General features: G+C 60.3%; 51 protein-coding genes and 1 pseudogene. 21 read left to right on the top strand and 31 right to left on the bottom strand.

Translation table 11 applies throughout. The features are described 5' to 3' along the window. Window positions 1-68: 68 nt before the first annotated feature. The gene (locus tag ACIPZE_RS21770) at window positions 69-1379 is read right to left on the bottom strand and encodes an NAD(P)/FAD-dependent oxidoreductase (RefSeq protein ID WP_400775198.1); all 1311 of its coding nucleotides are present in this window, start codon (window positions 1377-1379) and stop codon (window positions 69-71) included. Between the two features lie 148 nt (window positions 1380-1527). Between ACIPZE_RS21770 and ACIPZE_RS21765 the strand changes: the two genes are divergently transcribed. Next, the gene (locus tag ACIPZE_RS21765; RefSeq protein ID WP_400775226.1) at window positions 1528-1881 is read left to right on the top strand and encodes a YkgJ family cysteine cluster protein; all 354 of its coding nucleotides are present in this window, start codon (window positions 1528-1530) and stop codon (window positions 1879-1881) included. Between the two features lie 161 nt (window positions 1882-2042). On the opposite strand, the gene ACIPZE_RS21760 is transcribed toward ACIPZE_RS21765, so the two are convergent. After that, window positions 2043-2531, bottom strand: a complete 489-nt coding sequence (locus tag ACIPZE_RS21760) for an Lrp/AsnC ligand binding domain-containing protein (RefSeq protein WP_003177284.1) — start codon at window positions 2529-2531, stop codon at window positions 2043-2045. A 156-nt stretch (window positions 2532-2687) separates the two neighbouring features. On the opposite strand from ACIPZE_RS21760, the gene dadA reads away from it, so the two are divergent. From dadA to ACIPZE_RS21730, 6 genes are all read left to right on the top strand, one after another. Further along, window positions 2688-3992: a D-amino acid dehydrogenase gene (gene dadA, locus ACIPZE_RS21755; protein WP_064389549.1), complete on the top strand. Its 1305-nt coding sequence runs from the start codon at window positions 2688-2690 to the stop codon at window positions 3990-3992. Next, entirely contained in the window at window positions 3964-4317 is a 354-nt protein-coding gene (locus tag ACIPZE_RS21750) for a RidA family protein (RefSeq protein WP_034152045.1), read from the top strand. Before dadA ends, ACIPZE_RS21750 begins: the two co-directional genes overlap by 29 nt. 95 nt (window positions 4318-4412) lie before the next feature. Further along, a complete protein-coding gene (gene alr, locus ACIPZE_RS21745) occupies window positions 4413-5486 on the top strand; it encodes an alanine racemase (RefSeq protein WP_400775196.1) in 1074 nt (357 codons plus the stop codon). Window positions 5487-5574: 88 nt separating this feature from the next. Beyond that, the gene (locus ACIPZE_RS21740; protein WP_025112726.1) at window positions 5575-6123 is read left to right on the top strand and encodes a cupin domain-containing protein; all 549 of its coding nucleotides are present in this window, start codon (window positions 5575-5577) and stop codon (window positions 6121-6123) included. Between the two features lie 182 nt (window positions 6124-6305). Then, window positions 6306-6722 (top strand): cytochrome c5 family protein, encoded by a 417-nt coding sequence (locus ACIPZE_RS21735; protein ID WP_053125000.1) that lies wholly within the window; start codon window positions 6306-6308, stop codon window positions 6720-6722. 369 nt (window positions 6723-7091) lie between these two features. Further along, a complete protein-coding gene (locus ACIPZE_RS21730) occupies window positions 7092-9020 on the top strand; it encodes an acetyl-CoA hydrolase/transferase C-terminal domain-containing protein (protein ID WP_400775193.1) in 1929 nt (642 codons plus the stop codon). Between the two features lie 105 nt (window positions 9021-9125). Here the strand turns inward: ACIPZE_RS21730 and ACIPZE_RS21725 are convergent, their stop codons facing one another. Together ACIPZE_RS21725 and rep are read right to left on the bottom strand one after the other, a co-directional pair. Further along, complete coding sequence (locus ACIPZE_RS21725) at window positions 9126-9698, bottom strand: xanthine phosphoribosyltransferase (RefSeq protein WP_034152041.1); 573 nt, start codon at window positions 9696-9698, stop codon at window positions 9126-9128. Between the two features lie 58 nt (window positions 9699-9756). Further along, entirely contained in the window at window positions 9757-11766 is a 2010-nt protein-coding gene (gene rep / locus ACIPZE_RS21720) for a DNA helicase Rep (protein ID WP_129386480.1), read from the bottom strand. Window positions 11767-12028: 262 nt separating this feature from the next. Here rep and ACIPZE_RS21715 point away from each other — a divergent pair, with 262 nt between their 5' ends. Beyond that, window positions 12029-13699 (top strand): bifunctional diguanylate cyclase/phosphodiesterase, encoded by a 1671-nt coding sequence (locus ACIPZE_RS21715; RefSeq protein ID WP_283438357.1) that lies wholly within the window; start codon window positions 12029-12031, stop codon window positions 13697-13699. Between the two features lie 70 nt (window positions 13700-13769). Here ACIPZE_RS21715 and ACIPZE_RS21710 read toward each other — a convergent pair whose 3' ends face one another. Then, window positions 13770-15164, bottom strand: coding sequence for a NorM family multidrug efflux MATE transporter (locus tag ACIPZE_RS21710; RefSeq protein ID WP_283438673.1), 1395 nt, complete (start codon window positions 15162-15164; stop codon window positions 13770-13772). A gap of 158 nt (window positions 15165-15322) precedes the next feature. Here ACIPZE_RS21710 and ACIPZE_RS21705 point away from each other — a divergent pair, with 158 nt between their 5' ends. The 3 genes and pseudogenes from ACIPZE_RS21705 (at window position 15323) to ACIPZE_RS21695 (ending at window position 18405) form a co-directional block, all read left to right on the top strand. Then, the gene (locus ACIPZE_RS21705) at window positions 15323-16243 is read left to right on the top strand and encodes a LysR substrate-binding domain-containing protein (protein ID WP_400775188.1); all 921 of its coding nucleotides are present in this window, start codon (window positions 15323-15325) and stop codon (window positions 16241-16243) included. A gap of 77 nt (window positions 16244-16320) precedes the next feature. Beyond that, a pseudogene (locus tag ACIPZE_RS21700) lies at window positions 16321-17550 on the top strand (Cache 3/Cache 2 fusion domain-containing protein); the annotation flags it as partial. Then, window positions 17545-18405, top strand: a complete 861-nt coding sequence (locus ACIPZE_RS21695; RefSeq protein WP_400775222.1) for a methyl-accepting chemotaxis protein — start codon at window positions 17545-17547, stop codon at window positions 18403-18405. The pseudogene ACIPZE_RS21700 and the gene ACIPZE_RS21695, both read left to right, overlap by 6 nt. A gap of 128 nt (window positions 18406-18533) precedes the next feature. Here ACIPZE_RS21695 and ACIPZE_RS21690 read toward each other — a convergent pair whose 3' ends face one another. The 11 genes from ACIPZE_RS21690 to ACIPZE_RS21640 are packed head-to-tail and all read right to left on the bottom strand — an operon-like array spanning window position 18534 to window position 34902. Further along, window positions 18534-19937 (bottom strand): VWA domain-containing protein, encoded by a 1404-nt coding sequence (locus ACIPZE_RS21690; protein WP_400775186.1) that lies wholly within the window; start codon window positions 19935-19937, stop codon window positions 18534-18536. A 57-nt stretch (window positions 19938-19994) separates the two neighbouring features. After that, window positions 19995-20501, bottom strand: coding sequence for a hypothetical protein (locus ACIPZE_RS21685; RefSeq protein ID WP_400775183.1), 507 nt, complete (start codon window positions 20499-20501; stop codon window positions 19995-19997). A gap of 4 nt (window positions 20502-20505) precedes the next feature. Then, complete coding sequence (locus ACIPZE_RS21680) at window positions 20506-21237, bottom strand: hypothetical protein (RefSeq protein WP_283438361.1); 732 nt, start codon at window positions 21235-21237, stop codon at window positions 20506-20508. A 36-nt stretch (window positions 21238-21273) separates the two neighbouring features. Then, window positions 21274-22818: an SUMF1/EgtB/PvdO family nonheme iron enzyme gene (locus ACIPZE_RS21675; RefSeq protein ID WP_400775180.1), complete on the bottom strand. Its 1545-nt coding sequence runs from the start codon at window positions 22816-22818 to the stop codon at window positions 21274-21276. After that, window positions 22808-24031, bottom strand: a complete 1224-nt coding sequence (locus ACIPZE_RS21670) for an ABC transporter permease (protein ID WP_129396055.1) — start codon at window positions 24029-24031, stop codon at window positions 22808-22810. Before ACIPZE_RS21670 ends, ACIPZE_RS21675 begins: the two co-directional genes overlap by 11 nt. Next, window positions 24015-24731, bottom strand: coding sequence for an ABC transporter ATP-binding protein (locus ACIPZE_RS21665; protein WP_283438364.1), 717 nt, complete (start codon window positions 24729-24731; stop codon window positions 24015-24017). Before ACIPZE_RS21665 ends, ACIPZE_RS21670 begins: the two co-directional genes overlap by 17 nt. Window positions 24732-24741: 10 nt before the next feature. Beyond that, window positions 24742-26733, bottom strand: a complete 1992-nt coding sequence (locus tag ACIPZE_RS21660; RefSeq protein WP_283438365.1) for a vWA domain-containing protein — start codon at window positions 26731-26733, stop codon at window positions 24742-24744. Next, a complete protein-coding gene (locus ACIPZE_RS21655; protein ID WP_400775178.1) occupies window positions 26733-27746 on the bottom strand; it encodes a hypothetical protein in 1014 nt (337 codons plus the stop codon). The genes ACIPZE_RS21660 and ACIPZE_RS21655 overlap by 1 nt, the downstream gene beginning before the upstream one ends. 3 nt (window positions 27747-27749) lie before the next feature. Continuing rightward, window positions 27750-30464 carry a putative virulence factor gene (locus tag ACIPZE_RS21650; protein ID WP_400775175.1) on the bottom strand — a complete coding sequence of 905 codons (2715 nt, stop codon included), beginning with the start codon at window positions 30462-30464 and terminating at the stop codon, window positions 27750-27752. Next, complete coding sequence (locus ACIPZE_RS21645) at window positions 30461-33520, bottom strand: virulence factor SrfB (protein WP_400775173.1); 3060 nt, start codon at window positions 33518-33520, stop codon at window positions 30461-30463. The genes ACIPZE_RS21650 and ACIPZE_RS21645 overlap by 4 nt, the downstream gene beginning before the upstream one ends. A gap of 17 nt (window positions 33521-33537) precedes the next feature. Next, window positions 33538-34902: an SrfA family protein gene (locus ACIPZE_RS21640; RefSeq protein ID WP_400775170.1), complete on the bottom strand. Its 1365-nt coding sequence runs from the start codon at window positions 34900-34902 to the stop codon at window positions 33538-33540. Between the two features lie 267 nt (window positions 34903-35169). On the opposite strand from ACIPZE_RS21640, the gene ACIPZE_RS21635 reads away from it, so the two are divergent. Beyond that, window positions 35170-36384 (top strand): aldose 1-epimerase family protein, encoded by a 1215-nt coding sequence (locus ACIPZE_RS21635; protein WP_400775167.1) that lies wholly within the window; start codon window positions 35170-35172, stop codon window positions 36382-36384. On the opposite strand, the gene ACIPZE_RS21630 is transcribed toward ACIPZE_RS21635, so the two are convergent. The 3 genes from ACIPZE_RS21630 to ACIPZE_RS21620 form a co-directional block, all read right to left on the bottom strand. Then, complete coding sequence (locus tag ACIPZE_RS21630; RefSeq protein ID WP_400775164.1) at window positions 36381-37874, bottom strand: YifB family Mg chelatase-like AAA ATPase; 1494 nt, start codon at window positions 37872-37874, stop codon at window positions 36381-36383. The genes ACIPZE_RS21635 and ACIPZE_RS21630 overlap by 4 nt on opposite strands. A 171-nt stretch (window positions 37875-38045) precedes the next feature. Further along, window positions 38046-38216, bottom strand: coding sequence for a hypothetical protein (locus ACIPZE_RS21625; protein WP_283438372.1), 171 nt, complete (start codon window positions 38214-38216; stop codon window positions 38046-38048). Between the two features lie 34 nt (window positions 38217-38250). After that, a complete protein-coding gene (locus ACIPZE_RS21620; protein ID WP_224794712.1) occupies window positions 38251-38703 on the bottom strand; it encodes an N-acetyltransferase in 453 nt (150 codons plus the stop codon). A gap of 914 nt (window positions 38704-39617) precedes the next feature. On the opposite strand from ACIPZE_RS21620, the gene ACIPZE_RS21615 reads away from it, so the two are divergent. Continuing rightward, window positions 39618-39887, top strand: coding sequence for a HigA family addiction module antitoxin (locus ACIPZE_RS21615; RefSeq protein WP_400775161.1), 270 nt, complete (start codon window positions 39618-39620; stop codon window positions 39885-39887). Here ACIPZE_RS21615 and ACIPZE_RS21610 read toward each other — a convergent pair. Both ACIPZE_RS21610 and ACIPZE_RS21605 read right to left on the bottom strand, forming a co-directional pair. Further along, window positions 39882-40409 (bottom strand): Bro-N domain-containing protein, encoded by a 528-nt coding sequence (locus ACIPZE_RS21610; protein ID WP_400775159.1) that lies wholly within the window; start codon window positions 40407-40409, stop codon window positions 39882-39884. The genes ACIPZE_RS21615 and ACIPZE_RS21610 overlap by 6 nt on opposite strands. Window positions 40410-40768: 359 nt before the next feature. Then, window positions 40769-41029, bottom strand: a complete 261-nt coding sequence (locus ACIPZE_RS21605) for an accessory factor UbiK family protein (protein WP_008086041.1) — start codon at window positions 41027-41029, stop codon at window positions 40769-40771. Between the two features lie 413 nt (window positions 41030-41442). Here ACIPZE_RS21605 and glnK point away from each other — a divergent pair, with 413 nt between their 5' ends. The 4 genes from glnK to sutA all read left to right on the top strand — a co-directional run bounded on the left by glnK (window position 41443) and on the right by sutA (window position 44226). Further along, entirely contained in the window at window positions 41443-41781 is a 339-nt protein-coding gene (gene glnK, locus ACIPZE_RS21600; RefSeq protein WP_002555808.1) for a P-II family nitrogen regulator, read from the top strand. Window positions 41782-41819: 38 nt separating this feature from the next. Further along, window positions 41820-43157 (top strand): ammonium transporter, encoded by a 1338-nt coding sequence (locus ACIPZE_RS21595; protein WP_201229222.1) that lies wholly within the window; start codon window positions 41820-41822, stop codon window positions 43155-43157. Between the two features lie 215 nt (window positions 43158-43372). After that, window positions 43373-43798, top strand: a complete 426-nt coding sequence (locus ACIPZE_RS21590) for a secondary thiamine-phosphate synthase enzyme YjbQ (protein ID WP_283438376.1) — start codon at window positions 43373-43375, stop codon at window positions 43796-43798. A 101-nt stretch (window positions 43799-43899) separates the two neighbouring features. Beyond that, on the top strand, window positions 43900-44226 hold the full coding sequence (gene sutA / locus ACIPZE_RS21585) for a transcriptional regulator SutA (RefSeq protein WP_007920420.1): 327 nt from the start codon (window positions 43900-43902) through the stop codon (window positions 44224-44226). 140 nt (window positions 44227-44366) lie between these two features. On the opposite strand, the gene ACIPZE_RS21580 is transcribed toward sutA, so the two are convergent. The 6 genes from ACIPZE_RS21580 to ACIPZE_RS21555 are packed head-to-tail and all read right to left on the bottom strand — an operon-like array spanning window position 44367 to window position 48970. Further along, complete coding sequence (locus tag ACIPZE_RS21580; RefSeq protein WP_400775156.1) at window positions 44367-45065, bottom strand: HAD family hydrolase; 699 nt, start codon at window positions 45063-45065, stop codon at window positions 44367-44369. Further along, window positions 45062-45961 (bottom strand): tyrosine recombinase XerC, encoded by a 900-nt coding sequence (gene xerC / locus ACIPZE_RS21575; protein ID WP_129396037.1) that lies wholly within the window; start codon window positions 45959-45961, stop codon window positions 45062-45064. Before xerC ends, ACIPZE_RS21580 begins: the two co-directional genes overlap by 4 nt. Before the next feature lie 2 nt (window positions 45962-45963). After that, on the bottom strand, window positions 45964-46689 hold the full coding sequence (locus ACIPZE_RS21570) for a DUF484 family protein (RefSeq protein ID WP_283438378.1): 726 nt from the start codon (window positions 46687-46689) through the stop codon (window positions 45964-45966). Window positions 46690-46702: 13 nt separating this feature from the next. Further along, window positions 46703-47533, bottom strand: coding sequence for a diaminopimelate epimerase (gene dapF / locus ACIPZE_RS21565; RefSeq protein WP_129396035.1), 831 nt, complete (start codon window positions 47531-47533; stop codon window positions 46703-46705). A gap of 3 nt (window positions 47534-47536) precedes the next feature. Then, window positions 47537-48784 carry a diaminopimelate decarboxylase gene (lysA, locus tag ACIPZE_RS21560; RefSeq protein ID WP_129396034.1) on the bottom strand — a complete coding sequence of 416 codons (1248 nt, stop codon included), beginning with the start codon at window positions 48782-48784 and terminating at the stop codon, window positions 47537-47539. A 9-nt stretch (window positions 48785-48793) separates the two neighbouring features. Then, on the bottom strand, window positions 48794-48970 hold the full coding sequence (locus tag ACIPZE_RS21555; RefSeq protein ID WP_129396033.1) for a lipoprotein: 177 nt from the start codon (window positions 48968-48970) through the stop codon (window positions 48794-48796). A gap of 317 nt (window positions 48971-49287) precedes the next feature. On the opposite strand from ACIPZE_RS21555, the gene cyaY reads away from it, so the two are divergent. The 3 genes from cyaY to rnk all read left to right on the top strand — a co-directional run bounded on the left by cyaY (window position 49288) and on the right by rnk (window position 50523). Then, window positions 49288-49620, top strand: a complete 333-nt coding sequence (gene cyaY, locus ACIPZE_RS21550; RefSeq protein ID WP_007911100.1) for an iron donor protein CyaY — start codon at window positions 49288-49290, stop codon at window positions 49618-49620. A gap of 4 nt (window positions 49621-49624) precedes the next feature. Continuing rightward, window positions 49625-49843, top strand: coding sequence for a DUF1289 domain-containing protein (locus ACIPZE_RS21545; protein ID WP_283438379.1), 219 nt, complete (start codon window positions 49625-49627; stop codon window positions 49841-49843). Window positions 49844-50103: 260 nt separating this feature from the next. Next, window positions 50104-50523, top strand: coding sequence for a nucleoside diphosphate kinase regulator (rnk, locus tag ACIPZE_RS21540; RefSeq protein WP_283438380.1), 420 nt, complete (start codon window positions 50104-50106; stop codon window positions 50521-50523). A 7-nt stretch (window positions 50524-50530) separates the two neighbouring features. On the opposite strand, the gene ACIPZE_RS21535 is transcribed toward rnk, so the two are convergent. From ACIPZE_RS21535 to ACIPZE_RS21525, 3 genes are all read right to left on the bottom strand, one after another. Then, entirely contained in the window at window positions 50531-53374 is a 2844-nt protein-coding gene (locus ACIPZE_RS21535) for a class I adenylate cyclase (protein ID WP_283438381.1), read from the bottom strand. Between the two features lie 195 nt (window positions 53375-53569). Further along, window positions 53570-53815 carry a TIGR02647 family protein gene (locus tag ACIPZE_RS21530; RefSeq protein ID WP_008084565.1) on the bottom strand — a complete coding sequence of 82 codons (246 nt, stop codon included), beginning with the start codon at window positions 53813-53815 and terminating at the stop codon, window positions 53570-53572. Window positions 53816-54070: 255 nt separating this feature from the next. Beyond that, window positions 54071-54361, bottom strand: a complete 291-nt coding sequence (locus ACIPZE_RS21525) for a hypothetical protein (protein WP_150648999.1) — start codon at window positions 54359-54361, stop codon at window positions 54071-54073. A gap of 123 nt (window positions 54362-54484) precedes the next feature. Between ACIPZE_RS21525 and ACIPZE_RS21520 the strand changes: the two genes are divergently transcribed. Further along, the gene (locus tag ACIPZE_RS21520) at window positions 54485-55144 is read left to right on the top strand and encodes a glutathione S-transferase family protein (RefSeq protein ID WP_400775148.1); all 660 of its coding nucleotides are present in this window, start codon (window positions 54485-54487) and stop codon (window positions 55142-55144) included. 109 nt (window positions 55145-55253) lie between these two features. Here ACIPZE_RS21520 and argH read toward each other — a convergent pair. Further along, window positions 55254-56633 (bottom strand): argininosuccinate lyase (argH, locus tag ACIPZE_RS21515; protein WP_400775147.1); only part of this gene is annotated, 1380 nt, incomplete at its 5' end.

The following is a 56633-nucleotide window of genomic DNA, read 5'->3' as shown; positions in this document are numbered from 1 at the left end:
CGTTCCGCGTCCGCTGTGACGCAGAGCGTCACTGGATGCATTCCCACGCAGAGCGTGGGAACGATCAATCAGACCAACTCTTTCATCCGATGCCACAACATCCCCAACGCCAGCAGCGGCGAACGCAGATGCTTGCCGCCCGGGAAAGTGATGTGTGGCACCTTGGCAAACAGATCAAAGCCACCGCTGTGCTGGCCGCTGATCGCCTCGGCGAGCAACTTGCCCGCCAGGTGCGTGGCATTCACCCCGTGCCCGGAGTACGCCTGGGCGTAATACACGTTCGGTTGATCGGCGAGTCGGCCAATCTGCGGCAAACGGTTGGCGCCGATGCCGATCATGCCACCCCACTGATAGTCGATTTTCACCCCAGTGAGTTGCGGGAAGACTTCGAGCATCTTCGGCTGCATGTACGCCGCGATGTCTTTCGGATCACGTCCCGAATAATGGCAAGCACCGCCAAACAGCAAGCGCCGGTCAGCCGAGAGTCGGTAGTAATCCAGCGCTACCCGCTGATCACACACCGCCATGTTCTGCGGCAGCAGGTTGTGCGCCTGTTCTTCGCTCAACGGTTCGGTGGCGATGATGTAGCTGCCGGCGGGCAGCACCTTGCCGCTGAGTTGCGGATTGAGATCATTCAGATAGGCGTTGCAGCCGAGCACCAGCGTCTTGGCGCGAACCGAACCCTGGGCCGTGTGCACTTTGACTTCGGGGCCATAGTCGATGCGGGTGACGTCAGAGTGTTCAAACAGTTTGACGCCCAGTTGCTGCGCCGCTGCCGCTTCGCCCAACGCCAGGTTGAGCGGATGCAGATGCCCGGAACCCATGTCGATCAATCCACCGATATAGCGTTTGGAACCGACTACGCTGTGCATCTCGCTGGCTTGCAGCAAACGGGTTTCGTAGCGATAACCGAGGCTGCGCAGTTCTTCGGCGTCTTCGGCAAAACCTGCAAGGTCGCTGGGCTTGTTGGCGAGATCGCAGTAGCCCCAGGTCAGGTCGCAGGCAATCTGAAAACGCTCGACGCGCTGGCGGACGATTTCCACCGCTTCCAGGCCCATCAGTTTCATCTCGCGTACGCCGTCGCTGCCGATGACATTGGCGAACTGATCGAGGCCATGGCCGACCCCGCGAATCAGCTGGCCGCCATTGCGACCGCTGGCGCCCCAGCCGATCTTGTGCGCTTCCAGCAACACCACGCTGAGGCCGCGTTCGGCCAGTTCCAGTGCCGTGTTCAACCCGGAAAAGCCGCCACCGACCACGCAGACGTCGGCCACCACGTCACCTTGCAGCAGCGGACGATCCGGTTGCGGCAAGCTGCTGGCGGCGTAGTAAGAGGCAACGTGGGGTTGGCTCGCGGGGGTGTCGGCGCGGGCGGTCATGGGCATCATCCTGAGGCTTGGGTGTCGAGAAAATTTGACGGAGCATAAGCCGCGCGCCCGAACGCGGGCAACACTGGTCGGCCCGCGGTGTCTGGATCACGGCTTTTGCGGCACAATTGCCGTCTATTTCACCTTGGTTACCGTTTCGATGAGCTGCAACAGCCAGACAGTCCGCACCTTGCGCCAGCAGATCCCCTCGTTCGAGTGCGTGCCCGGCTGCCACGATTGCTGCGGGCCGGTGACCACCTCGCCGGAAGAAATGTCGCGCCTGCCGCGCAAGACCCGCGCCGAACAGGATGCGGCGATGGATGAGCTGAACTGTGTGCACCTGGGGCCGAATGGCTGCACGGTGTATGAGGAGCGGCCGCTGATTTGCCGGTTGTTCGGCACGACCAAAATCTTGCCTTGCCCGAATGAGCGGCGGCCGGTTGAACTGATTCATCCGCGGGTCGAGAAGCAGATTTTCGAGTACATGGCGGCGAATCGGCAGGTGTTGGTTTAAAAGATCGCAGCCTTCGGCAACTCCTACAGAGAAATGCATTCATGATCGTTCCCACGCTCTGCGTGGGAATGCAGCCCGGGACGCTCTGCGTCCCAAATGCCGAACGCGGAGCGTCCGAAGAGGCATTCCCACGCAAAGCGTGGGAACGATCGTCGCGGTGCTCAGTCCGGAATCGGCAGGCTCAAGCTCTCCTTAACCTCTTCCATGACGATATAACTCTTCGACTCTCGCACATGCGGCAGCTTCAGCAGAATGTCGCCCAGCAGCTTGCGGTACGAGGCCATCTCGGAAATCCGCGCCTTCACTAGATAGTCGAAATCCCCTGACACCAGATGACACTCCAGCACGTGCGGCAATTTCAGCACCGCGCGTCGGAACTCTTCGAAAGTGTCGCCGGATTTGTAGTCGAGGCTGATCTCGACAAACACCAGCAAGCTACCCTTCAAATGCTGCGGATTCAGCCGGGCGTTGTAGCCCATGATGATGCCTTCGCGCTCCAGACGCCGCACCCGCTCGGTGCACGGCGTGGTCGAGAGGCCGACCTTCTCGCCGAGTTCGGTAAAGGAAATCCGCCCGTCCGCCTGCAGGATCCGCAAGATGTTGCGATCGATCTTGTCCAGCTCACGTTTGGTCTGAGTATTGGTACGCATAGGGGATGCGCCTCTGTGAAAGGGGTTTTTGCCGAGAATTGTCGCCAAATATAGGCGCTTATATAGTGAAAAGCACTGGCATTTCTTTTTTACACTGCGCGCATCATTGCTCTAACAACAGACGTACGCGGCCCTGCCGCGATGAGGGATACAAAAATGCGCGTAATGGTCTTGGGTAGCGGCGTCATCGGTACCGCCAGTGCTTACTATCTGGCCCGTGCCGGGTTTGAAGTGGTGGTGGTCGACCGGCAGCCGGCTGCGGCCATGGAGACCAGTTTCGCCAACGCCGGCCAGGTCTCGCCGGGCTACGCCTCGCCGTGGGCCGCGCCGGGCGTACCGCTCAAGGCGATCAAATGGCTGCTGCAACGCCACGCCCCTCTCGCGATCAAGGCCACCGCCGACATCGACCAGTACCTGTGGATGGCGCAGATGCTGCGCAACTGCACCGCCAACCGTTACGCGGTGAACAAGGAGCGCATGGTGCGTCTGTCCGAGTACAGCCGCGACTGCCTCGACGAATTGCGCGCCGAAACCGGCATCGCCTACGAAGGCCGCAGCCTCGGTACGACTCAACTGTTCCGCACCCAGGCGCAGCTCGATGGCGCCGCCAAAGACATCGCCGTGCTGAAAGAATCCGGCGTGCCGTTTGAAGTCCTCGACCGCGCCGGCATTGCCCGCGTCGAACCAGCGCTGGCGGGTGTGACTGACATCCTCGCCGGTGCCCTGCGCCTGCCGAACGACCAGACTGGCGACTGCCAGATGTTCACCACGCGTCTCGCCGAAATGGCGGTGAAACTCGGTGTCGAATTCCGCTTCGGCCAGGACATCCAGAAACTCGACTACGCCGGCGATCGCATCAACGGCGTGTGGATCGACGGCAAGCTGGAAACCGCCGACCGCTACGTGCTGGCCCTCGGCAGCTACTCGCCGCAATTGCTCAAGCCGCTGGGCATCAAAGCCCCGGTGTATCCGTTGAAGGGTTACTCGCTGACCGTGCCGATCACCAACCCGGCGATGGCCCCGACCTCGACCATTCTCGACGAGACCTACAAGGTCGCGATCACCCGTTTCGACAACCGCATCCGCGTTGGCGGCATGGCCGAGATCGCCGGTTTTGACCTGTCGCTGAATCCGCGTCGCCGCGAAACCCTGGAGATGATCGTCAACGACCTTTATCCTCAGGGCGGCAATCTGGCCGAGGCGAGTTTCTGGACCGGTCTGCGTCCGACCACGCCGGACGGCACGCCGATCGTGGGTGCCACGCCATTCAAGAACCTGTTCCTCAACACCGGTCACGGCACGCTCGGTTGGACCATGGCGTGCGGTTCCGGTCGCTTGCTGGCCGACCTGATGGCGAAGAAAAAGCCGCAGATCAGTGCCGAAGGCCTCGATATTTCCCGTTACGGCAACAAAATTCAGGAGTCCGCAAAACATGTCAATCCAGCGCCAGCTCACCAATGAGCGCATGAGTCAGATCGTCAGCCACAACGGCACCGTGTATCTGGCCGGGCAAGTCGGCGACGACTTCGACGCCGGGATTGAACAGCAGACCCGCGACGTTCTGGCCAATATCGAGCGTTTGCTTGATCTGGCCGGCACCGACAAACAGCACCTGTTGTCGGCGACGATTTACCTGAACGACATCGAGGCGCACTTCGCCGGGATGAACTCGGTGTGGGATCAGTGGCTGCCGAAAGGCGCAGCCCCGGCCCGCGCCACCGTCGAAGCAAAAATGGCCAAGCCGAGTATTCTGGTAGAAATTTCCATCGTCGCCGCGCTGCCATAACCTGTTGTAAAGATCCCTCTCCCGGCGCTGTTGGCGGTTCACGTCGTCAGTCGGCGCCGGTTTTTCTTCCCATGACCGCCTAGAAGTCTGCCGCCATGCGTCCTGCCCGTGCCCTGATCGACCTAGAAGCCCTGCGCCACAACTACCGAATTGCCCGCGAAGTCACCGGCGCCAAGGCGCTTGCGGTGATCAAGGCCGATGCCTACGGCCATGGCGCGGTGCGTTGCGCCCAGGCGCTGGAAGCCGAGGCCGATGGTTTTGCCGTCGCCTGCATCGAGGAAGCGCTGGAGCTGCGCGCCGCCGGCATTCGTGCGCCGGTGTTGTTGCTGGAAGGGATTTTCGAGGCCGATGAGCTGGCGCTGATCGTCGAGCATGATTTCTGGACGGTGGTGCACTCGCTCTGGCAGCTCGAAGCAATCGAGCAGGCCGCGCTGAGCAAGCCGATTACTGTTTGGCTGAAGCTTGATTCGGGCATGCACCGCGTCGGTCTGCACCCCAAGGATTACGCGGTGGCCTATCAGCGTCTGCTGGCCAGCGGCAAAGTGGCGAAAATCGTCTTGATGAGCCACTTCGCCCGCGCCGATGAACTGCACGCGCAGAGCAGCACCGAACAAGTGGCGGTGTTTGAAGCGGCGCGTCAGGGCCTGGCGGCGGAAGTCAGCCTGCGCAATTCGCCTGCCGTACTCGGCTGGCCGCAGATTCACAGCGACTGGGTGCGCCCGGGCATCATGCTTTACGGCGCGACCCCGTTCGAAGAAGCCAACGCCGTGGCCGATCGTCTGCAACCGGTGATGACTCTGGAATCGAAAGTCATCTGCGTGCGTGAACTGCCGGCCGGTGAGCCTGTCGGTTACGGCGCCAAATTCATCACCGACAAACCGATGCGCATCGGCGTGGTCGCCATGGGTTACGCCGACGGTTACCCGCGTCAGGCGCCGACCGGTACTCCGGTTTTGGTGGCTGGCAAGCGCAGTCGCATTCTCGGTCGCGTATCGATGGACATGCTGTGCATCGACCTGACTGATGTGCCGGAAGCCGACCTCGGTTCGCCTGTCGAACTGTGGGGCAAAAACATCCTCGCCAGCGAAGTGGCGCAGTGGGCCGACACTATTCCGTACCAGATTTTCTGCAACCTGCGCCGGGTGCCAAGGCTCTATTCCGAGGGTTGACGCCGCTGCGGGGGCCAAGTGTTGTAAATACTGAACGCTGTCGCCATGATAACGCTCAATATTCTTACAACATCAGGAGGCTCGCGCCTTGGACGTCGGTGAACGACTGCAATCGATCCGCAAGCTCAAAGGGCTTTCCCAGCGTGAACTCGCCAAACGCGCGGGCGTCACCAACAGCACCATTTCGATGATCGAAAAGAACAGCGTCAGCCCTTCGATCAGTTCGCTGAGGAAGGTTCTGGGCGGGATTCCCATGTCCATGGTCGAATTCTTTTCCGAAGAAATCCTGCAGGAAATTCCGACCCAGATCGTCTACAAGGCCAACGAGCTGATCGACATTTCCGACGGCGCCGTGACCATGAAACTGGTCGGCCGCGCGCACCCCAGCCGCGCCATCGCGTTTCTCAATGAAATCTACCCGCCGGGCGCTGATACCGGCGAAGAAATGCTCACCCATGAAGGCGAGGAAACCGGGATTCTGGTGGAGGGTCGCCTGGAACTGGTGGTGGGTCTGGAAACTTTTATTCTCGAAGCCGGCGACAGCTACTACTTTGAAAGTACCAAGCCGCATCGTTTCCGTAATCCGTTCGACTTGCCTGCGCGACTAATCAGCGCAGCCACGCCGGCGAATTTCTAAACCAAGAGGCGCCAGGCCATTACGGCAAAGGCACCCAAGCTGTTTTACCGATGCGCAACAAGACCCCTTTAATAATGGGGTTGTTTCAGTGTGGCGGGCTACCCGCTATACTTGCGCCCGCCTGCGAACCGTGGCCGCAGGCGTGAATAGCCACCATTGAGGGTGAACGCGTGAATCTAATTATGAAAATGCTGGCTGCACCAGCAACCGTATTGGCCCTCTGGGCTGTCAGCGCTCAAGCTGCGACGAATGACGACATTGCCAAACGCCTCGAGCCTGTCGGCCAGGTGTGTGTTCAAGGGCAGGAATGCAAGGGGATGGAAGTGGCGGCAACCGCCGGCGGCGGTGGCGGGGCCAAGACTCCGGACGAAGTGATTGCCAAACATTGCAACGCTTGCCACGGTACCGGCCTGTTGGGCGCACCGAAAATCGGTGATGCGGCAGCCTGGAAAGACCGTGCCGATCATCAGGGCGGCCTCGACGGTCTGCTGGCCAAGGCCATTACCGGCCTGAACGCGATGCCGCCGAAAGGCACTTGCGCCGATTGCTCGGATGACGAGCTCAAAGGCGCTATCCAGAAAATGTCCGGCCTGAAATAAGCCGCGCTTCTGACGAAAAAAACCGTCTTCGGACGGTTTTTTTGTGCCTGCGATTCAAGAGCCCCTCATCGGAACGCCGCCCGCCCATCCCTCTCCCGAAGGGGGGGGCGACCGAGGTGTCTGGCGTCTGACATCGACCTGACAGATTGAGTCGATTATGGATTCAGTAAGGCTATTTCAAGTCGGCGTAGCTTTCCAATATCCCCCAATCAGTCCCCTCTACCTCTGGGAGAGGGCTAGGGTGAGGGCAACAATCGAGTAGGAAAGGGATTTCACGAACAGCGCACATTCACTCTGAAGCTGTTCTTTGCAGCAAACTCAAGGCAAGCTCGGTCTACCCCTATTCACGGAACGGGCAGGAGGCTTCAGATGGTGCAGTTGTGTTCGATCGAACAGGCAGTGGACGACGTGCTCGCACGGTTACCGGCGCATATCCGCATGGGCATGCCGCTGGGCCTGGGCAAACCCAATCACTTCGTCAACGCACTGTACCGGCGTATCGCCAAACTGCCGGAGCGGCAACTCACCATCTACACCGCGCTGTGCCTGGGCCGCCCGAATCTGGGCGATGGTTTGCAGAAGCGCTTTATCGAACCCTTCGTCGAGCGCGTCTTCGGTGATTACCCGGAATTCGATTTCCTCGCCGACCTGCACCACGACAGCCTGCCCGCCAATATCCGTATCGAACAGTTCTTCATGCAGCCCGGCAGCCTGCTCAACAGCGCGCCGGCCCAGCAGGATTACGTCAGCAGCAATTACAGCCACGCCGCGCGCGACATCAACGCCGCCGGGCTGAATCTGGTGGCGCAATTGCTCGCCAGCAGCAGCGAACACCCGGATCGCCTGAGCCTGAGCTGCAATCCGGACATCACCCTCGACCTGTTGCCGATGATCACCAAGCGTCGCGACGCCGGGGAGACGATTCTGCTGGTCGGCCAGGTGCACACCGATCTGCCGTACATGCCTGGTGATGCCGAAGTCGATATCGACACCTTCGACCTGCTGATCGATGAGAAGGACAGCAGCACGCTGTTTTCCACGCCGAACATGCCGGTGGGGTTTCAGGATCATTTCATTGGTTTGCACGCGAGTACGCTGGTGCGTGACGGCGGCACGTTACAGATCGGCATCGGCTCGATGGGTGATGCACTGACAGCCGCGCTGCTCGCACGTCAGGCGGATAACGCCGGTTACCTGGCCTTGCTGCATGACATCAACCTGAGCCAATGGGCGCAACTGATCGAGCGCGAAGGCGGCACCGGGCCGTTTGCCAAAGGCCTCTACGGTTGCAGCGAGATGTTCGTCAACGGCCTGCTGGTATTGGCGGATGCCGGGATCATTCGGCGCAAGGTCTACCCTGATGTGCCGACGCAGGAGCAGGCCAACGCTGGCACCCTCGACGAAGCCGCGCAAACTGACGGCATCTCGGTGCACGGCGGTTTCTTCCTCGGCCCGCGCAGTTTCTACGAGCGCCTGCGCGAGTTACCGCAAAGCAAGCGCCTCGAATTCAACATGACCCGCATCAGCTACATCAACGAGCTCTACGGGCAGGAAGAACTCAAGCGTTTACAGCGCCTCGACGCGCGATTCATCAACACCGTGTTCACCATGACCCTGCTCGGTGCCGGTGTGGCGGATCAACTGGAAGACGGCCGAGTGCTCAGCGGTGTCGGCGGGCAGTACAACTTCGTCGCGCAGGGCCACGCGCTGCACGATGCCCGTTCGATTCTTATCCTGCGCAGTTGGCGCGAGTCTGGTGGTGACGTCAGTTCCAACATCGTCTGGGAGTATGGCCACTGCACGATTCCACGGCATCTGCGCGACATCGTGGTGACTGAGTACGGGATCGCTGATTTGCGCGGTAAAACCGACGCGGTGGTGATTGAATCGCTGCTGAACATCAGCGACTCACGCTTCCAGCAAGGCTTGATCGAGCAAGCGCAAAAGGTCGGCAAACTGCCAAAGGATTTCCGCCTCGATCCGCGCTTCGCCGACAACACGCCACAGCGTTTGCAAGCGATCGCCGCACGGCATCCGAACCTGTTTCCGGAGTATCCGCTGGGTTGTGATTTCACTGCGATCGAACGGGATTTGTTGCGCGCGCTGAACTGGCTGAAAAGCAAATTCAAACTCACCGAGATTCTGGAACTGGGCAAAGCCGCCCTCGATGCACCGGAGGCGTCGCTGTATCCCGAACATCTTCAACGCATGCAACTGACAAATCCGGACGGCCTGAAAGAAGACCTCTTCCAGCGCCTGCTCCTCACCGGCCTGAAAGCCACCACCCAAACCCCGTAGGAGCTGCGGCACGCTGCGATCTTTTGATCCTGATCTTTAACAGATCAAAAGATCGCAGCCTCGTTGCACTCGACAGCTCCTACACGGGAAATACGGTGTTGCGGGTTATTCGATGAAGGTGACGACGCCACCCGTCAGCGATTTCACCCGGGCCAGTGATTCGACGCGGTAGCCCTGCGAGTCCAGCTCGGCGCGGCCGCCCTGGAACGACTTCTCGATGACGATACCCAAACCGGCAACGGTGGCGCCGGCCTGTTTGATGATCGAAATCAGCGCTTGCGAGGCCTTACCGTTGGCCAGGAAGTCGTCGATGATCAGCACGCGGTCGCTGCTGGTCAGGTGGCGCGGCGAGATGGCCACGGTGCTTTCGGTCTTTTTGGTGAACGAGTAAACGGTCGCCGACAGCAGATTTTCAGTCAGGGTCAGGGACTGTTGTTTGCGGGCGAAGATCACCGGCACGCCAAGGTTCAGACCGGTCATGATCGCCGGGGCGATGCCCGAGGCTTCGATGGTGACGATCTTGGTGATGCCCGAATCCTTGAACAGCGAGGCGAATTCGTCGCCGATCAGCTTCATCAGGGCCGGGTCGATCTGGTGGTTCAGGAAGGCGTCGACCTTCAGGACCTGGTCGGAAAGCACAATGCCTTGTTCGCGGATTTTCTGCTGCAATGCTTCCATGAAGCTGTCCTCATTTGGCGCTTTGTGCGCCGAAGGTCTAGTAAAAAAGTGGTCAATTCTAGCGCTTTAACATCGCGCGTATATCAGCCAATGCGCTATTGCCGCGCACGACTTTGACTTCGGTCGGTGTGTCGTCGTTGCCTTCCCAGGCCAGATCGTCCGGCGGCAGCTCATCGAGGAAGCGGCTCGGCGCGCAGTCGATGATCTCGCCGTACTGCTTGCGCTTGGCGGCGAAGGTGAAAGCCAGGGTCTGGCGCGCGCGGGTGATGCCCACGTAGGCCAGGCGGCGTTCTTCTTCGATGGTGTCGGCTTCGATGCTGGAACGGTGCGGGAGGATTTCCTCTTCCATGCCCATGATGAACACGTAAGGGAATTCCAGACCTTTGGACGCATGCAAGGTCATCATCTGCACGCCTTCGGCACCGTCTTCCTCTTCCTGCTGACGTTCGAGCATGTCGCGCAGGACCAGTTTGCCGATGGCGTCCTCGACGGTCATTTCGCCTTCTTCGTCCTTTTCGAGGGTGTTTTTCAATGCCTCGATCAGGAACCAGACGTTGCTCATCCGGTAATCGGCAGCCTTGTCGCTGGAGCTGTTGGTGCGCAGCCAGTTCTCGTAGTCGATATCCATGACCATGCTGCGCAGGGCAGAGATCGGGTCTTCGCCGGCGCACTGCTCGCGTACTTTGTCCATGAAACGCTTGAAGCGCGACAGGCGATCGGTGAAGCGGCTGTCGAGATGTTCGCCCAGACCGATTTCGTCGGTGGCGGCGTACATCGAGATTTTGCGTTCGGTGGCGTAGTTGCCGAGTTTTTCCAGGGTGGTCGAACCGATTTCGCGGCGCGGCACGTTGATTACGCGCAGGAAGGCGTTGTCGTCATCCGGGTTGACGATCAGGCGGAAGTACGCCATCAGGTCTTTCACTTCCTGGCGGCCGAAGAAGCTGTTACCGCCGCTCAAGCGGTACGGCACCTGGTGATGCTGCAACTTCAGCTCGATCAGCTTGGCCTGATAGTTACCGCGATAGAGGATGGCAAAATCGCTGTACGGGCGGTCGGTGCGCAGGTGCAGGCTGAGGATTTCCATGGCCACGCGCTCGGCTTCGGCGTCCTCGTTGCGGCAGCGGATCACGCGGATCTCGTCACCGTGGCCCATTTCACTCCACAGTTGCTTTTCGAATTCGTGCGGGTTGTTCGAGATCAGCACGTTGGCGCAGCGCAGGATGCGACTCGTCGAGCGATAGTTCTGCTCGAGCATCACCACTTTCAGCGATGGATAGTCGTCCTTGAGCAGCATCAGGTTTTCTGGCCGCGCACCGCGCCAGGCGTAGATCGACTGGTCGTCGTCGCCGACCACGGTGAACTGGTTGCGCGTGCCGATGAGCATTTTCACCAGCAGGTATTGGCTGGCGTTGGTGTCCTGGTATTCGTCGACCAGCAGGTAACGCACCTTGTTCTGCCACTTTTCGAGAATGTCGGCGTGCTCTTCGAAGAGTTTTACCGGCAGCAGGATCAGGTCGTCGAAGTCCACCGCGTTGAACGCTTTTAGTGTGCGCTGATAGTGGGTGTAAACGATGGCGGCAGTCTGTTCCTTGGGATTACGCGCGTTCTCCAGCGCCTGAGGCGGCAGGATCAGGTCGTTTTTCCAGGCGCCGATCATGTTCTTGATCTCGTCGACGCCGTCTTCGCCCGCGTATTCCTTCTGCATGATGTCGGTCATCAGCGCTTTTACATCGGTCTCGTCAAAGATCGAGAAACCGGGTTTGTAGCCCAGTCGCGCGTGTTCCTTGCGGATGATATTCAAGCCGAGGTTGTGGAAGGTGCAGACCGTCAGGCCACGCCCTTCGCCGGCCCGCAGCAACGTGCCAACCCGCTCTTTCATCTCGCGCGCGGCCTTGTTGGTAAAGGTCATGGCGACGATGTACTGGGCGCGGATGCCGCAGTTCTGAACCAGGTGCGCGATCTTGCGGGTGATCACGCTGGTCTTGCCGGAGCCAGCACCGGCGAGCACCAATAGAGGGCCGCCGACGTAGTTCACGGCTTCTTGCTGCCGGGGATTGAGTCGGGACATACGAAAATTCGGGAGTCGTTGACGAAATGGGCCGGCATTTTAACAGGCTCAGAGATTTGTGCTGCTCTCTCCGACTTGTGACGTACTGCGCGATTCAAATTTGCCGGTTTTGTTACTTTCGCGGAGGATGCGCGGTGATTTTGCGGCTAATGTACTCATTCGTGACACAAAATAACGTTTTGATAACCGTTGTCATTTGGTCATTGAACTTCGCAACGGCATAATGCCCCGCCCACATCATTGCAGAGTCTAGGGAGCTAGCTTGTCTACGCCTGTCGAACCCTTGCGTTTGCTGCTACTGGCCGAAGAGCCAGCGTGGACAGCGTTATTGCGTGAGTGTCTGGCTCCGATGGGGAGCGCGGCGGTGCTGATCAGCGCGCCGAGCTGGGACTCGGTCAGCAGTCTGTTCGAAGACAACCGCCATGCTGTGCTGTTGACCATTGCGGCGTTACAGCCGGCGCCCGGTCGTTGCAGCCTGCCGACGGTCTTGCTGCTGGAACACGAACCGGACACCGCGCCCGTTGGTGTCAGTGACTGGCTGGTGTTCGACGCCCTCGACGCCGGCATGCTCCGCCGTTGCCTGCGCCATGTGCGCGAACGCGGCGTGCTCGAAAATACTTTGCAACGCCTGGCCGAACAGGATCCGTTGACCGGCATCGCCAACCGCCAGGGTTTCCAGACCTTGCTGACCGCGCGTCTTGCTGAAGGCGACGGTCGTGGCCTTGCCCTCGGGCACCTTGATCTCGACAACTTCCGCCACGCCAACGACGCCCTCGGCCATCAGGCCGGCGACCGTTTGATCTTGCAAGTCGTCGCACGGCTGAAAAGTCAGCTCGAAGCCGGTGATCAACTGGCGCGCCTGGGCAGCGATGAATTCGCCTTGCTGATCGACACCCGTCGCGCGCCGCAACGCGCCGAATGGATGGCCGAACGCATTACCGAGGCCCTGTCTGAACCGTATTGGGTCGATGGCGAAAGCCTGCTGATCGGCTCCAGCCTCGGCATCGCCCATGCCCGCGCGCAAGCGGGCGCCGACCCGCTGATGTGGCACGCACACATCGCCATGCAACAGGCCAAGAGCACGCAAGGCTGCACCTTTCATATCTTCAACGAACGCATCAACCGCAACGCGCGGAGCATGGCCGACCTCGAAAGCGAGCTGCGCCGGGCCTTGCGTCGCGATGAACTGGAGCTGCATTACCAGCCACGGCTGAATCTTGAGGACGGTCAGATTGTCGGCCTCGAAGCCTTGGTGCGCTGGCGACATGGCGAGCGCGGTCTGCTGCCACCCAGCGAATTTGTGCCGCTGGCCGAGCAGAGCGGCTTGATCGTGCCGCTGGGTTACTGGGTCATTTCCCGGGCGCTGCGTGACATGCAGGCGTTGCGCGAGCGTGGTCTGCCGGCGTTGCACATGGCGATCAATTTGTCATTCCGCCAGTTTCAGGACAGCCAGTTGTTGCCGACGCTTAGTCGGTTGATCACTGAGCGTGGCGTCGAGGCGCAATGGCTGGAGTTCGAACTGACCGAAACCGCCGTGATGCGCCGCAGCGATCTGGTCAAACAGACCATGGACGCCCTCGGCCGGCTCGGCGTGCGTTTCTCGCTGGATGACTTCGGCACCGGATTTTCCTCGTTCGTGCACCTCAACAGCCTGCCGATCACCTTGCTGAAGATCGACAAGAGCTTTGTCGGCGGCATGGAGCAGCGCGAAGAGAACCGCAAACTGGTGCACGCGATGATCAATCTTGCGCACAACCTGCATCTGGAAGTGGTGGCGGAAGGGGTCGAGACGCCGGAGCAACTGGAGTTGCTGCGCGGGTTTGGCTGCGATCAGGTGCAGGGCTATCTGATCAGCCGGCCGTTGCCGTTGGCGGAGTTGGTTGAATACCTGACGTTTGGCTCAAGCCAACAGGTTTCTGTGGAGGCCGTTTAAAAGATCGCAGCCTGCGGCAACTCCTACACCGATTCATGTAGGAGCTGCCGAAGGCTGCGATCTTTTGATCTTAATCCGCACGAACAGCCTCGAACCTCTGTGACACAGGCTCCAGCCGAATCATCCGCTTCATCTTCCATTCAAACGCCAGCGTCAGGCTCACCGCCGCACACGCCAGGCCCAGCGCCAATCCCCACCAGACGCCCGTCGGCCCCCAGTTCAAGTGGAACGCCATCCACCACGCCGCCGGTGCGCCAATCAGCCAATAGCAACCGAGCCCGACCAGAAATGTGGTTTTCGCATCCTTCAGTCCACGAATGCAGCCCATGGCAATCGTCTGTGTGCCATCGAACAACTCAAACCACGCCGCCACCGCCAGCAGGCTCACCGCCAGACGAATGACCTCGGCAAACGCCGGATTGTCATGGTCGAGAAACAACCCGACCAACTGGTTGGGCAACAACCAGAACACCATGGCAAACCCGAGCATCACCACCGCGCCAAAAACAATTCCGACGCGGCCCGACATCCGCGCATCCAGCAGTTGCCCGGCGCCGTAATGCTGGCCGATGCGCATGGTGATCGCATACGACATGCCCGCCGGCACCATGAACGCCACCGAGACAATCTGCAGGGCGATCTGGTGCGCGCCCAACTGCGTGCTGCCCATGGTGCCCATGCACAACGCCGCGAAGGCAAACAAACCGACTTCCACCGCGTAGGTGCCGCCGATTGGCAGGCCGAGACGCCACAATTCTTTGAGATATTGCCGGTTGGGCCGTGACAAGCCTGCGCGCAGCGGATAAGCGTCATAGGCCGGATGCCGACGGATATGCCAGGCCAACGCCAGCGCCATGCAGTTGGCGACAATCGCCGTGACCAGACCGATGCCCATCAGCCCCATCTTCGGCAAGCCGAACATGCCGGTGATCAACGCGTAATTGAGCAGGAAGTTGGCCACCGTGCCGGCGAGGCTGATGACCATCACCGGTGTCGCCCGACCGATCGCACTGGTGAAACCGCGCAAAGCCATGAAACTCAGGTAGCCGGGCAAGGCAAAGGGCAGGGCGATCAGGAACTGCCCGGCGGCGTTGACGTTGGTTTCGGTCTGGCCGAACAGCAGCAACACCGGTTTCAGGTTCCACAGCAGTAGACCGGCGCCCAGCGCCATCAGCCACGCCAGCCACAAACCGGCTTGGGTCAGCCGCGCTGCACCAATAATGTCGCCGGCACCCTTGCGAATCGCCACCAGCGTGCCGACCGCCGCAATCACGCCGATGCAGAAAATCGACACGAACGAATAAGTCGCCGCACCCAGTCCGCCGCCAGCCAACGCTTCCGGACTGAGGCGCGCCATCATCAGGGTGTCAGTCAGCACCATCAGCATGTGCGCCAACTGGGAAGCAATCAACGGCCCTGCCAGCCGCAGAATGGCCCAGAGTTCGGTACGCACAGGATGCTGCATGGTCATCACCACTCGATTTCGGAGGGAACAGGAGACCGTCGATTCTCGGCGCTTGGCAGGCTTTGCACAAAGGGATAAAAAGGATGGGTGGCATGATTAAAACTCATCATGAGCAAATTCAGTCAGGCTGGCTGCATCCCGCTATAGGAGCTTTCTGTATGTCTCGTCGTCTTCCTCCCTTGTATGCCCTGCGCGCATTTGAAGCGGCGGCGCGACACAGCTCGTTCACCCGGGCTGCCGAGGAGCTGTCGATCACCCAGAGTGCGGTGAGCCGGCATATTCGTACGCTCGAAGATCACTTTGCCTGCCGGCTGTTTCATCGCAGCGGGCGCAATCTGCAATTGACTGAAGCCGCGCGGTTACTGTTGCCAGGCATCCGCGAAGGCTTCGGTGCACTGGAGCGGGCCTGCAACACCTTGCGTGCCGAAGACGACATTTTGCGCATGAAAGCCCCGTCGACCCTGACCATGCGTTGGCTGTTGGCGCGGCTCAGCCGCTTCCGTCACTTGCAGCCGGGCAACGAAGTGCAACTGACCAGCGCGTGGATGGATGTGGATTCGGTGGATTTCAACGATGAGCCGTTCGACTGCGCGGTGCTGCTGAGCGATGGCCATTTCCCCCCGGACTGGGAAGCGAGTCTGTTGTTTCCGGAAGAACTGATCCCGGTCGGCGCACCGAACCTGCTGAATGATCAACCGTGGGATTTGTCTCGGCTGGCCTCCACCGAGTTGCTCCACCCGACGCCCGACCGTCGTGACTGGCGCAGTTGGCTGGAGCACATGGGCTTGTCCGATCAGGTCTCGCTCAAGGGCGGGCAAGTGTTCGACACGCTGGAATTGGGCATGATCGCGGCGGCGCGCGGTTACGGTGTGTCGATGGGCGATCTGTTGATGGTTGCCGAAGATGTCGCGCAAGGACGGCTGAGCCTGCCATGGCCGACTGCGGTCGCCAGTGGATTGAATTATTACCTGGTGTGGCCGAAGACCCGTCCGGGAGGTGAACGTTTGCGCCGCCTCAGCGACTTCCTGCAGGGCGAAGTCCGCGCCATGGAGCTGCCGGACGTTGCACGCTTGAGCTGAAACGTTCGAGCCGCCACAATGGCGGCCTTGCGCCATACCCTCGCAATGCGCTCAAGTATTCGGTTTTACCGCCGACTATGAGCAAGTGGAACCGTCGTGCCGGTATCCACGATTCACCCCCAACTATTAGAAAATTATCCGAGTCGAGATCAAGGAGGATCCCGTGGCTCGGCCAGGAGCTGTGCATGTCTCAACCTCGCGCTCGGATCGCCTCGCAGCTGGGCCTCGCGCTCGCTGTGATACTGGCAATCGTCATCAGTGGCAGTACTGTGTTCGCCCTGCGTTCGCTGGATTCGGCCAACCTCGCCACCCGTGAAGAACATCTGGCCAGTGAGGCGCGGCTGCTGGCCGACCAACTGAGCACCTTTCACGGCACGCTGCGTGAAAGCACCCAGCGTCTGAGCGGGTTGTTCGAAAAGCGCTTCAGCGCCGGCCTGAGCATTCACGCCGATGAGCCGGTGACGGTCGCTGGCACGCAAACCCCGGGCCTGCATCTGGGCAGCGAAGTGCTGAACAACAACTTCAAGGAAGTCGACGAGTTCAAGCAGATGACGGCTGGCGTCGCCACGCTGTTCGTGCGCAGTGGCGAAGACTTTGTGCGGGTCAGCACCTCGCTGACCAAGCAGGATGGCACCCGCGCCATCGGCACCTTGCTTGACCATGCTCACCCGGCGTACGCGAAGTTGATGGCGGGGCAGAGCTATGTTGGCCGTGCGTTGCTGTTCGATCGTTCCTACATGACTCAGTACACGCCAGTGCGCGACGGCAGCGGCAAGGTGATTGCGGTGTTGTTTGTCGGTTTCGATTACACCGACGCGCAGAATGCCCAGTTCGACAACCTCAAGCGCTTCCGCATTGGCCAGACCGGCTCGCTGGCGCTGCTCGATGAGCAGAGCAAATGGCTGGTTGCTCCGGCGGGTGTGCAGGCGTTGGATCAAGCGATTCCAGTGATCAAGGATCTGGCGAAATCGCCGGGCAAAGGTCAGTTCTGGGGCGACAAGTCCGAAGATTTCTACAGCGTAGCGGTGCCGTTCGATGGCGGGCCGTGGTCGGTTGTGGCAAGCATGCCGAAAGCCGAAATCCGCGCGGTGACCTGGAGCGTCGGTACGCAATTGGCCATTGGCAGCCTGCTGGCGATGCTGTTGGCGGTCGGTTCCGTGGTCTGGTTGCTGCGTAGCAAACTGGCGCCACTGGGTGACCTGGTGCGTCAGGCCGAAGCTTTGGGCGCCGGCGATCTGAGCGTGCGCCTGAGCGTATCGAGCAACGACGAAATCGGTCAGCTGTCCCGCGCGTTCAACCAGATGAGCCAAGCGTTGTCGACTATGGTCGAGCACATCCGCCGTTCTTCGGAAGAGGTCAACAGCCGTGCGCAAGCCTTGTCTGGCCTGTCCGGCGGCGCGTACGAAGGCATGGAGCAGCAGTCCGGCGAAATCACCAGCATGGCCGGCGCGGTGGAAGAGTTCAGCGCGACCTCGCTGAATATTGCCGACAACATGGGCGCGACCCAGCGTCTGGCGCAGGAAAACGCCCAGCAGACGCAGATTGGTCGCAGCTCCATGGAAGAGGCTTCGTCGTCGCTGGAGCAAATCGCCGGCGCGCTGAACAGCACCGCCACAGTAATCAACACACTCGGCCAGCGCTCGCAGGAAATCGGCGGCATTGTCGGGGTGATCACCTCGATTGCCGAGCAGACCAATCTGTTGGCGCTCAACGCTGCGATTGAAGCGGCGCGTGCCGGTGAGCAAGGGCGTGGCTTTGCCGTGGTGGCGGATGAAGTGCGCAGCCTGGCCTCGCGCACTCGTCAGGCGACCGATGAGATTTCCAGCATGATTCACAGCATCCAGCAGGAAACCGGCAACGCGATCAGCACCATGGAGCAGGGCAATGTGTTGATGCAGGAAGGTTTGTCGCGTAACGCCAATGTCGCCTCGGCGCTGGCACGAATCGACGAGCAGAGCCGTTCGGCGGGTCAGCAGTTTGCCGCGATCACCACGGCGACTCAGGAGCAGAGCAGCACCGCGACATTGCTCAGCAGCAACCTGCAGAGCATTGCGCTGGCCAACAGTGAACAGCGCGAAGTGGTGTCAAACCTCGCCGTCACCGCCAAAGAGCTGGAGAAACTCGCAGCAGACCTGCGCTCTGAGGTCGACCGCTTCCGCTGATGCCTCTTGTAGGAGCTGTCGAGTGAAACGAGGCTGCGATCTTTTGATTCTGCAAAACAAGATCAGAAGATCGCAGCGTGCCGCAGCTCCTACAGGGGGATTACGCGGTGACGAGGAGCCGGTGTGTGTCAGTTACATTTGGCGTTGCTGGAGACTTCCTTGCTCGCCAGCTTCAACTGTTTGGCCAGTTCGGCCGCGTTGGTGCTTGCGTAAACCCGGCCTCCGGTATTTTTCGCGATGCACTGTGAAGGTCCACCGGCGCCGATGCTCACCACATTGACCCGCAACCGCGGTTGCTCCTGGGCAATGCGTCGGGATACCGCGCAGACGTCCTTCTGGCAACCGTCCTCGCCGTCGATGAACATCACGATCACCGCGTCATTGTTACGCCCGTCCACGGTGCTCGCCGCTTTCGCCAGGCTATCGGCCAACGGCGTGCCATCGTTGGGTACCAGGCCACGGATCCCGTTGATCAGGCGTGAACGATCGGCAAACTTGAACACCCCTTGGTCAGGTGTGCTTTCGCAACCAGCGAAAGTGATCAGGCGCGTGTCGATCTTCGGGTCCAGCGCGTTGATCATGCCGGCCAGCGAATCCTGGGCGACGTTCATGCGGCTCGGTTTCTCGAAGATTCGCATGGCACGATTGGGGTCCATGTACTGGTTGAGACTGTTGCCAAAGAACCATTCTTCGTCGGCTTTCACCGCTTTGGTGTTGAGTTCCATCGACCCTGATGTATCGAGCACCACGACGAATTGCGGGATCACCGCATTCGGGGCTTTTTTACGGCAGGCGAAGTTGTCCAGTGTCGGTGGCGGCGGCGGGGCAACGACCACCGGTTTTGGCGGCGGGACGGGTTCCGGGGCCGGCTCGGGTTCCGGCTCTGGTTCTGGAACCGGTTGCGGTTCGACCACAGGCTCGGGCACCGGCTCGACCGGTTGTTCCACAGGCGCCACGACCGCTGCTGCGGGGGGAACTGCAACGACAACAGGTTCACGGTGCAGAAACCACCAGAGCCACAGCGCCAGCAGCAACAACAGCAGCGCCAGCAAGGCAGCGGCGATCCACCAGCCACGGCGCGAAGGCGGCACCACCGGCGCCAATGGCACTGGCGGTACGACCGGCGGCACGATCGGTCGCGGCGGTCGCTGGTTCCAGCGCACCACCAGCGGCTCACCATTGAGGCTGTAAAGCTTGTCCAGCTCAGGGCTGCCGAGCAGGCTGCGCAAGTCATCCGCTACCGTCGGCTGCCCGCGTTTTTGCAATTCATCGGCCAATTGTTCGAGGGAGGTCTGGCGCACCTCATAGGTTTGCAGCAAGCGTCGTTGCGCGTCCTCATTGAGTTCGGCATAGGGCGTCGGCTGGCCACCCAGTTCGGTCCACCATTCCAGCACATCGCCGCTGCCCATCCGGGGGATGGCGAACAGGCTCGCGCTGGTCGGCGGAAAGTGTTTTTGAATGAGGGCGACTTTGGCCTGCAGCGCACTCATCCCCTCCGGTGTGGCGTGCGCATCCCTGATGACCCGCTGCATGACGACGATTCCTGAAAAAGCTGCAGGCCTCCGACGGGAGGCCTGCGGGGTGAAAAGTTACTCTTCGTAACCGAGACTGAACTGCAGTTGATTGACCTTCTTCTGCAGCGTTTTCAGCTGTTCCTGCTTGGCCGCCAGAGTCGCCGGTGAAGCCTTGGCGGTAGGGGCTGCCTGCGAGGCCTTGAGCTGCTGCTCCAGATCGGCAATCTGCTTCTGCACCGAGCCTTCATTACCGCGCCGGCCCTTGAGCGAGGTCAGCAGATTGCCCAGCGACTGGTTCAACTCAGCCTGGGATTTCTGCTGACTGGCCAGATCGGTTCTGGTGCTCAGTTGCTGGGCCTGAATGTTCTCGTAGACCTGGCGGAACATCGCGTTTTGCAGACGCGATTCGGTCAGTGCCTGCTCCTTCTGCTTGACCTGATCGCTGTAGCCACCGGAGTAGTCACAGTTCATCTTGGTCAGCATGCTGCTGTCGCGATTGGTCGAATCGCATTCGCCAGGCTTGGTCGCGCAACCGCTCAAGGCCAGGATGGCGGTGAGGACCGCCAGCTGTTTTAGCGTCATGTGCTTAACCCAGAGTGATCGCGGAGCGCTGGCTGTAAAGACCGTCGACTTCCTTTTGCAGGGCGGCGACTTTCTCGTTCATCTTCAGAATGTTCACGTCGACCTGCTTGATCTCGGCGCTGGCGCCTTGCGCGCGTTCGGCGTCGGCCACCTTGGTGTACTCGGTGACCTTGGTGCGCATGTTGCCGAGGTCTTTACGCAGGCGGGCGATGTTCTGGTCGATTTCGGCGATTTGCGCCTGCGCCTTGGTCTTGTCGACCTTCTTGCTGGCGATGTCCTTTTTGATCTGGGCGATGCGTGCCTGATCGTCGTTGATCACTTGTTGCGCGGTCGCGGTACGGGCCACCACGTTTTGCGTGTCTTGCTCGACATCGCTGTTCATCTTCGCCAGACGGGTGGTGGTGTCGGAGTATTCGCTGCGACGCTGATCCAGATAGTAGTTGGCGCCCATGGCCACGCCACACGCGGTGATACCGGCGGCGATCGCGCAAACAGCCTTGTTGCTGCTGTTGGACAGCGCGCAACCGAGGATACCGACGCCGGCACCGACGGCGCAGGCCTGATAACCGGATTTGCTGAAGAACTGCGCGTCACTGCCCTGGGTCAGGCGTGGGTCGGTGCCATCGCTGCCGCCGAGCATCGAACTGCCGGTATTGGCGCAACCGGTCAGCAGCAGGCTGCCGGTGAGTACGAAAGCGATTTGTAGCTTGAAGCGAGTCCAGAGGCTGCGCGACATGGTGAAGCTCCTTGATGACAGTGTTGTAGTGCGTTGTTATTGGGATACGGTTTTGCAGCTGTTGAGCCAGGCGTCGGTGTCGATCTTCTGCTTTTGCAGGAAGGTCTTCTGATTCGCCCAGTGCGTGCGCAAGTACGGTTTGAGATCTTGCAGCTGTTTGTTGCGGGTGATGATTTCTTCCATCACCGGCACCTGTGCTTCAAGCAACGGCTGGCCATACAACGTCGCCGATTCCACCAGGCTGCTGGCGTAGTAACGGCTGAGTTTGTGCAGGCGATCCTTCTGCTCCTCGAGCTTGGCTTTGCGCATGTCGCAACTGGCGTCCTTGTCGGCGGACTCGCAGTTGAGCTTGTAGTTTTTCTGCAGGAAATCCACGTACTGGCCGTCGTCGAGCATCTTGGTGCAAAGGAATGCGCCGAGGTTGAGGCTGGCGCGAATCGCCTGATCGCGGGTTTCTTCCTGCTGCTGATTACTCGCGCGCAGTTGGTTTTCCAGGGCCTGGAGTTTTTCCTTGAGGGCTTTGTCTTCGACGCCCGAGGCCAGCGTATTGAGGGACTGCACCGCGCCTTTATCGGCCGATTCGGTTTCTTTGCTGCCGGTACCGAGTTTCTTCCAGCTGCTTTCGATACTGGCGACGCGCTCACGCGAGGTCAGGGTCGGAGAGACCATGACCAGGCGCAGGCCGGTGGTCTTGTTTTTCACCTGGCCGTCGGCGTTGTAATACGGCTCTTCCTTGCGCAACGCGGTGCGCAGGTCAGCCTGGGCGGTCAGGTAATTGCCGCCGCGCACGACATAACCGCCGGCCTGGCCGTGCTGACGATCGAGTTTGTTCAGGCGAAACGGCTCGAACATCATTTCGTCGACGTTGCCGAGCATGTCATGCAGGCCCAAGGGGTTGGGTTTTTGCAGACCGGTCAGTTGCAGCTTGCCGTTCGACGATTGCGCCCCGGCGAACCACTCGTAGGCGTTGATGCCATCGGGCATCGGATAGCGTGTGTCGCGAAACTCCGCCGCACCGACTTCCAGCCCGCCACGTGCGGCGAACTCCCACTCGACCTCGGTCGGCAGGCGCAGGAAACCCAGCGCGCCGTCTTCTTTCGGCAACTTGTCGGCGGCGTTCTTGCGCAGCCACAGGTTGTATTTGTCAGCGGCGTCGATGGCCTGCACCCAGCTCACGGCAACTTGCGGCAGGCGCATTTTGGTCGCGGCGGTCGGGCAGGTGTCATCGGTCAGCGCGGCGTATTGCAGCTGACTCATCTCGTACTTGGCCATCAGGTAGTAACGGGATTTGTCGCTCTTGCCGCCGGTAAAGCTGCCGGCGATGAAGGTCGGGCGAGTCTGTTCGACGTAACCGTATTCCGCGCCATCCTGGCCGATGTTGATCGGATAGTCATCCAGCGGGCCGGCGACCGGAATGAACACCTTGCGAAACACCATCGAGCCTTCGCAAGGCATCGGCAGAACCACGTCACTGGCCTCGGGCAGCGGGTTGTAATATTTCTCTTCCCAGCCCGCCGCCGAGGCGTCGAGCAGGTAGCCCAGGCTCAGGGGCAACAGCCAGCCAAAACGTTTATAGCTCACGCAGACTCTCCGCAGGTTGGATGCTGATGGCTCGCACGGCGCCGATCATGGCCACCAGTGCAGCGACCAGAAAGGTCAGGAGCAGGGCGGCAAGGCCATGCCAGAAAGTGATGTGACAAACGAACGTGCCGGTGGCCTGGCTGCTGCCGAGCAAGTAGTCGAACAAATGGCTACCGACCGCATAAAAAGCCAGCCCGCCGAGGTAACCGGCAAGGCTCAGCAGCAGCGCCTGGACAATCACGAAACCGCCGACGGCCGCGCGCTGGAAACCCAGCAGGCGCAGTACCGCGAGGCTTTTGCGCTTGCGGTCGATGTTGGCCAGAAACGCCCCGACCATCGACGCCACGCAGCCGATCAGCGCCGCCAGGGCAATCACGCCGAAGATCAACCCGAGCACATGATTGATGGCTTTGACGTTGTCGATGTCGGCCAGTCGGCTCGAGGTTTCGATGTGTTGTTCGTTGAGCCAGCGTTCCAGCGGCGCGACCTGATCGATGTCACGCGCATACACGCGGGCTCGGGCATACAGCGGTTGCAGATTGCCTTGCGGCTTGCCGGTGGCGATGCCGAACGCCGCGACCTGATAGCCGTCGCGAAAACGTTCGAGGTCCAGCAGCAGCGGCGGTGCGACAAACCCGGCGGCGCGACCGAAGCGTGCGCCGTCCAGTACAGCGATGACGCTCAAGGTGATTTCGCCGCGCTCATTGGCGCCTTCCAGTCGGCGCAGCACGCGCAGTTGCACGCGGTCGCCGGCCTTGGCCTGCAAGCGTTGCGCGGCGCGGGCGCTGAGGATCACTTGATTGCCGACCGGGTTGAGTTGCGGCAGATTCAGCTGCGGGTCGCCAGGTTCAGTGGCGATGATTTCCGCGCCTTCGACAAACTTTTGCAGGCCGACAAACAAGTCCGCCTGAGTATTCAGCGAGCGGGTCTGACCGAGGGCAAAAGCCGTTTCCGGGCGCTGGCGCAGACGCTCGATCCAGGCACTGTCGTAGTTGCCGTTGCTAAGCATCTTCACTTCAAGATTGCGTGGGTCGCGCAGCAGTTCATCCTGCAACTGGCTGACCACGCCGTGCTTGAGCCCGAACAACAACAGCAACGGCGCGATCACCGCCACCAGAGAGGCGGCAATGCACAGCGACACCTTGCGGTCGTGCCAGAGGTCTTGCACAGCCAGCGTGATCAGCAGGCGCAGGCGCTCAGTCCATCGGTTCAAACAGTGTTTCTCCCTGACGGCTGATGGCGCCGAGTCGTGGCAAGCCGAAATCCTTGAGCAAGGCCCAGTCATGCGAGACCACCAGCGCGCTCAGGCCCATGCTCGATACCAGACTCAGCAACAATTCGAACAAACGTCGCGCGCTGTGCGGGTCGAGAGCCGCAGTAGGCTCGTCGGCCAACAGCAGCAGCGGTTCATGGGCAATTGCCCGCACACAGGCGACCCGCTGACGCTCGCCGATCGACAAGGCTTGCGGCTTCTTATCCAGCAAGCCTTGCAGGCGCAGCACCTCGACCGCGTGATCGACGTGAGCGCTGTGCGCCGGCATCCCGAGCAAGCGTCGTGGCAGGCTGATGTTGTCGCGCACACTGAGAAACGGCAGCAGCCCGCCACTTTGCAAAATGAAACCCAAATCCCGCGAGCGCACCGCCGCCAGACTCGCTTGGTCATCGCTGGCCAGCAGTTGGGCAATGTCCTGCGCCGGTCGCGTTGCCGAGGCCGGCGGGCCGAGGCGAAAGCGTTCGAGCTCGACCGGCGCCAGTAACAGGCCGATGGCTTCGAGCAGCGTGCTTTTGCCGCTGCCGCTCTCGCCAGTAATAGCGAGGATTTCCCCGCCACCGACATGCAATTGCGGCAGGCGCACGTGATGCGCCAGTGCGCCCTCACCGCGGCGCACCAGCAGGTTTTTGATATCGAGCATCAGCGTCTCGTTAAGGCATCATTTCCAGAGGCACGGGGTAAACGTTGTCCCGCGCATCGCTGTCCTTGGCCAATGCCACCCAACGGTCGACGTCAGCGTTGTAGCGCTGGTAGTGGCGCAGTTTGGTGTTGAGCGTGCGGATGAATTTCTCTTGCGCCAGACCGTCCCAGCTCTTCCAGGTCTCTTCGTCGAGGTTCAACACTTCGCTCTGGTAGGGCAGGTCTTCGAGGTACTCACCGAGCACGCCCATGTCCGCCAGTTTGGCGTTACCGTTCTGCTTGAGCTGATTAGGGTCGGCGCCCATGGTCGCGGCGACCGAGCGCAGGCGCTCGAACATTTCCGTCGGCGAAATCAGGCCTTCGTTGGCCGCATCGAGTATCTGCTTCATCACATCGCTCAAGTCGCTGAGCTGGGATTTGGTCAACAACACGCGTACGTCGGTGGTCGGGATGTTCTGTTTGATCAGGTCACGGTCGGTGATCCACGCCTTGAACACCGGCGGGGCCTTGCTGTTGGTCTTCTCGCCCAGATACGCCAGTTGCATGGCGTGGCCGATCAGCGCCGCATCGTCGAGCATCTTCTTCTCGGCGGGATCCTGTTTGGCATTCGCCGCGCTGCCGATGGCGTCTTCGCCCATGTAGGCGGCTTTCACCTGTGAGGTGATGGCCGCGGCCAGGGTGTCGACCTTGCGTCCGAACTCCTGGATGTCGCCAGCGTTGACCGGGTAGTACAGCGAAGTGTTGGTGCCCGGGTAAGTCGACAGGTTCTGGTACTGCGCCTCGGCCTTGGCGTGGTCTTTAATTCCTGCCGGCGTCTTCAGGTGCAGGGTGTAAATCGCCACGCCCGGATTGCCTGCTTCAAGACGCACCTGCGCAGCGCTCAAACCGGTTTTCGACAGTTTGTCGTCGCCTTCGATGGCGCCAGCATCGGTGATCAGCACCACGTAACGCGCGCCGAACTGGCTCCAGTCGACCTTGTCGATACTGTGCATGACGCCGGCGTAGGCATCTTCGTCGAAGCTGCTGCTGGAGACCTTGGCCTGCTTGAGGTCGGCGACTTTGGCGAGGAAGTCCGCGCTGTCTTTCACTTTGGTCGGGTCGGCGTACATCTTCGTGGTGTATTCCAGGCCCGGCACCGCATCAGTGCTGGAACGGAATGCGACCAGACCGAACTTGACCTGTTTGCCGAGGTTCTGCGATTCGATCTGCTGATAGACCTTGCGGATCGCCTCACGGGTGCGGTCGATGTACGGGTCCATCGAAATCGTCGAGTCGATGACAAACACCACCGCCGCACTGAATTCTTTCAGTTGGCTGGTGGCCTTGTCTTCGGCTTCCTTGCCGCCGGCCGTGCTGCCAGCAGCCGCACCTTTGGTGTCTTTTGCCTCGGCTTTGCTGACCGAGGCGACATTGAGCAGGCGCGTGCGGAAGCCCGCTTCGGTCATGACTTCTTCGCCGCTGAGCACGGGCAGCAGGTAGAACTGCTTTTGCAGGTCGACGAAGTATTCAGGTTCTTCGGCAAGTACGCCGGGTGCTTGCTTGCCTTTCTTCAGGGTGGCTCGCAGCGGAGCGACTTTGCTCACCGGATCCGGCGCATCGAGGATGCCTTCGACCGTGGCGCGCTCTTTGAAAAACAGCAGGCGGTCGCGGTTGGCCGGGTTGGTGAACGCCAGCGTCAGCTGCATTTTCCAGTCAGTGGTGCAACTGGCGGGCAGCCAGCCGATGGTTTTGCCGTAACTGTCGGGGCCGACTTTCAGCCACTCGGCGTTACTCGCCTGGGCGCGCTCGTAGACATAGAAACGGCTGAACACCGGTTGCTCGTCGCCGGCCGCGCCACCCGCCGTCGGGCTGATCTTGCAGCCCGGGGTGGTCAGCACGCGCTGGAACAAAGTCTTTTTGCCGGCCTGGATCAGCGGTTTTTCATCGGCCATTGCCAGCGGGCTGATGCACAGTGCGAGCAGCGCGGCACCGCTGAGCAGGAAGCGATTCATGGAGGTGCGCATCACTTCTGCAACTCCTCGAAACGCTGCTTGGCTTCGGCATTATTCGGGTCTTGCGTCAGGATCGTTTCGTACCAGTAAGCAGCGGTGGCGTTGTCCGCTGCCGGGAAGCAATCGCTGGCTTTCAGGTATTTCGGATCGTATTCATGGGCATAGGCGTTGGCGATCAGTGCATCACCGGCCTGGGCGCGGTTGGCGTACAGGCGCTGGGCGATGCCGCAATGTTTACCGGCCTTGGCCTCGTTGATGATCTCCAGCAGTTTGGCGCTGTCGGGAGCCGCCTTGATGCAGGTCTGGACGAACGTCAACTCGGGCAGGCTGTTCATGCTTTCCAGCGTGCAAGCATCGGCACTCGCCGGCGCTGTCGCGGCGACAGCCGGAGCGGCAGGCTCCGGAGCGCGCTTCATCAGCCAGAAAACCACGGCTGCAGCGATCAGCAGCAACACCACGATGAGCAGACCGATCAGACCTTTGTTGCTCTTCTTCACCGGCGCCGGTGGCGGGGTGTAGACGGGCTCAGGGATGATCGGCTCAGGTTCGACCGGCGCCTCGATCTCAGGCAGCACCAGCTCTGGCAACTCGGGGATTTCCGGCTCGGGCGCACTCGGCGCAGTCAGTTGTGCTGCGCCGTAAGTCGAGCGGGTCTCACCGCCGGCCGTGGACGGCAGCAAGCCGACACCCGGGCGGACTACGCCGACGTCGCTTTGCCCCGGGCCCTGCTCGCGCAATTCGATGCGAAATTGCGAACTGGCACCGCCTTCCAGCAACGGGTCGACAACTTCCGGGCCAACCTGGGCTTCCAGCGCTTCACCGCTGGCGGCAACGTCGAAACGCGACACCTGAAACCAGAACGGGTTGTTGCTCCAGACTTGTCCTTCCTGAAGATAGAAACTGTCCTGGTTACGCTGGATGGAAAATTCCAGCTGTTCCTCCGCCCCCTGCCATTTCTTGACGGTAAGGCAGGCCCGGCCAGGCACATTGGGCTCTAACGCGAGCAGGTCGACACGAATTGGCATTGCTTATCTCGCTGCGAAGGCGGTGAGCACTTGGCCCAGGCGTTCGTTCTGTTCAGGGGTGATTTCGCGACCGGCACCATGGCCGGCATTGTCCAGGGTGATGTAGGCCAGGCCCGAGAGCCAGTCGCCCAAAAACAGCTGCGCCTGGTTCGACGGTTGCGCCGGCAACACCGGAACCTGTCCCGGACCGATGTCGGCATAGAAGGAAAACAGTGGCGCCTTGGCACCGGCCCGGCTGTTCGGGCGTTCGCTCACCGGCTTCTGGATATAGCCGAACCAGGAGACGAAATCGCGCAGCACGCGTTGCACTTCCAGCACTTGGCGTTCGACCAGTTGATCGCGACGGGCGCCGCTTTGTGCACGCTTGAGTACAGCGCGGCTGAGTTGGCCGGGCAAGTCATGGCGGTAGCCGGCGGTGATCAATTCATCGACCACCGCTTCGAGCAAGGCTTTTTCCAGACCGAGCAGGTTGAGCAGGCTTTGTCGGGTGGTCAGTTCGCGCAGGTGGGCGATCCAGGCTTTGAAGGCCGCTTTGGCGAAGCGGTGTTCATTGCTTTGCAGTTCCGGCGCCGCGCCGCCGGTTTTGCTGCTGACGGGGGCGCTGTCCTGACCGAGGTCGCCACCGAAGTCGAAATCGAAACCGGCGTCGTTGCCGTACAGGCTCTGGCTTGGTGGCGTGCTGACCGGTTCATCGCTGGCGGCCGGTTCGTCATCGGTTTCGTAGACGCCGCTGAGGTATAGGTCGCGCACTTCTTCGCTGCGCATGTCGAGCTGATCGATCAACTCGCCAAGCACCGCCGGGCGTCGGCCCAGACCGGACAGAATCATCTGCGCCTGGGCTTTCTTGGCGGCGGCCGCACCGTCACCGTCGGCGTGATACCAAGTGCTGAGGCCATGGGTGGTCAGGCCGTCAAGGCATTGGTCGAGCTGCTCGCGGATGCGTTGCAGCTTGAATTCAATATTGGCCACTTTGGTGAAACTGCTGCTGAAATAACTGATACCACCGTCATCATCTTTCAGCATTTCCGTCCAGGCTTCGGCCGGATTGGCGACGTGTTTGCACACCAGTGCGTTGCTGGCGAAGCTGCTGCCCAACGCTTCGACGCGGCTTTGATAATTACTGTTGAGGCCGGTTTCGGCGCCACTGGCGTCCTGCATGATGAACGCCGCGTCCATCCGCGGCTTGCGCACCAGGAAGGTGTTCTGGAACGGCGTGCCAGCCCAGTCGTTCATCCAGCTGAGGCTGCCGAAACGTTCGAGCATGGTCAGCTTGACCATGCCGTTCCAGCTTTCGTCGTATTGATCGGCGGTCAGGCTCAGCGAGTTGGTCACCCGCAGGTCGAGCATGGTCAGTGCCCAGATCAGTCCGTTCGCGCGTTTGCTGCGCTCGGCGGCATCGGCGCCCTGGGTTTTTTCGATCCAGCGCGTCAGCACCGGGCCGACGTCGTTGACGTCACTCTGTTTGGTCGAGCCGGTGCAGACCACCAGCGCGTTCATTTCCTGATTGTCGGTGTAGCGTTCGAACAGGTAAGCGACCTTGCCGCGCAGGATCAATTGCGAGACCGAGTTGTCCTTGGTCGCCGATTCCGGGTCGCTGGAATCGGCAATCTCGTGAAGCTTCTTGCGTCCGCGATAACCGGGGAAGTCGAGCAGGTCGACCTGATTGACGATGTCGTCGGCCGGTGGCTCGATCAGGCCGAAGGTCATCTCGGCGGTCAATGCCGCCAGTTGCGCAACCGGAATGCCCTGGCTGTTTTGCAGGCGGCCGGCGACTTGCGGGCGCACGTCGACCGGCAAATCCGCCGGGCTGCCGAAACGCTCGAGAATGTCGACGTTCATGATGCTGTCGCGCTGGCTGTAGGTGTCGTTCTCGAACGTCACCAAGGCTTTCAGCGGGGCGAACACGGTCTCGGGCAGGCCGAGTTTGTGCAGCGCGCCGGCCAGCTGTTGATACACGCGGGTCAGCTCGCGTTGCTCGCCCCAGAGGATGGCGAACAGTTCGGCACGTTCCTGATAGTTCAGGCGTGGCGCCAGTTGCAGCGCTTTCGGCCAGTACAGGTGTTCGAGTTTTTTCACCGAATTGCGGAAGTTGTCGCGCAGGTAATCCCACAGCGACACCAGATCGTCGGCGTTGACACCCGGTTGCAGCGGCCCGTTCTCGCGGCCTTCAAACGGCTTAAGGACGCGCTGGATACGTTCTTCGTCGATCTCGTAGGAAATCCGCTCAAGGTCGAAGTCCTTGAACCAGGAGTTGGCGAGAATCTTCGCCAGCTCGATTTCCTTGAACAGCGTCAGCTCCACCGGGAACTGCGGGTCCTGGCTCGGCGTAGCGCGACGGCTGAAGCGCGTCACCAGGCCCGTGGCTTCCTTGCCGCCACCAACCGGGTTGATGTGCCGAATGAAGTCCAGGCGCTGGCCACCGTAATCGGTTTCCAGTTTGCCGTTCTGACCGGCCGCCAACGCCGAAATCAGATAGGACTTGCCGGCCTGGGACAAACCGAAAAAGCCGATGGTCATCGGCGTGCAGGCCACGCGACCGAGGCTGTGAGCCAGGTTGCGGGCACGATGCAGGCGGATGTTCAGGTTGTCGGCTTCGCTGTCCAGACGCGGTGCGTTGCCGCGCGTCTGGTCAATCCAGTCCAGTGCCTGACCGGCACCTTCATAAACCGCAGCCCATTGGGCAGAGAGCTGGCGTTGCTCGGGGGTCAGGTCGTTCATTTGCGTTTCACACTTCCACTGTCGAGCCAGTACTTGGTCTCGCTCAGGCCGGCATCGAGCATGGTGTTGAGTTCCAGCTCGAGGTCGCTGCGCGGGTTGAAGCTGACGTTGTTGCTGTTGGATTCAATGGCGCGCACCGAGAGACGGTCGCTGACCAGGTCCTGTTTTTTCGTGTACTGGTCGGCGGTTTTCACCTCGAACCGCACCTTGAGCAGCGGTGCGCTACCGTTTTCACCGACTGCGCGGGAGAACTTTTCTCGCCCGCTCTTGGTGAAACGCAAGGTGTACAGCGGCGAGGCCGACCAGCGATCAGCCGCCAATTGGCGGAAGCCGAGACGCAGGTCGCCGCGCATTTCCAGCTGCGGCGTATCGGCGTCATCGCCTACGCCGATCTCCGGCAGCTTGATCTTGTAGTCTTCGGACTGGATGTCGCGGTACAGCACGTCGGCATCCTTGATCACGTTGTTCAGGTCGATCACGCCGATATGCTTGACCGTCGAATACGGTTTCAGCGCCGAAGAGCGGAAGTAGAAGTTCGGCACGCTGTGGTTGGCGCACAGCAGGCACAGCATGGCGCCGACCGAAGCGGTACTTTTCGGATCGTCGATGCGGCCGTTCTTGTGGAACGGGTACCAGCCGCCGGTGCGGTAATTCTGCAGGGCCAGAATGCGCCCCGGTGGCAGCGGCAAGACTTTGCGGATAAACGCCTGGATGCCCGGCAGGCGCGATGGCCGACCAGTCAGCAACAGCACGTCGCACGGGTACTGCGCGACCACTTCACACAGTGCACCGAGAATCTTGGTGATGTTGATCTGGTCATTGAGGAACGCGGCGTGAAGCTTTTGCAGATCGAAGCTGATCTGCGCTGCGTACAGATCGAAATCGCTTTGCCCGCCAACGTCACGGCGCACGGCAGCGTTGACGTATTCGAGCACGGTCTGGCTGATCGCGTTGTCGCCGAGTAACTGTCGATAGCTCTGCGGCGTGACTTCCTGCGGGACTTGCGGATCGTAGGCCTCGTAGGCCTTGAGCAGCGCCAGGCCGAGGGGCGAGAACACTTGCAGGTTCAGTTGCTGGCGCAGGATCACGTCCTGCGCGCTGACCGACTCATCGCCACACAACCGCGACATCAGTGAGTCCGGCGCCTTCACACCGGCGTTCTGCAGGGCTTTTTCGAAACTCGGCAGAATGAAGTCCTGGATCACGTCGAGCAGAATGTCATCGCCGGCCACTTTGAAACCGTCGCGGAAACGCTGCTCGGGAACGATGTGCACGTTGCTGCCGCTGCCGGTATTGCCGGCGCGGTCGAGGCGGTAATCGGTGATGACCAGATCGGTGGTGCCGCCGCCGATATCGATGGTCGCCAGCGTGATGCGTTCGCGGTCGGTCTTGTCAGGCCGGGCAATGGTGTCGAAAAACTCTTCCGGGTGACCGGCAAAGTTCTCGTTGACCTCGGTGTACAGGTAGACCAACTGGCCGCAGGACGCTTCGTCCCATTCGACGCGGATGCTCGGGATCGGCGTGCGCGGGCTGGCGCCTTCTTTTTCGTGCGGATCGTCTTCGCCAGCGTGCCAGCCGAGGCTTTTCCACACCAGGCCGATGGCTTGCAGCATGCGCTCGTTGAGAATGCTGCGCTCCGCCTGGGGCATTCCCGGCGGCACGGTCAGGGTGATGCTGTTGAGCTGACGCGGTGAGCGCGTGTGGCCCTGACGCGAACGTTGCGCCGGGCTGTTGATCTGCGACAGCGCCTGCGCCAGGACTTCGGCGAGCATGAAGGTCATCAGCGAGCTGCGCGAATAGCGCGGCATGAACACCGGTAAACGATCATCTTCGTCGAGGCTGTAGAGCGCCTCGCCGGTTTCGTTGATCAGGTGCGAAAACGGTGCGGCGGTAGCGTAGGGCTCGTTGTCGGTCTTGACGTACGAGCAGTTGAAACGCCAGCCCGGCGCGTAGGCCTTCTCGTCCCACAGATAACGTTTCGGACTCGACAGCCCCGTCGAGCCTTCGGTGCCGCGACGACGGCTGGCCAGACGCCCGGCCTCGTTACCGACACGGGCGATCGTCGCCCACTGGAACGCATCGTGCCGACCACTTTTGACCGAGCAATGGTCCTTGCCGAAGTTCGCCTGAGCGAACTCGACGCGGCTTTCGAACGGCTGATTGTAGGTGTGCTCAGGGGTGATCAGATCGCGCAGTTCCAGCACGTAATTGTGCTTGAGCCCGGAGCCGGCCTGGCCGTGGTTTTCGATGAGGATGCCGCAGGTGCGCGAGTTGCCGACGTCGAGCACCAGGTCGACCAGGATCGGTTGACCGTTGCTGTCATTGGCAACGACTTTGAGTTCAGGAATGTCGACTTTCGGCCGCGCTGTCGACTGCATCGCCGTTGACGGCTTACCCAGCAGGCTCAGCACGTTGAGGTAATGCGCGAGGTGATGGCTGGCGCGAATGTCGATGTCGAGTTCTTCACGCGAACGATGGCTGTTGCCCTCGTTGAACAATTCCAGCAGCCATTCATTGACCCACGGCTGAGCGAGGAACCAGCGGGTTTCGCTGGCCTTGGTCGCCAGTTTGAAAGACACGCCGGAGCTGATGTCTTCTTCGTTTGGCGCCAGGTAAGCGGTGCCGTCACGCTTGGGCATCACGCGGCTGTCGAAGGCCATCGTCAGGCGATGCGTGTTGCCATCGATGTCGGGCGTGGCCAGTTTGACCAGGCGCATGCGCGACCAGTTGCTCGGACCTTCATCGAAGCGGTGCGGCGGCATGAAGCGGAAAAACGGGATCGGCAGCCAGACACCGTTGAGCAGGTCGAGGCTGCTTTTCATGTCGAGGCTGAACGCCGGTTTGGCCTTCTCGATCTTTTCCGGTTCGGGCTCGTAGAAGTAGAAGTCTTTCTCTTCGTTGTACATCAGCCGGCAGACCAGCCCGCTGATCATCGGAGCGAACTCGCCCGCCGGCTCCTTGCGGGGATCCAGGCGCAGGGCGAAATCCATGAACTGGATGCCGGTGTCGCTGACGAGCGTGACGGTGTCTTCGAACTGGGTGACTTCAGGCAACATTTCGGGTTATTCCGTGCTTATTCGCCCATCTGCCGCATGGACATTGGGAATTGATCTTTGCCATAACCGCCAGTGCAGTCGGCGACGGTGGTCGCTCCCTTGCGGCAGTTGACCTTGGGCATGTCGTAGGTGCTGCCATCGCCGCAAACGGCCTGGCCCTGACTGTCGATGGCGAGGCTGCCGCCCTTCATGGAGGCAGCGACCGGGCCGCTGCACTTCGAACCATCGGCCTGATGCACCGTCACTTCACCCTTGCCGTCCTTGAACTGGTATTCGAGGCGTAACGGTTTGCCGGTGCGGCGGTCTTGAATGCCGGCGCCGGCGCGGTATTGGCCATCGAGGAAATCGGCCGCGCCATCCGCCGCGTTGGGCGGAATGCTCAGGGCCGGGCCGGCCTTGGCAGCGGCAGCCTTGTCAGCCTCGGCCGCTGGCGTGGCTGGCGGTGCAGTCGGGTTTTCGGCAGCGTTGGCAGGCGTTTCGGCGGTCGGGTCCTGGGTCACGCCGGCGTTTTCGGCAGCTGCTTCGTCACCTTCGAGTGCCGGTGCTTCTGCGCCTTGTGTACCGATCACCGCCGCGCCGGTATCGACGTTGGCGCCGGTGCCGGTGCCGGTAACCGGGATGCCATTAAGCGTGGTCGCGGTACCGACGGGCAGCGGTTCTACCTGCCGTTCGACGGGCACCACACCTTCAGGCAGCAGGTCGACGGCCACCAGTGGAATCGGTACGCAGCCGCGCAGACCGAGCAACAGCCACAACAGCAACAACAGGAGCGGCAGCAGTAACAGCCACCACCAGCGTCGCCACCATGGACGCGTCACGACAGGAATCACCGGCGCGAGCGGTGCCGCGACAGGTGCTGGCGTTTCCGCAGGCAAAGTGAAAACCGGGGGAACCTGATACAGGCAGTGCAGCGGATCACGATTGCGATCCGCGCCGGCGTGCTCGAAACCCCAAAAGGTCAGCACGGGTTTGCCTTGCACCAGGTAGACGAAGTTTTCGTCGGGGAAATGGATGACGCGCTTGAGCAGCTTGCCGAACACGGCTTTGTCGCCCTGCTGCGGTTCGTCCGAGTCGGTGCCGAGGAAACGCTGGCTCAATTCTTCGAGCGCAGTTTTCAGCGCTTCAAGTTGCCGACGAGCAGGTGCGCGCTCTTCTTCGGTCGCGCTGCTCCACGGGATTACATCGCCGTCGAGGCCGCTGTACCAGTCGATCTGGTTGCCGAGTTCGTCGCTTTGAGGGATGGCCAGGTGATCGACCAGGTCGGGATTCTTGCGGCGAATCGCTTCGCGCAATTGCAGAGCCGCCCGGTAAACCGGTTGACCTGTTTCGCCCAATGCTGTGAATGACCCGCTCTTGCCGCTGCGTAATAGTGCCCCGCGCATCCATACTCCATATGTTCCGTTGCGCAATGACAGGCGCAAATGCCTGTGCCTTGCTCCTGCATTTAGCTGGCGACCTTAATGTCATTATGATGTCGCCGTCAATCAGCCGATAGGCCAAAACCGAACGAGGCTAGCTGAAGAACGCGCGCCTCGCTCGGGATTAATTCGTCACTCACCAAAGAGCCGCCTGGATCTGGTTTATTTACGCTTGCTGAAACGATTCATCAGCGCTATAAAAAACCTACAACTCCAATAAAAGGCACGCTCATGAATTCGCTCAAACTCGCTATTGCCCTCGCCACGATGGCGGCAGCTTCCCAAGCCATGGCTTGGGATTACGTCCTGCTCGACACCGACAAGCCTGCGCAAAACTGGAGCATTACCAGTGAGCAACTGGGCATCAAAACCGACAAAGCCTTCTCCGTGACCCTGCGCACCCTGCATGGCGGTCGGCAGGAAGGTGTGAGCATTGTTGATATCGATAACGGCGTGATGAAGCTCTCGGTGGTGCCGACTCGCGGCATGAATGTCTTGCAGGCAACGGTCGGCGCTGTGCGCATGGGCTGGGATTCGCCGGTCAAGGAAGTGGTCAATCCGGCCTTTATTGAACTCAATGGCCGTGGTGGTCTGGGCTGGCTGGAAGGCTTCAACGAAATGGTCACCCGCTGCGGTTACGAATGGGTTGGCCATCCGGGTATGGACAACGGTGAGCTGCTGACCCTGCACGGTCGCGCCGCGAACATTCCGGCGAGTAAAGTCAGCCTGCACATCGATGAGAAGCCGCCGTATGGCATCAGCCTGCGTGGCGAATTGAAAGAGCAGGCGTTCAAGAAGGTCGACTTCTCCGTCGCGACCGAACTGGTCACGGTGCCCGGCAGCACCGCGTTCGCGCTTAACGATACGCTGACCAACAATGGCGACTATCCGAAAGAATATCAGGCGCTGTATCACAGTAACTTCAGTACGCCGTTTCTTGAGCAAGGCGCGCGGTTTGCGGCACCGGTCAAACAGGTCTCGCCCTTTAACGACAAGGCCAAGGGCGAACTGGCCGACTGGCAGACGTATCGCGCGCCGACCAAGGACTACGACGAAACGGTTTACAACGTCGTGCCCTATGCGGACGCCAAGGGACAGACCCTGACCGTGCTGCATAACAAGGCGGGTAGCCTGGGGGTTTCTGTCGGCTTCAACACTCAACAGCTGCCGGTGTTTTCCCTGTGGAAAAACACCGATACCCAGGGGCAGGGCTACGTCACGGGGCTTGAGCCGGGGACCAGTTTTTCCTACAACCGTCGCTATCAGCGGCCGTTGAACCTGGTGCCGACCATCGCGCCGAAAGCCAGCCAGCAGTTCCAGATCAATTACAGCCTGTTGGCCGACAAAAACGCTGTGGATAACGCGTTGAAACGCGTCAGCGAAATTCAGGCCGGACGCGACACCGAAGTGCGGCAGACGCCGCTGGTGGATTTGACCGAGCATTAAGATGACGCCGGGCGGTATTGCAGTGCTTCGGCCAGATGCTCGCGGCTGATTGCATCGACTTGTTCCAGATCGGCCAGCGTGCGCGCGACCTTGAGCAAGCGATGCGCCGAGCGCAGCGACAAGGTCAGGCGCTCGCAGGCCGACTCCAACCAGGCTTCATCGACTGTGGATAACTTGCAGTACTGCTTCAAACCCGGCAGATCGAGAAACGCATTGGCACAGCCTTGGCGCTTTTGCTGGCGCTCCCGCGCCTCGGCCACCAATGCGGCAGCGCTGGCGCTGTCCTCGCCGGGCTTAATCGCAGGATTCAGCGCCGTGGCTTCCCGCGCCACTGTAAGGTGCAAATCGATCCGGTCCAGCAGCGGCCCCGACAGCTTGTTGCGATAGCGCTGCACCATGTCTGGTGTGCACGAGCACTTGCCGCTCGGCTCGCCCAGATATCCACAGGGGCAGGGGTTCATCGCTGCGACCAGTTGAAAGCGCGCGGGAAAACGCACGCGATCCTTGGCCCGGGCGATCACGATGAATCCCGACTCCAAAGGCTCCCGTAAAACCTCCAGAACCTTGCGATCAAACTCCGGCAACTCATCGAGAAACAGCACACCATGGTGGGCGAGGGTGATTTCGCCGGGTTGTGGTTTCGAGCTGCCACCAACGAGTGCCGGTCCGGAGGCGGAATGGTGCGGTTGACGGAAGGGACGCTGCGGCCAATGGGTCAGCGGCGCGCCACTGGCGACTGACTGAATCGCCGCCACCTCCAGTGCTTCACTTTCGGCCAGCGGCGGCAACAGCCCAGGCAGGCGACTCGCCAACAATGTCTTACCCGTCCCTGGTGGCCCGCTGAACAGCAAGTTATGGGCCCCCGCAGCAGCAATCAGTAACGCTCGTTTCGCCGCCACTTGCCCTTGCACTTCATTCAAGTCGGGATAAGGCTTGCTCGCGTGCATCAATCCATCGGATACATAGGGTTCAACCGGCGTATGACCATTGAAATGCGCCACCGCTTCGAGCAGATGATCCACCGCAAACACCTTCAGCCCCGACGCCAGGCACGCCTCTTCGGCATTCGCGCGCGGCACTACCAGCGCCCGTCCGGCCTTGCGCGCGGCAAGCGCCGCCGGCAACACCCCGCGTACCGGCCGCACTGCGCCGGACAACGCCAACTCGCCGAGGCACTCCACATCATCCAGCGTCAGACACGGCACCTGCACACTCGCCGACAGAATCCCCAAGGCAATTGCGAGATCAAAGCGCCCGCCATCCTTGGGCAGATCCGCCGGCGCCAGATTCAAGGTGATCCGCCGCGCCGGAAACTGCAGCCCGGAATTGATGATCGCACTGCGCACCCGGTCCTTGCTCTCCTTCACCGCCGCCTCGGGCAGCCCGACCATGGTCAGCGACGGCAGACCGTTGGCCAGATGGACTTCGACGGAGACAGCGGGGGCTTCCACGCCTATCTGGGCGCGGCTGTGGACGATGGAGAGGGACATGGTCGTTCCTTGAGCTGAATCGGGGGCCGCTTCCTGCGGGTACTTGAAGGGTAGTCTGGGGAGAGGGCGTTGGTCGGACAGTTTTAAGGGCGAACCTTCACTGGATGTTGCTGAAGGCTCTAATCCTCAGGCATAAAAAAACCGCCTGACAGGCGGTCATTTTTGCGGTACTCAGGTTCCACCACCGGCGAGCCAACCATCGGGCTCCATTTCCTTGCCATAGGTCGCGGCCACTTTCAGAAAATGCCGCTGACTGGCTGATACTCTGTCCGGCAAACCGAGTGCCTCGATACCCGGTTTGGAAACCCGTGCCGGTTGGGTTTTCTGCTTCTTCTGCTTCATAAACACCTCACGTGCCGGGATGCTTGATTCGATCTTATTGGTCGTCCAATGGAAAGACAAGGCGACCGGTTGTATCAAAATAAAATCCCAGCGTTTGATAGTAAGGGATGGCGCCTGAGTCTGGCTCTTGTACTTCGATTTGCGTGCACCCCAGCTTCCGGGCGTAGAACTCTGTTGTCAGCAATGCCATCGGAGCGATCCAGCCCCGCAAGGTATTTGTCTTGCAGGTGTGTCCCTGCAAAAGGACGATTTTCATGCAGATCGTGCTTCTTCGCGGCGTTGCGTAGCACAGTCCGCACAGTTCTTCTTCGTACCAGAACGCCAAGTCCAGCCCTTTTGCATCTTTGGTCTTCCAGTCCAAAACAGCGTCCCAGGGATACCCAACGGGGCCGGTCCACTGGTGGAACGCGTTGATTGCTACTGGAGTTATCGGATCGATCCTGAGTGATAGAGCATCAACTCCAGCTGCCAGGGCTTCTGGGTCCATGGACATTGTTTGATGTGCAAGTTTGCGCGATTCAGATTTGAGTGTCTGATTTCGAAGCTCGGTACCTTTGCCTTTTCTTCGCATCGTCTTGTTCTGTCGGGATCAATATGCAGACGATATCGAAGACATTGATGCTTACGTAATCAGACGTAGGGGACGGTCCTCGTAGGACTGGGCTTGCGTTAGTGAAGGACGTTGGAGATGGCCAGTTCAGGGTGTGAGAGGGCGGGGAGGCAATACTTTATACCGGTATGGATGAGGGTTTTGCGCTGCTCTCGATCGAAAATGAGCTTTGACTCCTGAGCGGTACTGAAGGATCCTCACGCTCGAGGACTGCAACTGCGCATTCGTCGGGACTGGGCACCAGTAAAAGCTCCCCCGCATTTTTGGCAGCAGAGAAAGCTGGTTTCTCTGAAGTAATGACGACGGGCTAGCCTGTCGGATTCTGAACCCAAGGCCGTAAAGTCGGGAGCTAAAGAATCGCTGCGACTACTCCTCCGAACAAAAAAAGGCGTCCTATGGACGCCTTTTTTATTTTTCACTCAGGACCTTCTACCGGCCAGCACGCCGCTTGGCTCAAGCGCTGGCCCACATGTAACAGCAACTTCAATAAATCGCCGTTGGTTGGCTGACATATTCCCAGTCAAACGGAGTGCTTCGAGGTGAAAATCAACAATCTGAAATAGCTTTTCCTTCCTCTTCTTATCCTTCACAGATACCTCCATCTTGATGGGCGTATTTCGTTTGCCAATGTAATGACATGCGTAAGGGCTGCGTAACTGGGCGCAGACGCTAATTTTTGTAGGGCCATGCCCTAATAGTTGTAGGACGCCGGCGAAACGGTTTTGATGGTCTTGTTTTCCTGAATCGGATGCTCCAGTTTGGCCACTCAAAACAGCCTCTGGAGGCGAAAAATGGACCGCAATGGTATGCGCCCGATTCATCCGGGCGAGGTTCTGAATAAGGAATTCATGGAGCCGTTGGGCATGACTGTCATGGATCTGGCCATGCCCACGAACTGGCCCGAAAGTAAGATCGAAAAGCTTGTGAAATGCCAGCTCGGGATCTGCGCCGATCTGGCAATCAGCCTTGCCACTCATCTCAACACTACGGCTGAGTTCTGGATGAATCTCCAAACGACTTACGATTTGCGCAGGGCCCAGCTCCGGCATGCGGGTTTATAGCGATTGCAGCATCCGTGAAGCCCTTTTCCACCATGGCCCCGTCATTGGGCGCTTGGTCTGTTCCCGTTCCACCATCATCAACGGCACATCCTGCAACCGTATCCACGGCTGATTATTCCAATGCAACAAACTCAACGTCATGTCCGGCCAACTGAGCAGGCTCAGGTGTGGACGTTCGCTTGTGGTGGGGTGTTGGGCGTCGCGCAGGGTAGGGATGACCTGGTGGGTGATCCATTCGCGCAGGGCTCGGTATTCGGGGCAGTAGTGGTAGACGAGGAGGGCGTAGATGCCGGATTCGCTGATCAGCAGGGTGTTTTCGATCTGGTTGTGGATCAGGGTTTTACGGGTTTGGTATTGGTCGGGGTCGAGTTTTCGCAGCATGCGTTCGTTGAGGTAGATGTGCAGCAGGCGACTGAGGTCTCGGGTGCAGAACCAGGGTTGGTTCTGGATGAGGAGGGCGTGGAGGGGGAGTTTGTGGCGGGTGAAGATGTGCGGGGTCAGATAAGTCTCTTCTTGATTCATTGAGCAGTTCCTCTTGCTTAAGGGGCTGCCCTCAATCGTCGCCAAACGATTGGGTGGCAGTTGTACGCGGGTTGGCGAACCGGAGCAAAAGGAACCCGGCAGACCCGAAGGTCTCCCACGCACAACCGCCATGAAACGATGTGGCGGTAAATGTAGCCGCCATCATGGTTGTCGTGCGCCTTAAGCTGTTCAGGTCGCCAAACCCGGTGCTGAGCAATCAGCATCGGGTGAGCTTAGAAACCTGGGCTTTTCGGCGCAATCGGACGGCGGTGGTGCAGGTTGTAGGACGTTGCCGGGATGGTTGAAGGACTGAGGATCAAAAGATCGCAGCCTTCGGTAGCTCCTACAGGGGGCGCGGATTATTCAGCGGGCGGTGTCAGCTTGGCTTCCATCTCGGCAACTTTAGCTTCAAGACTCTCAAGTCGAGCACGAGTGCGCGCCAACACAACCATCTGACTATCAAACTCTTCACGGCTGACCAGGTCGAGTTTGCTGAAGGCGCTTTGCAGCAGCATCTTGAACTGGCTTTCGATTTCGGCTTTCGGCAGCGGGGTGTCGCCGTTGAACAGGCGGGAGGCGGTGCCGCTCAGGGCGTCGAGGAAGTCTTTGGGCGCGAGCATGGTGGATGTCCTGGAAACAATGGCCGGCAGTGTATCACGCAGTGTCTATAGTCAATCTCGCGGTCAGGGATGCACGCTTTTCGCGCAGGTGGACGGACGGCGACGCACCGTTGTTGTGCGTATCCGCAGGGCCTTTTGCACGAGATGGCTTGCGGCAGCGGCCAAGGGATTGAAATCAGAGGTTTTTGGCGAGATGGCAAGCTTTCTGCTTAGTCACCTTCGACCCATGCACTGATGCAGTCGCTGTGACGAATGCAGTGCGGCAGACGAAGCGGGGAGTTTCGTCAGCAGCGGTTAGCTGGCGTCAGTCGGGCAGGTAAGGCCGACGATGCGTTACAAAGCCAGGCACTGCGCTTAGACTTGAGTCGGGTTTGTTTTCCTGGGGCAAGTCCACCAATTCGGGAGAGAGTTTCATGAAGCTAGTCACTGCCATCATCAAGCCGTTCAAGTTGGACGACGTGCGCGAGTCGCTGTCCGAAATCGGCGTGCAGGGCATTACCGTTACTGAAGTCAAAGGCTTCGGCCGGCAGAAGGGTCACACCGAGCTGTATCGCGGCGCGGAATATGTGGTCGATTTTCTGCCCAAGGTGAAAATCGACGTGGCCATCGACGACAAGGATCTGGATCGGGTTATCGAGGCGATAACCAAAGCGGCCAACACCGGCAAGATCGGTGACGGCAAGATCTTCGTGGTCAATCTGGAACAGGCGATTCGCATCCGTACCGGCGAAACCGATACCGACGCGATTTAACCGCCGCCACAAACCCCAACGCCCCAGGAGAAAACAATATGACTCTGCGTAAATTCGCAGGGCTAGGAGCCCTGTTGTCTATCGTAATGCCCGGCCTTGCTATGGCGGCAGACGAAGTGGCGGCCCCGGTCCTCAATTCCGGCGACACTGCCTGGATGCTCACCTCGACAGCCCTCGTGCTGTTCATGACCATCCCGGGCCTGGCGCTGTTCTACGGCGGCATGGTTCGCTCGAAAAACATTCTTTCCGTGATGATGCAGTGCTTCGCCATTACCGGTCTGATCAGCGTCCTGTGGGTCATTTATGGCTACAGCATCGCGTTCGACACCACCGGCATGGAGCAGGGCGTCGTCAACTTCAACTCCTTCGTCGGCGGTTTCGGCAAGGCGTTCCTCGCCGGCATCACGCCAGCCAGCCTGACCGGGCCTGCGGCGTTGTTCCCCGAGGCGGTATTCGTCACCTTCCAGATGACCTTCGCGATCATCACCCCGGCGCTGATCGTCGGTGCGTTCGCCGAGCGGATGAAGTTCTCCGCGATGCTGATCTTCATGGGCATCTGGTTCACCCTGGTTTACGCACCGATTGCCCACATGGTCTGGTCCGGTAACGGCGGCCTGCTGTGGGACTGGGGCGTGCTCGACTTCGCAGGCGGCACCGTGGTGCACATCAACGCCGGTGTGGCCGGTCTGATCTGCTGCTTGGTACTGGGCAAGCGCAAAGGCTTCCCGACCACGCCGATGGCGCCGCACAATCTTGGTTACACCTTGATGGGTGCAGCGATGCTGTGGGTCGGCTGGTTCGGCTTCAACGCCGGTTCGGCTGCGGCCGCTAACGGCACCGCCGGCATGGCGATGCTGGTTACCCAGATCGCTACCGCTGCGGCGGCACTGGGCTGGATGTTTGCCGAGTGGATCACTCACGGCAAACCTAGCGCGCTGGGTATCGCTTCGGGTGTGGTTGCCGGTCTGGTAGCGATCACTCCGGCTGCTGGCACCGTGGGCCCGATGGGCGCACTGGTGATCGGTCTGGCCGCAGGTGTGGTGTGCTTCTTCTGCGCCACCACGCTAAAACGCAAACTCGGTTATGACGATTCCCTGGATGCGTTCGGCGTGCACGGTATCGGCGGTATCCTCGGCGCGGTCCTTACCGGTGTCTTCGCTGCACCGTCGCTGGGGGGCTTCGGCACCGTGACCGACATTGCCGCACAAGTGTGGATTCAGTGCAAAGGCGTCGGTTTCACTGTCATCTACACGGCGATCGTTACTTTCATCATCCTCAAGGTCCTCGACGCCGTCATGGGTCTGCGTGTGACCGAGGAAGAAGAGTCGGTCGGCCTCGATCTGGCACAACACAACGAACGCGGCTACAACCTGTAAGTACGCGCAGCAAAAAAATTGCCCGGCTTGCCGGGCATTTTTTTGTCCGGGATTTGTCATTGAAGTGAAGGCTGAAAGGATTTTTCCTACGGCTTTGGTCGTGTTTACGGCGGGCGTTTTTCTGCGGCCAATGGCTTACATCATTGCAGGAATATTAGGGCCTTTGTTTTTTCCCAGAGCGCGCTAGAATGCGCCCCGAACGTGCGGAGAACTGTATGTGGCAACAGACTCTGATAACCCTGCGGGCACGGCCCCGGGGCTTTCATCTGGTAACGGACGAGTTGATCAAAGGCCTGCCTGAACTCAGGGCATGCCGGGTCGGTCTGTTGCATTTGTGGCTGCAGCACACCTCGGCGTCGTTGACCATCAACGAGAACGCCGATCCGGCGGTCCGTCGCGACTTCGAACGATTTTTCAATCGTCTGATCCCACAAGGAACAGACGGCTATGAGCATAACGACGAAGGCCTGGACGACCTCCCGGCGCACTTCAAGGCCAGCGTGCTTGGTTGCCAGATCAGTCTGCCGGTTTCGGCAGGTCGGCTGGCACTGGGGACCTGGCAAGGCGTTTATCTGGGCGAGCACCGTGATCATGGCGGTGCCCGAAAAGTCCTCGCCACCTTGCACGGTGAAGAGGCATAACCGCTGGTCAGCAGTGGTTAACGATTTTTTAACGGCGACTTTCGACAGTTGCCAAAGCTGGTCTATAACTAATCTGCTTTTCGCAAGTCATGAGGTAGAACATGAGCGACGATGATCTGGAAAACGACGACCTCGAAGTAGGCGACGAAGACGAGGCCGAGGAAGGCCTGGAAGCAGCAGCGGAAGACGTTGCTGATGACGATGGTGGCGACGATACGCCGGCTCCGGCTGCCAAAGGCAAAGCCAAGGCTGCGGTGTCGGTAGACGAGTTGCCGAGCATTGAAGCCAAGAACAAGGAACGCGACGCCCTGGCCAAGGCCATGGAAGAGTTCCTGTCGCGCGGCGGCAAGGTTCAGGAAGTGGAGGCCAATGTGGTCGCCGATCCTCCGAAGAAGCCGGACAACAAGTACGGTAGCCGCCCTATCTGAGGCGTGCCGCTTGCTTGCTGAAAAAGCCCGCCGTCGCTGCGGGCTTTTTCATGGGTGATGAAAAGATCAAAAGATCGCAGCCTTCGGCAGCTCCTATATTGGAATGCGTTCCCAAGGAGCTGCCGAAGGCTGCGATCTTTTCAGCGGTTCCAGCGTGCAAGCACGGCTGGCAAATCGCTGAGGTTACGGATTTCGGCATCCGGCAGACGATCCGCTTCCCACGGTTTACCCGCCGGGTTGAACCAGATCGCCCGCATCCCGGCCTGCTGCGCCCCGGCGATGTCATCGCCTGGATGATCACCGATGTGCACGGCGGTTTCGGCAGTGGCGCCACCGCGCTGCAACGCTTCGTGAAACAGTCGCGCATCCGGTTTGGCGATGCCAATATCTTCCGCGCACAGCGCAAATTTGAAGTAATCCGCCAGACCCAAACGGCCTACATCGGCATTGCCATTGGTGACCACGCCGAGGGCATAGTGATTGGCAAGAATCTCCAGCACCGGTTCTACTTCAGGAAACACTTCGATCTGATGTCGCGCATGCAGAAACACTTCAAAACCCTTGTCTGCCAGGTCGGTAGCTTCGCCATGGGCATATCCAGCGTCTTGCATCGCATGAAACAAAACACGTCGACGTAGCGCGCTAATCCGATGTTTCAGCCCCGGTTCGCTAGCCAATACACGCTCACGAATCGCCCACAAATGCTCCACCGGCACTGCGCCCAGATTCGGCGCGTGCTCGCTCAGCCATTCGCGCAATACCGCTTCGGCGCTGACGATCACTGGCGCGGTGTCCCAGAGGGTGTCGTCGAGGTCGAAGGTGATCAACTGGATGCTCATGAATCGTCGCCTTTCATGCGTTTGGCCCGTGGGTGGGCGCTGTCGTAGACCGCCGCCAGGTGCTGGAAGTCCAGGTGGGTGTAGATCTGCGTGGTCTTGATGTCGGAGTGGCCGAGCAATTCCTGCACCGCGCGCAGATCCTGCGAGGATTCGAGCAAATGGCTGGCGAAGGAATGCCGCAGCATGTGCGGGTGCAGGTTCTGCCCCAGTTCGCGTTCGCCGGCCAGTTTGACCCGCACCTGAATCGCTCGCGGGCCGAGGCGCCGACCTTGCTGGCTGACGAACACGGCGTCATCCGCCGGATTGGCCATCGCGCGCAACGGCAACCATTGTTCGATTGCTTCGCGGGCCTTTTTGCCGACCGGCAGCAGACGGGTTTTACTGCCTTTGCCGAGCACTTGAACCATGCCATCGGCGAGGTCGAGCTGATCGAGATTGAGCCCGGTCAGTTCGGAAAGGCGCAGGCCGGAAGAATAGAAAAGCTCAAGAATCGCCTGATCGCGCCGCGCGAGAAAATCATCTTCCACCGCACCTTCGAGCAGTTGCAGTGCACGGTCAGTGTCGAGGGTTTTCGGCAGGCGACGCTCGCCTTTCGGCGGCGCCAGACCCGTGGCCGGATCATGGTCGCAAAGACCTTCGCGATTCAGATAATGATAGAGCCCGCGCACCGCCGAGAGCAGTCGGGCGAGACTGCGCGAGGATTGGCCTTGGGCATGCAGACGGGCGATCAGGCTGCGCAGACGCTGGATATCCAGCGCCGACCAACTGCCGATGTTCTGTTTGACGCACCAGCCGAGAACTTTATCGAGGTCGCGGCGGTAGGCCGACAGCGTGTGCGGCGACACCTGTCGCTCACTGCGCAGGTGTTCGCAGTAAGCGTCCAGTTGCCGTTCCATGCTCAGCGTACCGAGCGCAGGGAGCTGTTGACCCGTGGCAGCACGCGGCCCATGACTTCGGCGATGTAGCTGAGGAACAGCGTGCCCACCGAACTCTTGTAGTGCTGCGGGTCACGGCTGGCGATCGCCAGGATGCCGTGGATACCTTCATGGCTGACTGCGACGACGGCGGTTGAGCCGATCTGCTTGCGCTGTTCTTCACCGAAGAGGAAGTCCAGTTCGTGCTCACGCAGGCTGCCGCTGACGCTTTTGCCTTCGGTGAGCAGGCCGCCAATGGCGACTTGGGCATCAGCGTGAGTAACCCAGCGACCGACCGGCGCCGGGTTGTCGCCGAGCAGAATCAGGCTGACAAAAGGCACCTGAAAATCCTGACGCAAACTGTCTTCGACGCTGATCACCACGTCTTCCAGGCTGGAGGCGTCCATCAGGGAAAGAATGAGGCGGCGGGTCTTGTCGAACAGGCGATCGTTGTCGCGGGCGACATCCATCAACTGTGAGAGGCGATGACGCATCTCGATATTGCGGTCGCGCAGAATGGTCATCTGCCGCTCGACCAGCGAAACGGTGTCACCGCGTTGGTGAGGAATGCGCAGGGCGGGCAGCAGTTCTTCGTGCTCGACGAAGAAGTCCGGATGCGCCTCGAGGTATGCGGCAACCGCTGCCGCCTCGAGGCTCTCGGACGCTGATTCGTCGGACTGTCGGGCGGGTACCTGAGGCTTATCGGTCATGGCTTCTGCTCACTCAAAGACGTACTTGTCCTTCGTATACACGAACTGCCGGACCGGTCATCAGTACCGGTTGGCCAGGGCCTGCCCATTCAATGGACAGGCGCCCGCCAGGCAGGTCGATCAATAGCGGCGAATCCATCCACCCCTGGCTGATCGCGGCGACAGCCGCTGCACACGCGCCGGTGCCGCAGGCCTGGGTTTCCCCGGCGCCACGTTCCCACACGCGCAATTGCGCACGATTACGGTCGATGACCTGGAGGAAACCGACATTGACCCGCGCCGGGAAGCGCGGATGGTGTTCGATTTTAGGCCCCAGGTCATGCACCGGTGCACTGTTGATGTCCTGTACGCGCAGCACCGCATGCGGGTTGCCCATCGACACAGCGGCGAGTTCGACCGTGGTGCCGTCGACTTCCAGCTGATAGCTGATGGCCTGCGCTGGCGCCTGGAACGGAATGTCCGCCGGCACCAGACGCGGGGCGCCCATGTTCACGCCGATCTGGCCGTCGTTACGCACGTCCAGTTCGATGATGCCGCCCTTGGTCTCGACGCGGATCTGCCGTTTCGCGGTCAGACGCTTGTCGAGCACGAAGCGCGCAAAGCAGCGTGCACCGTTGCCGCACTGCTCGACTTCAGAGCCGTCGGAGTTGAAGATCCGATAGCGGAAATCTACATCCGGGTTGCTCGGCGCCTCGACGATCAGCAACTGGTCGAAACCGATGCCGGTGTGGCGGTCGCCCCATTGCTTGGCGTGCTTTGGCTGAATATGCGCGTGCTGGCTGACCAGGTCGAGAACCATGAAGTCATTGCCCAAGCCGTGCATTTTGGTAAAACGCAGCAGCATGGGTTACTCCGGCAGCAGGCTTTCGCCGGCAAACAGCTCGGCCACGGTTTCGCGGCGGCGCACTTCAAATACCTTGTCACCGTCTACCAGCACTTCGGCAGCACGGCCGCGAGTGTTGTAGTTGGAACTCATCACAAAACCGTAGGCGCCGGCCGAATGCACGGCCAGCAGATCGCCTTCGGCCAGGGCCAATTCGCGATCCTTGGCGAGGAAGTCACCGGTTTCGCAGATCGGGCCGACGATGTCGTATTTGCGCGCAGCGGTGTCACGCGGCTTGACTGCGGTGACGTCCATCCACGCCTGATACAGCGCCGGGCGGATCAGGTCGTTCATCGCCGCGTCGACGATGGCGAAATCCTTGTGTTCGGTGTGCTTGAGGTACTCGACCTGAGTCAGCAGCACGCCGGCGTTGGCAACGATGAAACGGCCTGGCTCGAACACCAGCGCCAGATCACGGCCGTTCAGACGTTCGCGCACAGCTTTGATGTAATCAGCGGCCAATGGCGGCTCTTCATCGCGATAACGCACACCCAAACCACCACCGAGATCGATGTGGCGCAGGTGAATGCCGCAATCGCCAAGACGATCAACCAGATCCAGCAGACGGTCGAGAGCATCGAGGAACGGCGGCAGCGTGGTCAGTTGCGAACCGATGTGGCAGTCGACACCGACCACTTCCAGGTTCGGCAGATGCGCGGCGCGTACGTACACGTCTTCGGCGTCGGCGATGGCGATGCCGAACTTGTTCTCTTTGAGACCGGTGGAAATGTACGGGTGGGTGCCGGCATCGACGTCCGGGTTCACGCGCAGCGATACCGGCGCGCGAACGCCCAGCTCGGCGGCGACTACTTGCAGGCGCTCGAGCTCGTCGGTGGATTCGACGTTGAAGCAGTGCACGCCGACTTCCAGCGCACGACGCATGTCGTCGCGGGTCTTGCCGACGCCGGAGAAAACGATCTTGTCAGGGCTACCGCCAGCGGCGAGTACGCGTTCCAGCTCGCCACGGGAAACGATGTCGAAACCGGCGCCGAGACGGGCCAGGACATTCAATACGCCAAGGTTGGAGTTGGCTTTGACCGCAAAGCAGACCAGGTGCGGCATGCCGGCCAGCGCATCGGCAAAGGCCAGATACTGAGCTTCGATGTGTGCGCGCGAGTAAACGTAGGTAGGCGTGCCGAAGCGGTCGGCAATGGCGCAGAGCGCCACACCTTCCGCGAACAGTTCGCCGCCACGGTAGTTAAAAGCGTCCATGGCGATCCCTTATTGGTAAACGTCGTGCTTGTGCGCCTTGGAGGCAGGTTGTTGTTGCGACGATTTGGCTTGCTCGGCCGGGTCCTGGCTGTCATCCGGCAGGTACAGCGGGCCTTTTTGACCGCAGGCCGAAACAAGGCAGGCAACCGCGACGAGCGCAGCAAGGGAAGAGATCAGGCGCTTCATGGCGAAATCCTTGAAAATGCGTTAATTGCGCCGGAGTATACCGGCCACCCGGCAGCTTGCCTATGTGATGCCCCTCCCGTCCGGCGGGGCTTGCTGCAGACGCACAAACCCCTGTGGGAGCGGGCTTGCTCGCGAAAGCGCTGGTTCAGGCGGCAAATATGTTGGATGTGCCGGCCTCTTCGCGAGCAAGCCCGCTCCCACAGGTACGGTGTCTACAGTGCCATTGAGGTGCTTGGTCGTTATTCTTTGCAATCAGTGAGGCGCGTCCGTATCTTTCGGCGCTTGAGCTTGATCAGACATTTTTTGAGGTTGCCGCAATGAGTTTGTCCGAAGCCCGTTTCCACGATCTGGTCGATGAAACCCAGGAAAAACTGGAAGACATCTTTGACGAAAGCGACCTGGATATCGACATGGAGAACTCGGCCGGTGTGCTCACCGTCAAGTTCGAAAACGGCTCGCAGCTGATCTTCAGCCGCCAGGAGCCGCTGCGTCAGCTGTGGCTGGCGGCGGTGTCCGGTGGTTTCCACTTCGACTACGATGAAGAAAGCGAGCGCTGGATGTGCGACAAGAGCGAAGAGCAATTGGGCGAAATGCTCGAGCGCATCGTCAAGCAGCAGGCCGGCGCCGAATTCGATTTCGAAGGTCTGTGATTCCGTGACTGACACCGCTCCCGTTCGTCCGCCGAAGCCGCTTTACAGCAACATCAGCCCGGCCGTGCCTTCGCCGTGCAGCGGCGTGTGCCGACTGGACGAACAAAAGGTTTGCCTGGGCTGCTTCCGGCATGTCGAGGACATCCGCGAATGGCGCTCGGCGGACGATCAGCGCCGTCGGGTGATTTGCCAGCAGGCTGCTGCCCGCCAGAATTCTGTTTGATACCCCATTGTGGCGAGGGGATTTATCCCCGTTGGGTCGCGTAGCGGCCCCAAAATCTATACGACTGCTGCGCAGCCGAACGGGGATAAATCCGCTCGCCACAAGGGTTTCACCCAGGCAAAAAGTGGGTGGCTTGTATATTTTTTGAGCTGTGATAGTGTCCGCAGACGCCTCAAACCACCGAGGCACGGTGAAAACCCCGTCTTTTTTGGCGGGGTTTTGCTTTTTTTGTGTGCAGAAGAAAGGAGTCTGCCCGGATCATGACCGCACCTTCCATCACCCTTACCCGTCTGGACGTGCAACGTCTGGAGCGCCTGATCGACAGCCTGAACGATAAAGACCAGGCTGCGCCGGGCGTGATTGCGCTGCAAACCGAACTGGACCGCGCCGACGACGTGGTCGGCCACGATGAAGTGCCCGCCGATGTCGTGACCATGAATTCGCGCGTGCATTGCCGCGAAGAAGGCAGTGGCAAGGATTACCACCTGACGCTGGTCTATCCCAAGGATGCCAACGCCGACGAAGGCAAGATCTCCATTCTGGCTCCGGTCGGCAGCGCGCTGCTGGGCCTGAAAGTCGGTCAGCACATCGACTGGCCGGCTCCGGGCGGTAAATCGCTGAAACTGACGTTGCTGGAAGTCGAATCGCAGCCGGTCAACGGTGGCGTCTTTCCCGATTAATCCCGCCTCAGACCTGTTCGAGTGCCTCGTTCAGAGCGCGCTCCAGGTCAGCCTTGTAGCGCAGATACAGATTGCTTGAACTTTGCCCGTCACCGAGCAGGCCCGAAAGGTCGAGGTCGGTGATGTAGCAGCGATAGCGTTCGCTTTCGCGGCGCTGCTCGACGATCTCCCGGGCGACCACGCTGAACAGCTGGTCGCCATGTTCCAGCTCGCTGAATTCCCGTTGATTGCAATACAAGGTGACTTGCACTTCCCCCGGTGCGGCTTTGCCGACGATCGCCTGCACGTCATAGAACGGCTTGTTCACCGGCGTCTGCGGTGCTGGTCGCGCTTCGACCCGGCGCGCACGCCCCGGGCCGGAAGGCAATAACTGGTAATACAAAGTTTCGAGGCGACCCTCGGGGCCGGCGTCCATCGGCAGCACGGCTTCGCGGCGGAACAGGATCGATTGCAAAAAGCGCTGCAGCGGTACCAACAAACTCTGTTCATCGTGGTACGGCAATTGTTGCTGCCACAATGCGTTGAACTCATCCAGCACATACAGTTCGGCCTGCTGCTCGGTGATGCGATAGAACACCTGAATGCATTCCGGCTGGCCCATCGGCAGGATCAACGCGAGGTCGTGTTCTTCCAGCGCCATCGGGTCCAGGTGCAGCGGGCTGTAGCGCGGCTGTTCTTCACCGAGGTAATCGAGCAGCGCCGGCAGGGTGGCGAGGGCAACGTGGTTGACTTGACCCGGCACCAACTCCAGCACGTGATAGTGCTGCTGCACCTGGATCAGGTAGCGGTGATTCAAGTCGCTGAGCAACAGGTTCTGCGCGGTATCGACGATTTCCTCGACGCGCCGGGCAATGAATTGCGCGCGGTTGTGGCAGAAGCAACGCACCTTCAGCGACGGCTGCAACGGCCCGCGTGGCAGGTTGTTGAGGTAATCGCGCAGGCAGTCGAGCAGGGCGTGCGGCCCGTCGAAGCGGTTGACCAGCACTTCATTCCAGCTGTTGAGCGTGACCTGATCCAGCGTCAGCACCAGATTTTCGCGTACACCGGCGTAGCTCAGCGAGTCCGTGCGTTCGGTGGTCATCAGGATGTTCAGGTCGCGGTGATGCTTGAGCGGGTCGACACCGACGTTGACCAGCATCAGCACTTCGCTCGGCACGGCGGCGCGCAGCAGCGGCTCTTCGGGCACGGTGGGCAAGGGCAGGGCGATGCACTGTTGCAGGCTGCCGAGCAGGTTGAACAACTCGAACTCACTCAGGTCGCTGGTGCCGGGATGCAGCGCCAGGCGGGTGCTGCTGTCGATCACGCCGTTGCGATGGCACCAGGTCAGCAGTTCGAGCAACTCGCGGCTGCGCTTGATCGGCGCGAAGTGTTCCCACTCCTGCGCGGTGAGGCTGCCGTTGTACAGGCCCCACTGGGTTTGCCCCGGTTCCTTTTTGTTGCGCGACTGCACCAGCGTCAGGGTGTCTTCGGCCAGATCCGGGGCGATGCCGGGATTGATGAACTCGATCTTGTCGGCTTTGCGTTCGAAGGCGGCGTAGAGCCGGCGGCCGAGTACATTGAGGTCACGCTTGTTGATCAGGCTGACAGTCTGCTCGGTGCGGGCGAACTGGGTCAGGAAGCGATAGCTGTAGTTCAGTTCATTGACCAGCGCCCGGCGTTCGGCGCTGACCTGGCGGACTTTCCACTGGCTGCGACTGTCGAGCAGGGCCAGTTGCCGCTGATCCCAATGCCATTCGCCGGCCAGCTTTTCCAGCAGGGAGCGCTGCCAGCCCTGACTGCGGCTGGTGCCGGTCAGTTTGCGGTTGACCTTCAGATACAGGGCGCGGCGTACCAGTTCCAGCCTTTCCGGTTCATTACGCGCCGTCAGGTATTCCTCGATGCGTCGGTACACGACCATGTACGGATCCAGTTCATCCAGATCCAGCTGATTGGCGAACACGGCTTTCTTGAAGCGCAGGCTCAGGCACTGAACCTGCGGGTGCTCGCTGGCATAGACCTCGGTCAGCAACAGTTTCAGCACCGATTTGTACGGCGATTCGATGCCCTTGAACAACTGCCACAAACCGGCGCCGATGAATTCCCCCGGTGGAATTGTCGCCAGATGGCCAAGGTCGAGGGTTTCGTCGGCGCGGATAAAACGCTTCGACAGCAGGGTGTGGGTATAGAGGTCGTAGGCGTTCTCTTCGTAGACCGGTACCAGCCACCAGATCGGCGTACGTCCGGCGAGCCAGATCGCGGTGCGATAAAACTCGTCGAGCAGCAGATAGTGCTGAGTGGTTCCGCAGTTTTCCGAACTGAGCTGGGTGTCGCGTTCGCCTTTGACGAAGCGCACCGGGTCGATCAGGAAGAAATGCGCCTCGGCACCCTGGCTCGCCGCCCAGGTTTCGAGCAACTGACATTTCTTGCTCAATTCAGCGAGTTCGCTTTCGCTCAGGTCCGGCGCGTGACAAACCCACACGTCCATGTCGCTCTGATCGGCCTGCGCCAGCGTGCCAAGGCTGCCCATCAGGAACAGGCCATGAATCGGTCGCGGCGGATTGCTGCCATGGCGCGGCTTGTAGGAAAACGAACGGGTCAGGCGCTGGGCTTCGGCAAGCGCGTTGGCATCCGGCTCATAATTGGACAGGCCGGCCGGCGCACTGCCCGAGACATACCCCGGTAACAGCGGATGATTGACGTGGAAAAACAGCGGCAGCAGCGTCAGTACGCCTTGCTGGCGCGTCGACAATCCTTCCAGAGCGCGACCGAGGCGGCCTTCATTGAGTTTGAGAAAGCGCGCGCGCAGCTGGCTGAGTACCTTGCGGTCTATTCCCTCGTCCAGGTCGGGGCGGATTTCGTGGGTGCGCGTCATGTCAGCTCAAACCGGCTCGCAGGCACGGACGTAGAGGGTCTCGGAATGTCAGGCAGTTTAGCCTTAGCGCAGCGGGACTTTTAAGCTGATTTTGTTTTTTGACGTCAGATTTTTATCGTGCAGTGGCGGTTGACGCCCGGGCAGGCCCGCGGAAATCCCGTGGCGGGAGTTCCCGTGGGCGAAGTCAGGGGAAAATCAGGCTGTTTCCTGCTCTCTGAGAATGGTCAGCACGGTTTGCACATTTTGTGCGGCGTCGCGGCCGAGGCTGGTCAGATAACCGCCGTCGGGCTGATCGGTCAGGTCTTTTTCAAAGAGACGTTTGGCGGCAGAAATATGTTTCGGGGCAGCGGTCTGATGGATTTTCAAACCTTCCTGGGAACTGTCCAGGGGAAAGAGTGCGAGGACTTCCAGTTCGGCAACCAGCTCAGGGGTAAGCGACATAAGGACTCCAGACTTTCTAGGAATTAGACGACAGCGCCCCTAAGGTGAACCCGCTTTTGCGGCATGTCCAGTGTTCAGATCAGGGATTTTGTCTTGAGGCGGATTCCAGTGTAGTCCGGGCCGGGGAGTTGGCTGGATGGATACGTTACAAACATTGTAGGAGTGAGCCTGCTCGCGATAGCGGAGTGCCTGTCAGCATATTCTTCACTGACAGAACGCTATCGCGAGCAGGCTCACTCCTACAGGATCGGGGGGTTACTGTTTTTCGGGTGGCAGCTCTGGCAATGCACGCAACGCCGCTTCGTACCATTCAGTATCAAATGCGCGATCTTCGTCGAGCATTGCGTCAATCTCGTAAGCCAGCACGTGAGCCATCAGATTGAGGATCTCTTCGCGCTCAACGCCCACCAGAGTCAACTTGTTAAACGTCGCTTTGGCTGCCGGCGGGTTGTCGCTTTCGATCTGGTTCTCGATCGCTTCGATCAACGTCGCTTCGGTGAACTCTTCTTCGTCGTTGTCATTGTCGATGTCTGTCGGCTCGCTCATGGCAGGCTCCTCAAGGAAAGGCGCCAGTTTACCCGTATTCAGCGGTGTGATGCTGCTGGCGGGATTGGCCTGAGCGATCTATAAACAGGCACTGCCCACCCCGCACGGCCTGGAGGCTATGTGATGTTCAAGCTCTACGGATTCTCAGTCAGCAACTACTACAACATGGTCAAACTGGCGCTGCTGGAAAAAGGCCTGCCGTTCGAAGAGGTCACCTTCTACCCGACGCCGACCCCGCAATCTCTGGCCATCAGCCCGCGTGGCAAGGTCCCGGTGCTCGGCGTGGACGCGGGTTTCATCAACGAAACCGCGATCATCCTCGAATACCTCGAACAGACCCAGAAAGGCACGCCGCTGCTGCCGAGCGATCCGTTCGAACGTGCGCAGGTGTTGGCGATTGCCAAGGAAATCGAGCTGTACATCGAGCTGCCGGGCCGCGCTTGTTATGGCGAAGCGTTTTTCGGCATGACCTTGCCGGACGCGATCAAGGAAAAGACCAAGACTGAATTGCAGCTGGGTTTTGCGGCGCTAGGCCGGCACGGCAAATTCGCCCCGTACGTGGCGGGCGACAGTTTGAGCATTGCCGATTTGTATTTCCTTTACAGCGTGCCACTGGCCTGTGCGGTCGGGCAAAAGCTGTTCGGGATTGATTTGCTGGCGGAGATGCCGCAGGCCAAGGCGTTGTTGGAGCAGCTTGAGCAGAATCCGCATGTGCAGAAGATTGCAGCGGACAAAGAAGCAGCGATGCCGGCGTTTTTGGCGATGATCGCTGCCAAGAAGTAATAAATCTGTGTTCTTAAACGAGCAATCGCTAGCAGGGCTAGCTCCCACCTTGAACTGTATTCACAATTCCAATTGTGGGAGCTAGCCCTGCTAGCGATGCCTTTGGCTTTTAGCGGCTGGCGATCAGGGCCTGGCCGCGTACTACCGCTGCCTTGACCTGCGCCGGTGCAGTCCCGCCGATGTGGTCACGGGCATTCACCGAGCCTTCCAGGGTCAGCACGGCAAACACATCCTGCTCGATCTGATCGCTGAACTGACGCAGTTCTTCCAGGCTCATCTCGGCCAGATCCTTGCCAGTGTCGACGCCGTACTTAACGGCATGGCCAACGATTTCGTGGCAATCACGGAACGGCAAACCACGACGCACCAGATAATCCGCCAGGTCGGTCGCGGTGGAGAAACCGCGCAACGCCGCTTCACGCATGATCGCGTGCTTCGGTTTGATCGCCGGGATCATGTCGGCAAAGGCCCGCAGCGAATCGCGCAGAGTATCGGCGGCGTCGAACAGCGGCTCCTTGTCTTCCTGGTTGTCTTTGTTATAGGCCAGCGGCTGGCCTTTCATCAGGGTCAGCAGACCCATCAGTGCGCCGAACACACGGCCGGTCTTGCCGCGTACCAGCTCTGGCACGTCGGGGTTTTTCTTTTGCGGCATGATCGAGCTGCCGGTGCAGAAACGATCCGGCAGATCAATGAACTGGAACTGCGCGCTGGTCCACAGCACCAGCTCTTCGGAGAAGCGCGACAAGTGCATCATCGCGATGCTCGCGGCCGAGCAGAATTCGATGGCGAAGTCGCGATCGGAAACGTTGTCCAGCGAGTTGCCGCCGACCGCATCGAAACCCAGCAGTTGCGCGGTGTATTCGCGGTCGATCGGGTAGGTGGTGCCGGCCAGCGCAGCGCTGCCCAACGGCATGCGGTTGGTGCGCTTGCGGCAGTCGACCAGACGCTCGTAATCGCGGCTGAGCATTTCGAACCAGGCCAGCATGTGGTGCCCGAAGGTCACTGGTTGCGCGGTCTGCAGGTGAGTGAAGCCTGGCATGATGCTCGCGGCTTCGCGCTCGGCTTGCTCCAGCAGGCCTTTTTGCAGGCGGGTGATTTCGGCGAGGATCAGGTCGATCTCGTCACGCAGCCACAGGCGGATGTCGGTGGCGACCTGGTCGTTACGGCTACGCCCGGTGTGGAGCTTTTTACCGGTGACGCCGATGCGATCGGTCAGGCGTGCTTCGATGTTCATGTGCACGTCTTCGAGATCGATGCGCCAGTCGAACTGGCCGGCCTCGATTTCGCCCTGAATGGTCTTCAGGCCATCGATGATGCTGTCGCGCTCGGCATCGGTCAGCACGCCGACCTTGGCCAGCATGGTGGCGTGGGCGATCGAACCCATGATGTCGTGGCGATACAGGCGCTGGTCGAAAGTGACGGAGGCGGTGCCGCGGGCGACGACGGCGTCGACGGGTGCACTGAAGCGGCCGCCCCCGGGCTGTGTGGT

Source organism: Pseudomonas sp. NPDC089741 (genome assembly GCF_044748825.1).
Taxonomy (GTDB): Bacteria; Pseudomonadota; Gammaproteobacteria; order Pseudomonadales; family Pseudomonadaceae; genus Aquipseudomonas; species Aquipseudomonas helmanticensis.
Note: the sequence above shows the minus strand (reverse complement) of the source record. Positions and strands in the feature narration are given on the sequence as shown.

Bases quoted from the DNA above. Each gene is read 5' to 3' on its own strand.
- ACIPZE_RS21770 (WP_400775198.1), bottom strand. From the start codon at position 1,379: ATGACCGCCCGCGCCGACACCCCCGCGAGCCAACCCCACGTTGCCTCT.
- ACIPZE_RS21765 (WP_400775226.1), top strand. From the start codon at position 1,528: ATGAGCTGCAACAGCCAGACAGTCCGCACCTTGCGCCAGCAGATCCCC.
- ACIPZE_RS21760 (WP_003177284.1), bottom strand. From the start codon at position 2,531: ATGCGTACCAATACTCAGACCAAACGTGAGCTGGACAAGATCGATCGC.
- dadA (WP_064389549.1), top strand. From the start codon at position 2,688: ATGCGCGTAATGGTCTTGGGTAGCGGCGTCATCGGTACCGCCAGTGCT.
- ACIPZE_RS21750 (WP_034152045.1), top strand. From the start codon at position 3,964: ATGTCAATCCAGCGCCAGCTCACCAATGAGCGCATGAGTCAGATCGTC.
- alr (WP_400775196.1), top strand. From the start codon at position 4,413: ATGCGTCCTGCCCGTGCCCTGATCGACCTAGAAGCCCTGCGCCACAAC.
- ACIPZE_RS21735 (WP_053125000.1), top strand. From the start codon at position 6,306: ATGAAAATGCTGGCTGCACCAGCAACCGTATTGGCCCTCTGGGCTGTC.
- ACIPZE_RS21730 (WP_400775193.1), top strand. From the start codon at position 7,092: ATGGTGCAGTTGTGTTCGATCGAACAGGCAGTGGACGACGTGCTCGCA.
- ACIPZE_RS21725 (WP_034152041.1), bottom strand. From the start codon at position 9,698: ATGGAAGCATTGCAGCAGAAAATCCGCGAACAAGGCATTGTGCTTTCC.
- rep (WP_129386480.1), bottom strand. From the start codon at position 11,766: ATGTCCCGACTCAATCCCCGGCAGCAAGAAGCCGTGAACTACGTCGGC.
- ACIPZE_RS21710 (WP_283438673.1), bottom strand. From the start codon at position 15,164: ATGCAGCATCCTGTGCGTACCGAACTCTGGGCCATTCTGCGGCTGGCA.
- ACIPZE_RS21705 (WP_400775188.1), top strand. From the start codon at position 15,323: ATGTCTCGTCGTCTTCCTCCCTTGTATGCCCTGCGCGCATTTGAAGCG.
- ACIPZE_RS21695 (WP_400775222.1), top strand. From the start codon at position 17,545: ATGAGCCAAGCGTTGTCGACTATGGTCGAGCACATCCGCCGTTCTTCG.
- ACIPZE_RS21690 (WP_400775186.1), bottom strand. From the start codon at position 19,937: ATGCAGCGGGTCATCAGGGATGCGCACGCCACACCGGAGGGGATGAGT.
- ACIPZE_RS21685 (WP_400775183.1), bottom strand. From the start codon at position 20,501: ATGACGCTAAAACAGCTGGCGGTCCTCACCGCCATCCTGGCCTTGAGC.
- ACIPZE_RS21680 (WP_283438361.1), bottom strand. From the start codon at position 21,237: ATGTCGCGCAGCCTCTGGACTCGCTTCAAGCTACAAATCGCTTTCGTA.
- ACIPZE_RS21665 (WP_283438364.1), bottom strand. From the start codon at position 24,731: ATGCTCGATATCAAAAACCTGCTGGTGCGCCGCGGTGAGGGCGCACTG.
- ACIPZE_RS21660 (WP_283438365.1), bottom strand. From the start codon at position 26,733: ATGCGCACCTCCATGAATCGCTTCCTGCTCAGCGGTGCCGCGCTGCTC.
- ACIPZE_RS21655 (WP_400775178.1), bottom strand. From the start codon at position 27,746: ATGCCAATTCGTGTCGACCTGCTCGCGTTAGAGCCCAATGTGCCTGGC.
- ACIPZE_RS21650 (WP_400775175.1), bottom strand. From the start codon at position 30,464: ATGAACGACCTGACCCCCGAGCAACGCCAGCTCTCTGCCCAATGGGCT.
- ACIPZE_RS21645 (WP_400775173.1), bottom strand. From the start codon at position 33,520: ATGTTGCCTGAAGTCACCCAGTTCGAAGACACCGTCACGCTCGTCAGC.
- ACIPZE_RS21640 (WP_400775170.1), bottom strand. From the start codon at position 34,902: ATGCGCGGGGCACTATTACGCAGCGGCAAGAGCGGGTCATTCACAGCA.
- ACIPZE_RS21635 (WP_400775167.1), top strand. From the start codon at position 35,170: ATGAATTCGCTCAAACTCGCTATTGCCCTCGCCACGATGGCGGCAGCT.
- ACIPZE_RS21630 (WP_400775164.1), bottom strand. From the start codon at position 37,874: ATGTCCCTCTCCATCGTCCACAGCCGCGCCCAGATAGGCGTGGAAGCC.
- ACIPZE_RS21625 (WP_283438372.1), bottom strand. From the start codon at position 38,216: ATGAAGCAGAAGAAGCAGAAAACCCAACCGGCACGGGTTTCCAAACCG.
- ACIPZE_RS21620 (WP_224794712.1), bottom strand. From the start codon at position 38,703: ATGGACCCAGAAGCCCTGGCAGCTGGAGTTGATGCTCTATCACTCAGG.
- ACIPZE_RS21615 (WP_400775161.1), top strand. From the start codon at position 39,618: ATGGACCGCAATGGTATGCGCCCGATTCATCCGGGCGAGGTTCTGAAT.
- ACIPZE_RS21610 (WP_400775159.1), bottom strand. From the start codon at position 40,409: ATGAATCAAGAAGAGACTTATCTGACCCCGCACATCTTCACCCGCCAC.
- ACIPZE_RS21605 (WP_008086041.1), bottom strand. From the start codon at position 41,029: ATGCTCGCGCCCAAAGACTTCCTCGACGCCCTGAGCGGCACCGCCTCC.
- glnK (WP_002555808.1), top strand. From the start codon at position 41,443: ATGAAGCTAGTCACTGCCATCATCAAGCCGTTCAAGTTGGACGACGTG.
- ACIPZE_RS21595 (WP_201229222.1), top strand. From the start codon at position 41,820: ATGACTCTGCGTAAATTCGCAGGGCTAGGAGCCCTGTTGTCTATCGTA.
- ACIPZE_RS21590 (WP_283438376.1), top strand. From the start codon at position 43,373: ATGTGGCAACAGACTCTGATAACCCTGCGGGCACGGCCCCGGGGCTTT.
- sutA (WP_007920420.1), top strand. From the start codon at position 43,900: ATGAGCGACGATGATCTGGAAAACGACGACCTCGAAGTAGGCGACGAA.
- ACIPZE_RS21580 (WP_400775156.1), bottom strand. From the start codon at position 45,065: ATGAGCATCCAGTTGATCACCTTCGACCTCGACGACACCCTCTGGGAC.
- xerC (WP_129396037.1), bottom strand. From the start codon at position 45,961: ATGGAACGGCAACTGGACGCTTACTGCGAACACCTGCGCAGTGAGCGA.
- ACIPZE_RS21570 (WP_283438378.1), bottom strand. From the start codon at position 46,689: ATGACCGATAAGCCTCAGGTACCCGCCCGACAGTCCGACGAATCAGCG.
- dapF (WP_129396035.1), bottom strand. From the start codon at position 47,533: ATGCTGCTGCGTTTTACCAAAATGCACGGCTTGGGCAATGACTTCATG.
- lysA (WP_129396034.1), bottom strand. From the start codon at position 48,784: ATGGACGCTTTTAACTACCGTGGCGGCGAACTGTTCGCGGAAGGTGTG.
- ACIPZE_RS21555 (WP_129396033.1), bottom strand. From the start codon at position 48,970: ATGAAGCGCCTGATCTCTTCCCTTGCTGCGCTCGTCGCGGTTGCCTGC.
- cyaY (WP_007911100.1), top strand. From the start codon at position 49,288: ATGAGTTTGTCCGAAGCCCGTTTCCACGATCTGGTCGATGAAACCCAG.
- rnk (WP_283438380.1), top strand. From the start codon at position 50,104: ATGACCGCACCTTCCATCACCCTTACCCGTCTGGACGTGCAACGTCTG.
- ACIPZE_RS21535 (WP_283438381.1), bottom strand. From the start codon at position 53,374: ATGACGCGCACCCACGAAATCCGCCCCGACCTGGACGAGGGAATAGAC.
- ACIPZE_RS21530 (WP_008084565.1), bottom strand. From the start codon at position 53,815: ATGTCGCTTACCCCTGAGCTGGTTGCCGAACTGGAAGTCCTCGCACTC.
- ACIPZE_RS21525 (WP_150648999.1), bottom strand. From the start codon at position 54,361: ATGAGCGAGCCGACAGACATCGACAATGACAACGACGAAGAAGAGTTC.
- ACIPZE_RS21520 (WP_400775148.1), top strand. From the start codon at position 54,485: ATGTTCAAGCTCTACGGATTCTCAGTCAGCAACTACTACAACATGGTC.